This is a genomic window from Pseudomonas fluorescens (assembly GCF_902498195.1).
GTDB lineage: Bacteria > Pseudomonadota > Gammaproteobacteria > Pseudomonadales > Pseudomonadaceae > Aquipseudomonas > Aquipseudomonas fluorescens_BU.
On sequence record NZ_CABVIY010000002.1, the window covers coordinates 341,363 to 398,231 of the forward strand.

Below are 56,869 nucleotides of genomic sequence, written 5' to 3' on the forward strand. Positions count from 1 at the left end.
GCTGCGCCAGCGCGTGGTCGAGCTGGGTGGCAAGGCCTTCATCAAACCCGCCTGCGAGGGCGCCAGCCGCGGTTGTCGGGTGATCCATCATCCATCGGAATGCGATGACGCCTGGCACGCGCTCAAACCCTATCGCGAGGGTGGCATCGTCCTCGAAGAGTTGATCCAGAACGCCCGGGAATACAGCTGGGACTGCGTCGCCGGCAGCACCTGGGTCACCGAAAAAACCACCACCGAAGGCGCTTACCGCGCCGAGATCCAGCAAGTGGTGCCCGCACCCTTGGCGGCGGATATCCAGGGCCGGCTGATGGCTGCCGGTCGCCACATGGCCAACCTGGTGTCCGCGGACAACGGCGCCTGGCACAACGAAGTGTTCCACCGGGCCGACCAATTCACCTCGGCCGTGGAAACCAACATGCGCCCCGGCGGCATGCACATCTGGGACCTGGCGCGGCGGGCCTTCGTCGATTTCAACCCGTGGGAGCGCTGGGTTCGCTGGGCCGTGGAAGGCAAGGTCGAACACCACGAACCGGTGCGTCGCGGCTATTGCGGCATTCGCCTGCTCAGGGCGCCGGCCGGCGGCATTTTACGGACAACGCCCGACATCGAGGCGTTGGCGCGGGCGCTGCACATCGAGCTGGTGGAAGGGCAGTACGCCAAGCGCGTCGGTGATTCGGTCAGCGCCCTGGTGAAAGACAACTTCTCGTTCATCGGCCACATCGTGTTGTTCAACGAACACTACGGGCAGCTCAGCAATGACCTGTTGCGCCTGGCCGAGGCCATCGAATCAAGGATCGGGATCACCAGCCTGGCACCGCCCGCAAGGGCCGTAGGCTGACGTGCAGGGATCGATGTTTTTTGCAGTATTGAGCAAGAGGGTAAAGCAATGATTGAACACATGACCTGTGATGAACGCTTCATCGCCCTGGCACAGGAATTCGGTTATGACATCTACGGCGAGAATACCGCGGGCGGCCATTACGCACCGCTGATCCGTCATCACGATGAGCTGTACATCAGCGGCATGGTGCCGCGCATGAATGGCAAGATTCACTACCCCGGCCGTGTCGGGCTGGACCTCAGCCTGGCGGATGCGCAAGCGGCGGCCAGCATCAGCGCGATGCGCGGCCTGGCGCTGATCGTCGATGCCATCGGTTCACTGGATAAAATCAAGTCGCTGATCCGGGTCACGGTGTATGTGAAATCCACGGCGGACTTCGTTGACCTCAGTGAAGTGGCCAACGGCGCCTCGGATGTCTTCAGTCATGTGTTGGGCGATGCCGGGAAACATACGCGTACCACAGTCGGTGTTTACCAGTTGCCGAAAAATGCCGCGATAGAAGTGGACATGATTGCCGCCTTGCGTCCATCGGTTTTATAAATAAAACAGCCGGCTTTACAGCGCTGAACCGTTAACTTAAGGTTCAGCGCTTACGTATTGAATATAAAAAAGGAACGTGCGAGTGGATAACTTTCAAGGTGCGTTTTTTTTATATAAGGATTTTCGTCAAAGTTTGCATCATCAGTCGCTAAGTCCGAAGGTGTGGAAGGGCGCCGAACTGGCGAACTTGCCTCAAGCATTGGCGGACAGTGACGTCGATATCGTCGCCCTGGCGCACGACAAGAGCATCGCGGGGTGCGAAGTCACGCCCGGGATGGGGATTGCCATGCAATGGCTCAACCCGGGCGAAGTGCTCAACGGGCATGCCCATTCCTGGTGGCATCTGTTTGTCATCCAGTCCGGCAGCGGCCTGTTGACCCTGGGCGAGGCCGACGAGGTGAACGTCGGCAGTGGCGACGTGTTGCTGGTGCCGGCCTGGACCCGACACGGCTTCGTCAACACCAGCGCCAGCGCGCCGCTGGCCATGCTCAACCTGAGCAACATGCCGCAAATGGCACTGTTGTCCAACTTCGCCGACAGCCACGGGCTGATCACCTCCGCGCTGTAATCCCTTCCCGATTTCTACCCGTTGGCTCCAGCAGCAGGCCCCGCCTGCTGCTGGAAATTGCTGTGCAATATCAACTTTCTGTATCGATTGAAACAGACAAATTCTGTATCTATCCAGCCTCGAATCAACTTACTACGATCACTTCCAATGCACGTTAATCAATGCGGCCATTGAAAGGGAGTGTTCTATGGAAAGTACGAAACTCAAACTCTATGTCGGTGCGGATTTCATCAGTGCCTTTGCGATGTCGGCATTTGTTGCACTCAGGGAAAAGCAACTTTCTTTTGAGTTTGTCGCGGTGGACTTGAAGGCGCGGGAGAACTATCAAGAAACTTATCGTGATCTTTCCCTCACTTGCAAAATACCCACCCTGGTTCATGAAGGGTTTGCCCTGTCGGAATCTTCCGCCATTGCTGAATACCTGGATGAACTCTCACCGGGGCATACAAAACTCTTCCCGCAAGACATCAGGCAACGCGCCCGTGCCCGTCAACTCCAGGCCTGGTTGCGCAGCGATCTGCTGGTGGTGCGCAAGGAGCGTCCGTTTGACCGGGTCTACTTCGCCAAGCCCCTCAACCCGCTGTCCGATGAGGCCAAGGCGGCGGTCGAGCGCCTGTTCTTTGTCGCCGATCGCTTGCTGGAAGAGGGCGCCGAGCATCTGTTCGGTGACTGGAGCATCGCCGACACCGACCTGGCCATCATGCTCAACCGATTGCTCGCCCAGGGGGATCCGGTGCCGGCGCGTCTCGCCGACTATGTCCGCCGCCAGTGGGATCGCGACAGCGTCCGGGCATGGATGGACATAGCGCGCGTCGCGCCAGTCATCCAGTAACCGTCGCCAGCCATCATCAGGAGCGCTGCCATGCAGGGAATGTCGGAGCAGGAAAGATACAAGCCCTATAACGCACGGACCATTCGCGACACGCCGTACTGGCTAAAGCTGACGCCAGCGCTGCAGGAAGCCATGACCGTCGTCGCCCGGGTCATGCCGTTTCGCACCAATGAATATGTACTCGGCACCTTGATCGACTGGAATAACATCCCGGAGGATCCGATTTTCCGCATGACCTTCCCCCACAGGGACATGCTGCTGCCGGACGAATACACCTCGCTCAAGCAGCTGATCGAACAGGACGACGCCCCGGCCATCAAGCGCCGGATCGAAGCGATCTGGCTGCGCATGAACCCCCATCCGGCCGGGCAGTTGACGCACAACGGCGTGACCCTCGACGGAAAGGTCCTGCCGGGCATTCAGCACAAGTACCGTGAGACTGTGCTGTTTTTCCCCGGTGCCGGTCAGACCTGTCACGCCTATTGCACCTTCTGTTTCCGTTGGGCGCAGTTCATCGGTGAGGAAGAACTGAAGTTCAACGCCCGGGAATCCCAGGAGCTGGTGAGTTACCTGCGGGTGCACACCGAAGTCACGGATGTACTGATCACCGGGGGCGATCCGCTGATCATGAACACCCGCTCGCTGGCCAGTTACATCGAGCCACTGCTGGAACTGCCGCACCTGAAAAGCATCCGCCTCGGCACCAAATCCGTGGCGTACTGGCCGCAGCGCTTTGTCAGCGACAAGGACGCGCCCGAGTTGCTGGCCCTGTTCCGGCGGATCGTCGCGGCGGGGAAAAACCTCTCGATCATGGGCCACTACAACCACCCGGTGGAGCTTCGCCAGGACATCGCCCGGCAAGCGGTCGAACGCATTCGCTCCACGGGCGCCACCTTGCGCATGCAAGCGCCGGTGATCCGCCACATCAACGAAAACCCCGCCGATTGGGCGGCGCTGTGGACCGAAGGCGTGCGGCTGGGGGCGGTGCCGTATTACATGTTCGTCGAGCGTGACACCGGCCCCAGTCATTACTTCGCCATGCCGCTGGCGCGGGCGTTCGAAATCTTCCAGGCGGCGTACCGCACGGTGTCCGGGCTGGCGCGCACGGTGCGCGGGCCGTCCATGAGCACCTTCTACGGCAAGGTGCTGATCAATGGCATCGAGACCGTCGCCGGGGAAAAAGTCTTCGTGCTGCAGTTCCTCCAGGCCCGGGACCCGCAATGGGTATTGCGCACCTTCTATGCACGCTTCGACCCGCAGGCGACCTGGTTCGACGAACTGCGCCCGGCCTTCGGCGAGCGTGGGTTTTTCTTTCAGACCGAGCCTGAGCGGTTGCTGGCGCCAGCGCCGGAATTGATACCGGTGTTGCTGCAAACGGCGTAGGGCTTTTCTGGCACAAAAGAGTTTGAATTTCGGGGAGACAAGGACATGAGCGGTATCCCGTTTGATCAACGCGAAGGATGGATCTGGCTCGACGGCGAGTTCGTCGAGTGGTCCCAGGCGCGCCTGCATGTGCTGAGCCACGGCTTGCATTACGCGAGCACGGTGTATGAAGGGGAGCGTGTCTACAACGGCAAAATCTTCAAGCTGCGCGAGCACACCGGGCGTTTGTATCGCTCGGCGCAGTTGATGGATTTTGCCATCCCGTTTGAACCGGCCGAACTGGAAGCGGCCAGTCATGAACTGCTGCGACGCAACAACGTGGTCGAGGGTTATCTGCGACCGGTGGCCTGGCGCGGCAGCGAGATGATTTCCACCTCGGCGCGTTTCAACCGCGTGCATGTGGCGATTGCCTGCTGGCAATGGCCGAGCTACTTCGACCCGGCGGCGCGCATGGCCGGCATCCGTTTGAAGACGGCAACGTGGCGCCGCCCGCCACCGGGCAGCAGCCCCTTTGAAGCCAAGGCGTCGGGGCATTACCAGATCGCCACGCTGAGCAAGCACGACGCGGAAAACCACGGCTACCACGATGCCTTGATGCTTGACTGGCGCGGCCACGTCGCCGAAGCCACCAGCGCCAACGTGTTCTTCGCCAGGGGGCGGAACCTGTACACGCCGCTGCCGGATTGTTTCCTCAATGGCATTACCCGTCAGACCGTCATCGAACTGGCCCAGGCCCTGGATTACCAGGTCATCGAAACCACGATTCTGCCGGCGCAACTGGGCGACTTCGACGAATGTTTCCTGACCGGGACCGCCGCCGAAATCACCCCGGTGCAAAGCATCGACGAGCAGCACTACCGACCGGGCAAGGCCTGTCGTGAATTGATTGCCGCCTACACCTCAACCGTCAACGCCTGATAAACCGCCAGGAATCTCACCATGTCAGATCAAGGGATTGTTGCGTCTCAACCTTACGTTTCGCTGGGCCATCGCCATGAGGAGTTGTCGCGCCGTGGCTGGACGGTGCTGACGCCGGGGGAATTTGCCCACGACGTTGTCGGCACCTTGCATGAGTTCGGTCCGGTCATTCCGCAGTTCAACGGGCAGACCGCTTTCGCCATCACCCGCAAGCCAGGCTACGAAGACTTGCCGTACTCCCAGAGCATGAACGGCATCGGCCCGCACACCGAAGCACCGGTGTATGGCCCGCCACCGCGTTATCTGGCGTTGCATTGCCATCGCCAGGCCACCTGCGGTGGCGGCCATACGGGGCTGGTGGACGGCTATGAGTTCTTGAAGTCACTGGAGCGCAGTGACCCCGAGCTGCGTGAATGGCTGGATGACACGCCCGTGGAATTCGTTGCAACCGCCAAACCCGGCGAACCGGGCCAGCGTCGGGTCAAGGAATACATCCTGACGCCTACCGAGGACGGCGACATTTTCCGCTTCAGCTACAACCAGTTTCACTACGGCGATGTGAACCCGTCGAAGGAAGCGTTGCAGCAATCCCTGGTGGCCAACAATGACGCGCCGCTGGCCAGGTTCGCCGTGCTGGGCGAAGCGTATTTCGTCGAGCACAACGTTCCGGTGCTGATTCCCGACGGCTGCCTGCTGATTTGGGACAACTGGCGCATGATTCACGCGCGCAGCCGATACACTGACCCGGCGCGAAACCTGACCCGCTACTGGCTGGCCTGAATCTTCCGTCCCTTATTCCATCGGCGTACCCCTGAGCGGGTACGCGTCCAACAGGTATCGCGTCATGCAAACAGCAATCGAGATCGCCAAGGTCGATCATCAACTGATCGTGCGGCTCAATCAGGCATGGACCCGGCGCGCCACGGTGTGCTCGCCGGACAAGGCATCGGCCCTGGAGGTATTCGACCCGGCGCGTCCGGACTATCCGGAGTGCATGGTGCCGTTTTTTCACCACCCCAAATTCCAGGCCCTGAGCGATGAGCTCAAGAGCAGCGTGGTGACCTGGGGCTGGATCGGCTACAACCTGCGCACCGTCACCGCCGAGGAGCACGTGGTCAATCCGGCGTTGAGCGTCATTGCCAATCAGTACCTTGGCAAGGACGACTGGCACTTTCGCGAGGCCATGCAGCAGACCTTGATCGACGAGCACTACCACACGCTCATGCACCTGCGGGCGATCGAACGGACCAAGCTTGAGCGGGCGCTGGATCAGGATCTGGACTTGCCGCCATCAGTGACCTACCTGCGTCTGCTGGCCCTGCGCGAAACACTGACCGAGCAATGGCAGAAAGACCTGGCGGCGATCACTTTTGCAGTGGTGGCCGAGATCAGCGTCAACGCGTACCTGGATCTGTTGGCCGATGACCAGAGCATCCAGCCGCAAAACAGTCGCGTGGCGCAAATGCACAACCGCGACGAATACGCCCACAGCAAGGTGCTGGCCGAGGTGGCGAAGGTCATGTACGGCAACATGCAGCCTGTCCAGCGGGAATTTTTCGCACGCAATTTGTCGGTGGCGCTGAGTGCCTTTGTCGCGCAGGACTACTCGATGTGGGAAGCGATCCTGACGCAGCTTGGGGTGGCGGACGCCGCACTGATCATTGCCGACACCCGCGAGAGCAACAAGAACGCGACGATCATGCGCGACTACAGCGGCCTGCATAAATTGGCGCAGGACCTGGGCATCAGCGAGCAGATTGACTTCGATTTTCGTCCGACCATGAACGCCAACGCGGCGGCGTGAATCCGGGAGGTGTGCATGTCTGTTCCTGTGTACGAAGTGTTCGCCATCCGTGTCGGCGCCAATGCCCAGCGCACCGCCCGGGAGAACTTCCTCTACGACGCCTGCTGCGGTGATCCGAATGCGCCGATGCCGCTGGACTATTACTTCTGGGTGATCCGCAACGGGCACACGGTGATTGTCGTCGACACCTGTTTTCAGCCGGCCACGGCGGATCGGCGCAACCGGCAGATGTATCGTTTGCCGGAAGATTCCCTGCGGCAACTGGACATCGATCCGGCGCAGGTCGAGCAACTGATCCTGACCCATTTGCACTGGGACCATGCCGGCAACCTGGGGTTGTTTCCCAAGGCGACGGTGCATCTGCAGGAGGCGGAATTGCGTTTTTGCACCGGGCCGAAAATGGCCCATCGCACGGTGAATAAAACCTACGAGGTCGAAGACGTGATGTCGGCCCTGCCGCCGCTGTTCGAAGGGCGCATGCGCTTGCACCGTGGCACCGCCGAAGTGCTGCCCGGCGTCACGCTGCATGGGGTGGGCGGGCACACGCCCGGTAGCCAGGTGGTGCGGGTCAACACCGAGCGCGGCTGGATCGTGCTGGCGTCGGATGCCGCGCACCTGTGGGTCAACATTCGCCAGCGCAGTCCGTTTCCGATCCTCGATGACATGGCGCAAACCCTTGAAGCCTTCAGCGAAATCGAGCGCCTGGCCGACAGCGAAGACCACGTCATCCCCGGCCACGACCCGCTGATCGCCGAGCGCTTTCCGCATTGGAATGATGACCCCCATATCATCTGCCTGCACTTGCCCCCCCTTTAAATCCCTGTAGGAGCTGCCGAAGGCTGCGATCTTTTGATTTTGAATTTGAAGATCAAAAAATCGCAGCCTTCGGCAGCTCCTACAGGGGATGTGTCAGCGTTGGGTCTTGAGGATCTGGCCGAGGGTCTGCAATGCCTCATCAATCCTCGGCGAATACGGCGCTCCACACCCAATGCGCACAAAGTGATCGAACCGTTTGGAATTGGAAAAAATCCCCCCCGGTGAAATCTGGATGCCGACGTTCAAGGCCTCATGAAACAGCACCATGGACGAACACTCGTGGGGCAGTTCCACCCACAGCAACGTCCCGCCCTGGGGAGCGGTCACGCTCGTGCCTTCGGGAAAGTGGCGCAAGATCGCCGCGCTCATCTGCTGGCGCTGTTGCGTCAGGGTTTTGCGCAAACGACGCAGGTAGCGTTCGTAGGACGGTGTGCCCATGAACGCACTGACCGCCCGTTGCGATAACGCTTCGCAGCCACGGGACTGAGTGTGCTTGAGCATTTCCACGCGGTCGTGCCATTTGCCGGCGCTGATCCAGCCCAGGCGCATGCCCGGTGCCAGGGTTTTGTTCAGCGAGGCGCAATAGATCAGGTTGTCGTCGCGGTCCCAATGCTTGAGCGTGGACAACGGTTGCTCGGTGTCCACCAGGTCGCCATAGGTGTCGTCCTCGATCAGCACGGTGTCGTGCGCGGCACACAGTTGCACCAGCCGCGCCTTGTTGGCGTCGGGCATGATGCTGCCCAAGGGGTTGTGCAGGTTGGGAATGACGATCAGGGCCGTGATCCGCTCCGGACCTTGCAGCAACTGTTCGAGGGCCGCCAGGTTGATCCCGCCGTGGCTCGATGCGGGGACTTCCAGCACCCGCAGGTTCAGGCTTTCGAGGATTTGCAGCAACCCGTAGAAGGTCGGCGATTCCACGGCCACCGTATCGCCCGGTTGGGTCACTGCACGCAAGGCCAGGTTGATCGCTTCGGTTGCGCCGTTGGTGATCACGATGCGCTCGGCGCTCAGTTGGGTCTTGGCGTTCAGCGCCCGGCGGGCAAGCAGATGGCGCAACGCGATGTTGCCGCCAGTCGGGCTGGTGGTGCCGAACAGCTGCGGGTCCTGGCGCAGCGCCTTGATCATGTTGTCCTGCAGGGTCTTGAGCGGATACAGCGCCGGCGCACAGTAGGCGCTGGCGAAGTTGACCTTGATCGTCGCCCGTTGACTGGCCTTGAGCACCGATGACACCTGTTCGTGAATGCCGACATAAACGCCGGTATCCAGAGTTGGGGGGAGCGGAGGAAGGGCAGGTTTGGCCGGCGTGTCGGGCTGGCGAATGTAGTTGCCGGAGCGTGGCCGCGCTTCCAGCACGCCGTAGTCTTCGAGCTCGCGGCAGACCTGCACCGCGGTCGACAGGCTGACCGCATGTTTCTCCATCATCAGCCGAATCGAAGGAAAGCGCTCACCGGTTTTCAGGGTGCCGCTGCGGATGGCGTCCAGGTAATGGTTGGCCAACTGACGGTATAAAGGGGTCGTGTTCATGGTGACCTCAGCAGTCGCACCACTGAGGTCAGAGGCTGGACGGTGAGATGGCGCTCCACGACCTAGTTCAGAGCAGGCGGCCCCGTGGTGCTGGTGGGTGAAGGGACGTGTTGTGTTGTCGTGGATACTGGAAGAGTAATCGCGGATTTGCCCGAATCACGGGCAATAAAAAGCCCCGCACTGGGGCGGGGCTTTTTTTGGGGGGGGGGCAGCAACCTCGATCAGGTCACCTGACCCTCAGTAGGCGCTGCCGCAGGCTGCGATCTTTTGATTTTGCTTTTCAAGATCAAAAGATCGCAGCCTGCGGCAGCTCCTACAGGAGGGGCATGGATTACTGCGCGGCGATGCTGTAGCCGTCGAACGCGGTCTGCTGTTGCAGGGCGGTGATGATGTTCTTGCGGTTGGCGGCTTGTTCGGCGCCGCTGTTGTCGATGAAGGTTTCGCTTTCCAGCTCGGCTTCCTCGCCTTCGCCAACGAAGGTGAAACCGAGGAATTCCAGGGCTTCGCGATCAACGTTCAGGCGCGAGCGCGGTGTGCGCAGCGGCAGGGTGACGCTGATGCCGTCCTTGCTGATGGTGAACACTTCGGCTTCTTTCTTGGCCCGTGCCGCCTTGGTCTTGCCGCCGCTCGGGTTGCTGATCGCCTGGTGGGTCTGGTTCAGCACCTTGAGCGCCAGGCCGTAGACGATTTCCTGAAACGCCGGATCGTCCTTGAAGCTGGACAGGATGCGGCTGATCGGGAACTTGCTGCTCAGGTCTTCCAGGGCGGCGATGTCGGCGGCCTCGGCATCCTTGAGTTGCTTGAGCTGGCCCATCAGTTCATAGGCCTTGTCATCGTCGAAGCTGTCATGTGCCTGGCGGATCGCGACGCGCAGCTCGCGGATCTGGTCGCTTTCGCGGCTGGACTGGAAAGCGTCCAGCACCATCTCGCTGATGGTTTTCGCCTGGGAAACGTGTTGTGAAAGATTGATGGAGTTTTCGTATTCCGCTTTGGACGACAGGGTGACTACGGATTCAGCGGTGTTGGAATCGGACATTGAAATTTCACTACTTCTTTGAGCTTGAATAGAGGCGAGAAAGCTTGGGGGCTTTTTCAGGCCGACTAATCTATTGGACCGGGGCGGCGTTGTCACGGCCCAACGGGCGGCTGGTCATGTTTTTGCCTCCTGTAGGAGCGAGCACGCTCGCGATGAACGCCCGGACACCGCGGGGTGTCAGGCTGCCGGCGTTATCGTTGACGTCCATCGCGAGCGTGCTCGCTCCTACAGAAAAACAAAAAAGCCCCGCGTTCTTGACGAAGCGGGGCTTTTTATTGGGACATGCCTACGGATGCAACAGCTTCTGCGCCCGTTTATCCGCCAGATGCTGCACCACCAGCCGCCCGATCAACACCAGCAGGGTCAGCGAGATCAACAGCACCGAAATCGCCGCGACGCTTGGGTCGACGTTATCGCGCAGGCCGCTCCAGATGCGTTTGGGCAGGGTGTCGACGTTGACGCTGGTGATGAACAGTGTCACCGCCACTTCTTCCCACGACAGGGCAAAACCCAAGAGCGCGGTGGAGGCCAGGCCCAGTTTCAGGTTCGGCAGGATCACCATGAAGGTGGTCTGCATCAGGCTGGCGCCGAGGTTGCGCGAGGCCAGTTCGATGCGTCGGTCAATCTGGCTGAGGGCAACCAGCATGGTCACCACGCCATACGGCACCACCATTATCACGTGGGCAATTACGACGCCGGTCAGGGTGTCGTAGCCCATGCCCGGGGCGAAGCGGCCGAGCCTGGTTTCCATGAAGTACAGCACCAGCGCGGAAATCACCGGCGGAATCGCCATCGGCAACAGCACCAGGCCGATCAGCGCCGTGGCCAGTTTCGAGCGCATGTACCAGATGCCGAGGCTGAAGCTGGCGGCCAGCAGCGTGGCGATGACGCTGGTGGCGAAGGCGATGGTCAGGCTCTGGCTGATGGCGTGGAACCAGTCAGGGTTGCTGACCAGCGCCTCGTAGTGGCGCAACGACCAGTTGCCCTCGGGCATCGACAGGAAGCGCTTGCTGGTGAACGACACCGGAATGACTGTCAGCAGCGGGAACAGCATGAAGGCCATGGCGACCACGGCCAGCAGCCGGGTGCTCAGGCTTGTGCGATGAGTATTCATAGTTGTCTCAGCCTACCAGTCGGTTCACGCGGGTCATTTTCAGCAGCACCCAGATCAGCGCGCTGACCAGGGCCAGCAGCACCACGCTCAGTGCAGCCCCCAGGCCCCAGTTGCTGGTCTGGAACATTTGCAGGAACACGTACTCGGCGATCATCACCGTTTGCCCGCCACCCAGCAGCACCGGGGTGATGAAGAAGCCCAGGCAGAACACGAAGACCATGATGAACGCACCGAGCATGCCCGGGACGGTCTGCGGCAGCAGCACTTGCCAAAAGGTGCGCAGGGCGCCGGCACCCAGGCCGCGAGAGGCCATGAGCACGCGCGAGTCCAGTTGGCGCATGGTCGACAGCAGCGGGAACACCGCGTACGGGATCATCACGTGGAGCATGCCGATGACCACGCCGATTTCATTGCGGCTCAATTGCAGCGGTTGATCGATCAGGCCCATGCCCATCAGGCCGTTGTTGAGCACACCATTGCTGCGCAGGGCGATCAGCCAGCCGAAGGCGCGCACCAGCACGGAAATCCAGAACGGAATGAAGATGCAGATCTCCACCACCCGTTGCCAGAACGGCGGGCTGAACACCCAGCAGTACGCCAGCAGATAGCCAATTGCCAAGGCCAGGCAACTGACCGTCATGCACAGGCGCAAGGTGCGCCAGAGCATGTCGTGGATCGCCGGGTCAGTGGCGATGCGCTGGTATTGCTCGATGCCGGGGGTCGGCAGCGAAAAGCTCCAGCCGACCACGCCGAGAAACGGCAGCACGTAGAAAACCAGCAGCAACACCGGCAGCGGGAACAGCAGCAAGCCACGTTCCAGGCCCGGCGAACCGAACCGGGCCTTGGGCTTGCTCAGGGTGGACGTCATTGTGATGGTCATGATCGATGGCTCACTTGGACAGGTGCGTCAAATACTCTTCCAGAGCCTTGGAGTAGTGATCGGCGTACCACTGGGCATTGAGGGCGATCTGTTTTTTCAGGTTCGCTTCGGAGGCGCAGTTGGCGTCCAGTTGCTCAGGCGACATCAGTTTCTCGGTGGCGCTGTTCGACGGGCCGTTGCCCAGCGCTTCGAACAGTTTGAGCTGGCCTTCAGGCTGCAAGGCGTACTGGATGAACTGCATCGCCGCTGGCGTGCCCGCCGGGTTGCCTTGCAGTACCGCCCAGCTGCTGGAGTTGATGAAGCCGTTGTCGAAACTCCAGCGCACGCGATTGTCGGTGTCTTCGCTGAGCAGCTTGGCGCGGGTATGCCAGATCGCGCCGACCGACACTTCGCCGTCGACCATCAGTTGCTGGCTCTCGGCGCCCGAGCTCCAGAACGACAGCACGTGGGGTTTGATCTCGTCGATCTTCTTCATCGCCCGTGGCACATCCAGCGGGTACAGCTGATCGGCCGGAACGCCGTCGGCGAGCAATGCCGCTTCGAGCATCCCGTTCATCCATTTGTACAGCGTGCGTTTGCCGGGGAATTTCTTCACGTCCCAGAAATCAGCCCAGGTCTTCGGCCCGTTGTCGCCGAACTTTGCGCTGTCCCAAGCCATCACGTAGCTGAACTGATAGCTGGCGATGCCGAAATCGGAGGCGAGTGCCGGGGCGACCTGGTCGCGCTTGATCACGTTGTAGTCCAGCGGTTGCAGGATCTTTTCCCGGCCCAGCACCAGGGCGCTGTAGCTCTCGACATCGACCACGTCCCAGCTCGGCTGTCCGCTGGCCAGCTGCGAGCGGATCGCGCCCTCGGTCGGGCCGGCGCCGTCGATGCGCACTTGAATGCCGGTGTTCTTGGTGAAGGTGTCGGTCCATGCCGAACGGAAGGCGTTCAGGGCATCGCCACCCCAGTTGACCACCACCAGCGGCTTGTCGGCCGACCAGCTGATACCGCTGCGCAGCGCCAGGGGCACCGCCGCCAGCAGGCCCATGGCCTGGATGAAGGTGCGACGGTTGATCTGACCGTCACGGGCCTTTTCGATAAGCACTTCGATGCAGTCTTGTTGGTGATCCTGGCGCATGGGGGCAAGTCCTCAAGCGGCGGGCGCCTCCTGGGGCACCGGCCTTATTGTTGTCATTGGAAGAGCGCTGGGTGAGGCAAGTTTTTCAGGGCTTCAGGCTGGCAGCAGGAAGCTCTGCTGTACCGGCCAGCTCAGCCAGACCGGCGCGCCGCTGGGCATCAATGCGCCAGGGTGATTGCCGGGCACGGACAGGTTGATCGGCAAGGTATCGCCACCGACCTTGAGCGCCAGGTGGGTGCTTGAACCCTGATAGACCTTGTCGGTGAGTTGCGCGGGCATCACGTTGTAGCCGTCGCGGTTCGGGCACTCGCTGTGCAAGTCCATGTGTTCGGGGCGCACCGCCAGCACGATCGGCTGGTTGCCCAGCGGCGACGGGGCGAGGGCGTGCAGCACGCTGGTGCCGCAGCGGCCGCTGGCGGTCGGGCCGTTGCGGGTCAGGCCATCGAGCGGGAACAGGTTCATCTTGCCCAGGAATTCGGCGACAAAACGGCTCTCGGGACGGTTGTAGATGTTTTCCGGAGTGTCGACCTGGGTCAGCTTGCCATGGTTGAAAATCGCGATGCGCGACGACAGCGCCAGGGCTTCGTTCTGGTCGTGGGTGACGAACACGAAGCTGGTGCCGACCTGGCGGTGGATGCGTTGCAATTCGGTTTGCAGCTGTTCGCGCAGGTTCTTGTCCAGGGCCGACAGCGGTTCGTCGAGCAGCAGCAGTTCCGGCTCGAACACCAGCGCCCGGGCAATCGCCACGCGCTGTTGCTGGCCGCCGGACATTTCAGCGGGCTTCTTGTGCATGTGTGCGCCAAGGCCGACCACTTCGAGAATGTGCTTGACCCGGCGTTGGCGCTCTTCGGCCGCGACTTTGCGAATGCGCAGCGGGTAGGCGACGTTTTCGGCCACGGTCATGTGCGGGAACAGCGCGTAGCCCTGGAACACCATGCCGAAATTACGCTGCTCGGCGGGGCGCTTGATGATGTCGACGCCTTGCTCCATCAGCTTGCCCGCGGTCGGGCTGAGGAAGCCTGCCAGGATCATCAGCAAGGTGGTCTTGCCCGAACCGGAAGGGCCCAGCAGGGTAAGGAATTCGCCTTGGCGAACGTCAAGGTCGACGTTATCCAGCGCCGCGAAACGACCGTAATACTGGCTGATACCTTGTGCGCTGAGCTGAATCGCTGAACGGCTGGACACTATCGAGTTCCTCTTTTTATTGCCCATATGACGATCGAGGACGGATGCAAATCCGACATGGGCTTTGGGCTCATTATTGTTAAAAATATCGCTACATCAATGGAATTATTTTGCTGGTATTGGTTAGTTTTTTTACCCAATCCCATCCTGTAGGAGCGAGCCCTGCTCGCGATGGTCGCGAACGATTACGCGCGAAACCTGACACCCCGCGGTGCGTCGGATTTTTTCGCGAGCAGGCTCGCTCCTACAGGGTTTGCGGTGTCAGAGGGTGTCCTGCCAGGTCTGGTGGGACGATTGCAGTTGGGTCTTGACCCAGTTGCTGAAGGCCTGGACCACCGCGCGCTCGGCTTTTTGCGGGTCGGTAGCCAGGTAATAGCCACGGTGCAGGTCGATGGTGATGTCGAACGGACGCACCAGCAGCCCCTTGGACAAGGCGTCGCCGCTGATCAGGTTGTCGCCGATGGCGATGCCCTGGCCGGCAATGCAGGCGGACTGCGCGCAATGCGCATCAGAGAACAGAATGCCGCTGAGCGCGTTGACCCCCGAAGCACCGGCGGCGGTCAGCCAGATGCGCCAGTCCGAATAGTCGGTCATGTGCAGCAACGGGTAATGGTCCAGTTCATGCGGGGTTTTCAGGCCGCCCAGCGCATTGATGAGCCGAGGGCTGCACACCGGGAAAAACCGCAGCGCGACGATTTCCTCGACCAGCATTTCCGGCCAGTCACCAATCCCGTAGGCAATGAACAGGTCGACGTTGGGGTTGTGGGTATCGTCCGGCGTGCGCGGGGAAATCAGCTGCAACTGCACCAGCGGGTACTGACGCAAAAACGCACCGATGTGGTGGCACAACCAATAGGTCGCGAACCCCGGCGCGCAACTGATGCACAGGCGACCGGAGATTTCCTGGTCGTCGATCAACTGGCCGGCATCGAGCAGGTTCAACAGAATCCCATGCACCTCACGCGCATAGCGTTCACCTTGATATGTCAGGCCAATGCCCCGGCCAATACGCTCGGTCAGGGCGAAGCCGACACATTCCTCCAGCTTGCTGATCTGGTGGCTGATGGCACTGCGGGTCAGGTTCAGTTCACGGGCGGCGACCGAGACGCTGCCCAGGCGTGCGACCGCGTCCAGAGCGCGAAGGGCTGTCATAGAGGGAAAACGCATAACTGATTCCGCTGTGGGTGGATGGGACGGGTATGGTGATGGAAATTGAACAGTCAGGCCAAAAAAAATCGATTGTTGTATCGGATGATTCAACAATACTAGCTTCACGCATCGGCGACCAGTGCGGTCATTGACACAAATTGCTCACCCGATGGTGGGCGGCGCCAACCGCACGGATCGCTCAAACAACAAAAAAATTTTCCGGTCCGCTCCTGTGCACAGCGCACGGCGGGCCCTCAAACTGCCCAGAATCAAGGTGGCTTACATGGCTGAGTCCGACAACTTTTCCTCGACCCATTCCACACAAGGAACATACGCCGACCTGATCCTCGGCAACGGTCGCATCTATACCCAGGATCCGGCGAACCCCTGGGCCGAGGCCGTGGCGATCCGCGACGGCAAGTTGATCGGTGTCGCCAGCCTCGTTGAACTCGAAGCCTTCAAGGGGCCGAACACGCGGGTGCATGACCTGCAAGGCGCGTTCTGCATGCCGGGCCTGCACGACATGCACACGCACCCCGACCTCGCGCTGGCGCCGCGCTACAGCGACGACCTCGACGTGGGCATCGAAGACCCGACCCCCGAACAACTGCGCGAAAGCATCCTGGCCTATGCCGACAGCCATCCCGGCGACGGCTGGATCTACGGTCAATACTGGGTGCGCTACACCTTCCGCGAGGCCGGCCTGACGCCGGGCCGTGCGTGGCTAGACAGCGTCATGCCGGACCGTCCCGTGGCGCTGCTCGACCGCATGTGGGGGACCATGATGGTCAACTCCAAGGCCCTCGAACTGGCCGGCATCGACCGCCACACCTCTGACCCGCGCAACGGTTATTTCGAGCGCGATGAACTGACCGGCGAGCCGACCGGCCTGATGATCGACGGTGCCTACGCGATGATCCACGCCGCCATGCCGCCGACCCCGGTCAGCGTGCTGCGCCGTGCCTATCGCGATGGCGTGCATTTCCAGAGCTCGCGCGGGGTGACGGCGAGCAAATACGTGCACGTCTGTGAACAGCGCCTGCAAGCGCTGAAGGAACTCGACGACAGCGGTGAACTGACGGTGCGGATCGAAGCCGCGATCAGCTGGCAGGACGATATTTTCCCGGTGCGTCGTCGCTGGGAATTGCTCAGCGGTGAACGTCACTACTACCGCAGCGCGCGCCTGAGCGCCAACGCCGTTAAATTCCACTTCGACGGCACGGTCGAGCCAAAATCGTCTTACCTGCTGACCCCGTGGCCAGAGGAAAAGAGCTGGCGCGGCAAGCTCAACCTGACCCCTGAACACATCACCGACATGGTGGTGGACATGGATCGCCAGGGCATCCGCGTGATTGCCCATTGCACCGGCGACGGCGCGTCCGACGTGTTCCTCGATGCCGTGGCCGAGGCCCGTCGTCGCAATGGTTTCAGCGGCGTGCGCCACCAGTGCGCCCACAGCACCTTGCTGCACCCGGGCAATCTGCCGCGCTTCAAGGAACTCAACGTCATCGCCGAGTTTTCCCCGGCCGCGTGGTATCCGACGCCGTTCGCCAGTGGTGCGCGTTCGGGCTATGGCCAGGAACGCCTGAAGCGCATTTACGACTTCAAGGGTGTGCTGGAAGCCGGCGGCACGGCGGTGATGGGCACGGACTGGCCGGTGGCGTCCATCGACCCGTGGCTGGCCCTGGAAACCATGGTCACGCGCCAGAACCCGTGGAACGACGACCCGGCCTGCTTCGGTGACCCGATCAGCCTCGAACAGGCCCTGAACGTGGTCACCCGCAACGGCGCCGTGGCCATGGGCCTGGAGGCCAGCACCGGCAGCCTGGAAGTCGGCAAGTCGGCGGACCTGATCGTCATCGACCGCGACCTGTTCGCCGAGCCGGCGCGCAACTACATCCATCAGACCCAGGTGCTGCTGACGTTTGTCGAAGGGCAGTTGGTCTACGACCGTCATTCGACGCTGGCGCCGATCGGTCTGAAAGCGGTCTGGCAGGGTGAACCACCGGTGCTGGAGGGCAAGGCGTAATGGACGGACAACGGATCGCAGTCACCGTCGTATCGGGTTTTCTCGGTGCCGGCAAAACCACCTTGCTCAACCGCATGGTGCGCCGTGCCGAAGGCAGCCGGCTGGCGGTCATCGTCAACGATTTCGGCGAATTGAACATCGATGCGGCCATCGTTTCCGAAGTCACCGATGCGGTGTACAGCCTGCAAAACGGCTGCATCTGCTGCACCGTGCAGGAAGACCTGCTGGCGCAGTTCGGCAGCCTGGCGCAGTTGCAGCCGCGGCTGGAACGCATCGTCATCGAGTGCAGCGGGGTGTCCGATCCGCAGCGCATCGTGCAAACCCTGGCCTATCCGCAACTGCGCAGCCAGATGCAACTGGACATGGTCATCACCGTGGTCGACGCCACCCGTCATTTGCAACTGGAGGGTGAGTACGCTCGCCTGGCCCGGGCGCAGGTGGCGGCGGCCGACTTGCTGTTGTTGAACAAAACCGACCTGGTCGACGCGCAACAGTTGCAATCCTTGCGTGCGGTATTGGGCGAGAGGACCCGGGTGCACGTCAGTGTGCAGGCCGAGCTACCGGATGCGCTGTGGCTGGACACTGACCTGGATGTCGAGCATCGGGCGGTGAAGCCCTTGACGCTGGTTTCGCAGGATGACCACAGCCAGATGTTCAGCAGTGAATTGTGGCAGAGCACCACGCCACTGGATGTCGAGCGTTTGCGTGGCTGGTTGCAGGCGCTGCCCGGCGATGTGTTTCGGGTCAAGGGCCTGGTGGTGCTGGCGCAGGGCGCCAAGGCGCACTGGTTGCAACACGTCGGCACGCGCAGTCAGTTTCTGCCGGCCACCGACGAGGCCGGCGCCAGCGCCACGCGCCTGGTGTTGATCGCACGCCGGGACTTCGGCGGCTGGGACGCGTTGCGCCAAGGCCTGGATGCCTGCCAGGTGACGGAGAACGTCCCGACATGAGCCCGACCGAACAACGGCTGCGTGAAGAACTGGCGGCCTGTTATCGACTGGTTGCGCACTTTCGCATGACCGACCTGATCTTCACCCACATCTCGGTGCGCCTGCCGGGGCCGGAGCATCACTTCCTGATCAACCCCTACGGGCTGATGTTCGATGAGATAACGGCGTCCAACCTGGTGAAGATCGATCTGGCGGGCCGAGCCGTCGAGGCGTCGCCGTATCCGGTCAACCCGGCCGGTTTCGTGATTCACAGCGCGATTCACGGCGCCCGTGACGACGCGCAATGCGTATTGCACACCCACACCAAATCCGGTTGCGCCGTCGCAGCCTTGAAGTGTGGCTTGTTGCCGGTCAATCAGATTTCCATGGAGTTCTACGGGCGTGTTGCTTATCACGACTACGAAGGCGTGGCGCTGGACATGAGCGAGCAGCAACGCCTGGTGCAGGACCTGGGCGACAAGCCGGTACTGATGCTGCGCAACCATGGCTTGCTGACCGTCGGCGAGACCGTGGGCCAGGCGTTCCTGCGCATGTATTACCTGGAAAAAGCCTGCGACATCCAGTTGGCCGCGCAAGCCGCCGGGGAGCTGGTGTTGCCGCCGGCCGAGGTGTGTGAACACACCGAGCGCCAGTTCAATGATCCCGGTCGGCCGCTGGATGATGGCGAGCTGAATGATCCGGATGCAATGCAGTTGGCCTGGGCAGCGTTGTTGCGGATGCTGGAGCGGGTGGCGCCGGGGTATCGGGACTGACTCAGACCCTGTGGTGAGGCGGCGGGCCTCTTCGCGAGCAGGCTCGCTCCTACAAGGGGTCAGGTGTCGAGCGCTAATATGTGTGGCAACCCGGATCAACTGTGGGAGCGAGCCTGCTCGCGAAGGCAGTGTGTCAGGCGACATTGATGTTGAATGTGCTGGCCACTTCGCGAGCAGGCTCGCTCCCACAAGGGAGGGAAGTGTGTCAGGCTTGCCCCGGCGTGTTCAGGTTCATTGAGCGCTCTGCCAGGGCAGACGCCGTGGCTTCATCCACCGCCAGCGAAAACCGAAACGTCGCCCCCCGCCCAGGCACATCGACCAGCTGAATCTCGCGACCATGCAGTTGCAGGATGCGATGCACAATCCTTAACCCCAGCCCGCCATCACGCCGCGCACCGCCAATGTTGAACGGGCGCAGGAACAGCCCTTCGCGCAGTTCGGGGGCGATGCCGGGGCCGGTGTCGCTCACCGTCACTTCGATAAAGGCGCCCTGGGCGCGCAGGCTGAGCTCGACTTCTCCGCCTTGCGGGGTATGGCGCAAAGCGTTGTCGAACAGGTTGGTCAGCACCCGCTCGATCAGCCCCAGGTCCGCGCAGGCTGCCGAGACATTGGCGGCGAACGTGGCCTTGAGTTCGACCTGGCGCGCTTCGGCGGTGAGTTCGAATTTCTGGAAGATGTCCTGGGCCAGATCGGTCAGGGAAAAGCGTTCCAGCACCGGTTGCACGAAACCGTGCTCCAGGCGCACCAGCTCCAGCAGCGACTGTGCCAGTCCGCCGACCTTGCGGCTTTGATCCAGGGCGATGCCCAGATAGCGGCGGCGGTCGGCCGGGGACAGCGTGGCGTCCTTGAGCGACAGGGTTTCCAGATACCCGTGCAAGGACGCCAGCGGCGTGCGCAGGTCGTGGGAAATGTTCGCCACCAGCTCGCGGCGTTCCTGGTCCTGACGCGTCAGCGAGCGCCATTGCTCACCGAGGCGTGCCTGCATCTGCCGGAACGCAGCGTCGAGGATGGCGATTTCATCGTGGCTGGCGGCTTTCTCCATCGGCGTGAGGGTCGGCGGCGTGACGGGAATGCCGTCGATGTCGAAGCGGCTGACACTGTCGGTCAGGCGGCGCAATGGCCGGGTGATCAGGGCAAACGCCGTGAGGCCGGCAATCAGGCACAACAGCGCCACCAGGCCGATGGACAACAGGGCGGTATTGAGCGCGGCGCTGGTGGCACCGCGCTCGGCGATGCGGTCATGGTCTTCCCCGAGCAGGACCACGTAGAGATAACCGGCCGGCTTGCCATCGACCTTCAATGGCGCGGCGCTGAACACCTTGCGTGCATCGACGCTGCGCGGGTCGTCACCGAGAATCGGCAGGGCATCGCCGTTGAGCAGGCGCCGGATCGGTGCCAGGTCGACCTGTTCGCGCCGTATCCGGCCCTCGGGCGCGGCGCTGCCGACAATCTTGCCTTCGGTGTCCAGCAGGTACACCTCGACACTGGGATTGACCAGCATCAGCTTGCTGAACAGGTCACGCACCGCATTGGGCATCAGGCCCTGGGTGTCCATCAGCACCGTGTCGCGGGCGATGTGTTGCGCCAGGTCCCGCGACAAGCCTTGCACCACTTCCTGTTCATGCATCTGGTTGGAGCGCACCTGCATCCACGCCGAGGTGCCGCAGCACACCAGCAACAGCACGGCGAACACCAGTGACAGGCGTTGCGTGAGGGTCAACCTCATGGTGTCGGCTCCTGGCTGCTGGCGAATTTGTAGCCGCGCCCCCAGACCGTGAGGATGCGCGCCGGTTGCGTAGGATCGGCCTCGATTTTCGCGCGCAGGCGGTTGATGTGGGTGTTGACCGTGTGTTCGTAGCCTTCGTGGCTGTAACCCCACACGGCATTGAGCAGGTCCATGCGCGAAAACACCTTGCCCGGCTGGCGCGCGAAGAAGTACAGCAAGTCGAACTCCCGTGGCGTGAGGTCCAGGCGCCGGCCATCGAGGGACACCTCGCGGGTGATCGGGTCGATGGCCAGGCCATCGATGTCGAGGCTGCCGGCGTCCATCTTCAGGTTGCGGGCCATGGCATCGACCCGGCGCAGCAGGGCCTTGACCCGGGCCACCAGTTCGAGCATGGAAAACGGCTTGGCCAGGTAGTCGTCGGCGCCCAGTTCCAGGCCCAGAATGCGGTGCATTTCGCTGGAGCGGGCGCTGGTGATGATGATCGGCGTGTAGCGGGCCATGGCGCGGGCGCGCCGACAGATTTCCAGGCCGTCGACGCCGGGCAGCATCAGGTCGAGGATCAGTGCGTCCCAGTTGCCCTGCTGCAACAGGCGCATGCCTTCAGTGCCGTCGGCGCTGTGCACCACCTCGAACTGCTCGTCACGCAGGTGCAGGCAGATCAGGTCGGCGATGTGCAGGTCGTCCTCTACCACGAGGACGCGTTTGGTCTGTTCCATCCCATTCAACCTTTCTGCGCGAGGGGTTCATTGTGCGGTTTTTTCGGCCATCGAGTTATCACGAATTGTTTAACTCCCCGTGAGGATTTGGCGATCACCCCAAGCCTAGGCTGTGTTCCATGACAAGCCTCAGGACTTCGGAGACAACCATGTTCTCAAGACGACAATTTCTTTGGGCCAGCGGCGGGCTGGGGGTGGCGGCCCTGGCGATCGGTGCATTGCCAAAATTTGCCGCGAGTACCGCGCTGATCAGCGAGGCCGACGCGGCGCAGGCGTTCGAAGTGACCCACAGCGACAGCGAATGGCACGCCCTGCTCAGCGACGAACAGTATGAAATCCTCCGTGAAGAAGGCACCGAACGGGCTTACAGCAGCCCGTTGAACAACGAGCACCGCGAGGGCACCTTCGCCTGTGCCGGCTGCAATCTGCCGCTGTTTTCCTCGGCGACCAAGTTCGACAGCCGCACCGGTTGGCCGAGCTTCTGGGCGCCACTGGACAAGGCCGTGGCCACTCGTCAGGACCGCTCCTTCGGCGTGCTGCGCGAAGAAGTCCACTGCCGGCGTTGTGGCGGTCACCTGGGCCATGTCTTCGATGACGGCCCGAAACCGACCGGGCTGCGTTACTGCATGAACGGCCTGGCGATGAAGTTCATCCCCGGGGCCGCCTGATTCCTTCGACTTACGTTTTTGCAGGTAACCCCATGTGACCTCTACCGTCGGTTGATAACCACCTTTCAACATTCAGGAGTCCACCCATGAAAAACCTGTTCACCTGGCGCCGTACCTTGTTGGGGCTGATCGCTGCCGGCGCCATCGGTCAATGCTCGGCGTTCTCTCTCGGCGGTTCGCAAGACGCGGTGAAACTGGCGCCGCCGACCCTCGACGAAATCACCCAGGCCCGCAGCGAAACCGCCGTGTTTGCCGGTGGTTGCTTCTGGGGCGTTCAAGGCGTGTTCCAGCATGTCAAAGGCGTGAAGAACGCTGTCTCCGGTTACGCCGGCGGTGCGGCCAATACGGCTCAGTACGAGCGTGTCAGCAATGGCGATACCGGCCATGCGGAGTCCGTGGAAGTCACCTTCGACCCCAGCCAGGTCAGCTACGGCACCTTGCTGCAAATTTACTTTTCGGTGGCGCATAACCCGACCGAACTCAACCGCCAGGGACCGGACACCGGCACCCAGTATCGCTCGGCCATCTTCACCAAAAGCAGCGAGCAGCAACGGGTCGCACAGGCCTACATTGCCCAGCTCGACGCCGCCCATTCGTTCAGCAAACCCATCGTGACCAGGCTTGAAAGCTACAACGGTTTCTACCCGGCGGAGGAGGAACACCAGGATTTCCTGACCGAGCACCCGACGTATCCCTACATCGTGATCAACGATTTGCCGAAGGTCGCGCAGCTCAAGCAGCTGTACCCGGATCGCTACCAGGACAAACCAGTACTGGTGAAGGCCGGCATGCAGGAATAGGGGCTCAGTGCTTGCCCCACATGCCCAGGGCGAAGTCGACGAAACGACGCAGTTTTGGCAGGCGATAGCGGTCCTGGGCGTAGACCAGGTGCATCGGCCGGCTCGGCAGTTGATACCGTTGCAGCAAGGGCACCAGCTTGCCGTCCTTGAGGTCCTGCTCCACCAGCGCATCGGGCACCATGACGATGCCCATCCCGGTGCGTGCAGCCTGGTGCAGGCCGGCTGAACTGTTGATCACCAGCGATCCGCTGACCGCCACCACGATTTCGCCCTCCGGGCTGTTCAGGCGCCATTGCCGGGCCACCGATTGCCAGTCATCGCCAGCCGGATAGGCGAACGCCAGGCAATCGTGGTGTTGCAGGTCTTCCGGTTTTTCCGGAGTGCCGCGACGGGCGAGGTAGTCCTTCGACGCGCACATGGTCAGGGTGTAGTCGATCAGCGGGCGGGCGATCAGGTTGGAAGGTTCGAGGGCACCCAGGCGGAAGGCCACGTCGAAGCCCTGGTCCAGCAGGTCCGGCCGTCGATTGGTCAACACCACGTCCAGTTTCACCCGTGGATTGTGCAGGCTGAACGCGCTCAAGGCGGGCGCCAGGCGTTCGGTGCCGAAGGTCAATGGCGCGGTAATGCGCAGGGTGCCGCTCGGTTCGTCGAGGGTTTGCTCCGCCAGGCGTTCGGAGTCCGCCACCAGTCCGAGCACTTCCAGGCAGCGCTGGTAATACGCGCTGCCGAATTCCGTCAGGCGCTGGCGCCGCGTCGTACGGTTGAGCAGGCGCACGCCCAGCCGCTGCTCCAGCGCCTTGAGGTGATTGCCGACCATGGTCGTGGACATTTCACACTGCTGCGCGGCAGCGGTCATGCTGCCGGCTTCCACCACCCGAACGTAAACGCTCATCGCCTGGAACAAATCCATTATCAAGCCCAGCTTTTAAATGATCGAAGTTTTGCGCAGTTTATCCAGTTCAGGTGGATAACCATACTGCGAAAACACCGACAATTAATGGAGCCTGATGTCATGACCGCCGCCTGCCTGATGAGCACTTACCAACCCCTGGCCTTGAGTTTCGACAAAGGCCTGGGCACGCGCCTGTGGGACCGGGCCGGGCGTGAATACCTGGATGCGGTCGCCGGGGTGGCCGTGACCAACGTCGGCCATTCCCATCCGAAAATCGTCGCCGCCATCAGCGAGCAGGCCGGGTTGCTGTTGCACACCTCCAACCTCTACAGCATCGACTGGCAGCAGCGGCTGGCGCACAAACTCACCGCGCTGGCCGGCATGGACCGGGCGTTTTTCAACAACTCGGGCGCCGAGGCCAACGAAACGGCGCTGAAAATCGCCCGGTTGCATGGCTGGCGCAAAGGTATCGAGCAACCGCTGGTGGTGGTCATGGAGAACGCTTTTCATGGACGCACCCTCGGCACCTTGTCCGCCAGCGATGGCCCGGCGGTGAGGTTGGGCTTCAACACATTGCCGGGTGATTTCATCAAGGTGCCGTTCGGCGATCTGAATGCGCTGGACCAAGTGCAGCGGGATCACTGGCCTCGCGTCGTGGCGATCCTGATGGAGCCGATCCAGGGCGAGAGCGGTGTGCAACTGGCGCCACCGGGCTATCTCAAGGCCGTGCGCGAACTGTGCAACCGGCGCGGGTGGCTGATGATGCTCGACGAAATCCAGACCGGCATCGGCCGCACCGGCCAGTGGTTCGCCTGCCAGCACGAAGGCATCGTGCCCGACGTCATGACCCTGGCCAAAGGCCTGGGCAACGGCATCCCCATCGGCGCCTGCCTGGCTCGCGGCAAAGCCGCCGAACTCTTCACCCCCGGCAGCCACGGCAGCACCTTTGGCGGCAACCCGCTGGCGTGCCGCGTCGCCTGCACCGTGCTGGACATCATCGAAGAACAGGGCCTGCGCGAGAACGCCCGCCGGCAGGGTGAACGGCTGCTCGACAGATTGCGCATGGAACTGGCGGATCACCCGAACGTCCTGGCGGTTCGCGGCCAGGGCTTGATGATCGGCATCGAACTCAAGCAACCGATCCGCGACCTGACCCTGATCGCGGCGCGGGATCACGGCCTGTTGATCAACGTGACCCGGGGCCAGACCATTCGCTTGCTGCCGCCGCTGACGATTGACGAGCGGGAGGTGGAGATGATTGTGCGAGGGGTGAGCCGGGCGATTTCTCAGTAGTGGTATCTGCACATCAGGATACGTACTTCACCGTCCTCGACTGTATAGACCAAGCGATGTTCGGCCGTGATCCGGCGTGACCAGAAACCGCTCAGGTTGTGTTTGAGCGGTTCAGGTTTTCCCACACCAGTGAACGGTTCTCTCTGGATGGCTTTGATCAGCAGATTGATTCGCTTGAGCCCTGCCTTGTCGTTTTGCTGAAACCAAAGATAGTCGTCCCAACCTTCAGGCGTGAACTCGATGTTCATTCTTCTATGAGCTTTCTGGCTTTGGCCTTGCCGGCCCGTAGGCTGGCGATCGATTTGATCAAGCGTTCGGCATTGGCTGGGGAGCGAAGCAGGTAGGCGGTTTCTTCGAGGGCGTTGTATTCCGCCAACGACATCATCACCACGGGCTCGCCTTTCTGGCGAGTGACAAGCAGTGGTGCCCGGTCCTCATTGACCCGGTCCATGGTTTGCGCCAAGTGCGCACGTGCGTTGGTGTAGTTGATGGTTTCCATTTTGATGTCCTCGCTTGATGCTGAGAACGTACAGAAATGAGTACAGGATGGCAAGGCGATACCTACGAGTGGTTGTGACGCAGACGATGTCTGCGCGTTTGCAACGAGTGTTGCCGAAGTTGCTTCGGGACATTTCCGAGATCGCTGTAATCCCGATCTGACGCGAGCGTCCTCTATGCATGTGCGCTGACGAACGCCATGATTTCAGTCGGGTCTTTCAGCTGGCGCTTTGAACCGCCAAACGCGTCGAACAACCGCTGATGCGCAGCAAACCCGCTGGCCCCCTCACGCGCACGATAGTTGCTGGCCCACTCCAGCAAGGCGATCAGCAACTCATCGTTTTCGTTCCGATGCGCCTCGCGCTGGCGAATATTGGCGACGCACTGCTCATCCTCGACACGCAACCAGATCAACGCCGTCGCCCGGGGCAAGAGTTCGCTGATGATCCAGTCGTAAACCCCTTCGATCACCCAGCGCTCTTCATTGGCCGCTATACGTGCCATGCCCAGCGCTTCGGCGCGGGGGCGGGCGATGCTGTGTTCGTCGGACAGCCAGTGGATTGAATCGAGGTCGGTCCAGGGTACTTGCAGATGCATGGCCAATCGCTCGGCCAGCCAACTCTTGCCGGAGCCGGAATTACCGATGATCAGGGTTCGAGTGAGATCCATGGCAACACCAATCAACTGTAGGAGCGAGCCTGCTCGCGATGGACGTCAACGATAACGCGGGGCATCAGACAGCCCGTGTCGCCCATGCGTCCATCGCGAGCAGGCTCGCTCCTACAGGGTTTAATCATCGTCTTTCGGCGCCACCATTCGCGTCTTCGGCGCACCGTTGGAATTGTGCTGGAAGATGTCCCGCGGCTGCCCTTTTTCATTAAAGAACACCTGCCCGATCCCCGCCGAATTCCACAGCCGCTCGCCGGCTTCAGCATGCTCGGGAATGTGCGGCACGATGCGCATGCGGCGGCGTTTGGTCAGCCAGTTCAGTGGCGAGCGCGGCGAGTACAGCCAGCGATTGAGGCGGTCGAACCACTCCAGCAGCCTGGCCGGGAATTCGTTCTTGATGCCGCTGCTTGTGATCTGCCAGATGCGTGGCCCGGCCTTGCGGTGTCGGATCAGCACTTCGTAGACGAAGGAATAATGCACATCGCCCGACAGCACCACGTAACTGCCCGGTGTACGTGAGTGTCGGAAAATGTTCAAGATCACCTGCGCGGCACCGCGATGGGCCATCCAGTTTTCCGCGTCGACCAGCAGCGGATAACCGCACCAACTGAAGACGCGTTGCACGGTTTCGATCAGTTTCACGCCGAACACCGGTGCCGGGGAGACGATGATCGCCGACGGATGATCGAGCAGCTCCTGTTGCAGTTCGCTGAGGGCTTCCCAATCCAGCAGTCCCGACGGTTGCTTGAGGTTCATCTCGCTGCGCCAGCGCCGGGTGCGGGTGTCGAGCACGACCATGGCCGGCGTCGTCGGCAGCACGTAATGCCAGTGCTGAAACCTGAGCAACTCATCGATCAAGGCATCCTGGACCGGACTGTCGAGGTAATCGTCATGCCCGGTGACACTCAATGCCCGGGTCTTTTCCAGCACGTCGCTGAACGCATCCGGGTTGTTACCCCAGCCCTGGCACAGCATGTAGGCGATCAGTGCATTGCCGATGATGCGTTTGGAGAACGGATGGCCGTAGGCCGTTTCCTCCCATTGCGCGGACAGATTCCAGTCGTCGGTAATATCGTGGTCGTCGAAAATCATCAGCGTCGGCAAATGCGCCAACGCCCGGGCGACCTGGCCAAGTCCAGCCTTGAAGCCGTCGATGCGCGTTTGCTCCAGCGCATAACGCTTGCTTCTTTCGGGTGTCAGCACCGGCGGTTGCGGAGCGATCAAGGTCCAGGGCGCCGGCGACCAGACCAAAAGGTACATGGCCATGACTTCCGCGAAGGTCACCAGGTGATTGTCGGCGCTGCTGCTGGTGAAAATCGGCTTGCGCGCCCCGCCGAAGAATCGCTCGCGCAGGGTCTCGTTGCTCTCCAGCGCCGGCAGCAAGTCCGCACGGTGGTAGTAACTGGCGGGGTGTTCGTAGAGTCTGGCGCTGTCGCTGACCACGGCGCCTTCCAGGTGCTCGCCGGACAACCCCAGCCGCTCGATCAGGGCATGAATCGCCCGCAAGGTAGGCCCGGCGACATCGTCGGCGTAGACCTGGTCGCCGCTCATCATCAGCAACGCCGGGCGATCCTCGGCCTGGTGTTCTTTGGCCAACAAGGCATCGACGCAGAGCAGACCGTCTGCCGCCGGATGATGCGGTTTTCGGCAGGAGCCGTGCAGCAATTGATCGATACGGGCGCGCAGGACGAAGTTCGGTGTGCGCGCCTCGCCGTACAGCAGATGCGGCGCCCAGTCGGCGATGCCGGTCCCGTCATCGAGCAGCAGGTCGTAGTCGATCACCTCATCGCAGGGCAGGGCGGTGTCCAGCGGCACATCGATCAGGTGCACGAACGCATGGGTTCCCACCGCAATGACCGTGCATTGCCCGGCATCGAGGCGAATATCGCCAACGTCCGGCAATCGTAACGTCAGCTCCAGCGCCCGGGAACCCACCAGCCACAACACCAGCCGCGTGGGTTCCAGCCGGCGCAGCAGCGGGCCGGCCAGGACAGGGGGCAGGTGGCGATGATCAACGGACAGTGGCAAGGACATGGATACTCGGATTCAAAAGCTGAACGTTCAGAAGTGCGCGATGATAGCGCATGGGAATCTATCAAGGATGCCGGCCTGAAGAGGTAGGGAGCCGCATGAACCATCAAGGGCGAGCTCCCGGCAATGGGGGGGACGTGGACAGGTTTCAAACTGATGGCTACCTTCAGAAGACGATGAGCCTACTCCATAGGTATACTTGCGGACAAAAATACCAGGGGGCCATTGTTGATTCCCCGATGCAGATAAGGAAGAACATGTGTCGATTCAGATTCAAACTGGCTCAAATGTAAGATCAAATCGTCTGGCTGATTTTGTCGCAAGTGCTTTTTTACTGATTGTTACTTTCGTTCTCTTCTCGCCTTTGATAGCGAAATTATCATCTATTGGAGGGGATTATGTGGCGCACTTAAAGTGGGCCGCTGAAATGGAAGAACAAAAAGTATTGTTGCTTCCTCACCCGCTTTATCATTTTCTGGTCATGCTGATCAAGAATTTATTTTCATTTGATTATGCGAAGTCGTCAGTAGTAATCGTGGTAGCGGCTATATACGGCTTGTCTATTTTGAACTACAGGATTCTGGCACGGTATATAAATCCGATATTGGCTGTTTTGTTATCGGTTTGCATGCTTTTGATTACGCCGCTTCAGGCTGTTTATCCGTTGGATAAGCATTTGTATTTTGGCTACGTGGGCATCACAACCTATCATAGCCCCACAATGCTACTGTTGAAGCCGTTGTCTCTCCTTGCGTTCTGCTATGCATTGAAAGCCGCCACGACTACGGAAGAGCGTGACTTGCCAAATGCGTTCATATTTGCGCTCTCTCTGTTTTTTTGCGGTATATCGAAGCCCAATTTTCTGATCATTATACTGCCCGCTTTCGTATTGTTTTTGCTACTGATTGGGAGAGTCAGGCCCGTATTGACGAATGGGTATGTGTACGGTGCATTTTTTCTTCCCATATTCCTGGTATTGGGCCTGCAGTTTTTCCATGCGTACTATTACCAAAGTCTTTCGTTGGGCACGGGGAATGAGGAAAGTCATATTGCTTTTTTGCCCTTTGAAAGCATGCAGCATTATTCAGGGTTTCTGGTTGAGAAGTTTTTTCTTTCGGTCGTGTTTCCTCTGTTAGTGTTTTTGTGCTATCCGAAAGAATATTTTAAAAATCGAGCTGTGCTGTTGTCCGGCATCTGTTGTTTTGGGGGAATCATACTCACTTATTTGTTCGCGGAAACTGGGTATAGGCTATACGCTGGGAATTTTTGGTGGAGTGGACAGATAGGCATGTATTTGGTGTTTTTGTTCACCTTGGTTTTTCTGCTGGAAAATATGAGTCAGTGTTGTCTCGGGTTTTTTGGAAAGCTTAAATATACTGTCTGTATGATTTTGTTTTTTGCGCATGTCGGATGTGGTGTCTTCTTTTATAGGCAGGAATTGCTTTTTCCTTATATGCAATATTGGTAATGGTTTATATGAATCCTCTATCCGAATCACATGCGCAGAAAATCATGCAACCCAAAGACGCAGAACCTCTTATTTCGATCGTTATACCGGTTTACAAAGCAGAGGGCTCGCTGGATGAGCTTTATTCCCGCCTGAGGACATCGCTGGAGATCATATCGCCAGAGTTCGAGATCTTGTTGGTCGAAGACTGCGGAGGTGATGGCTCCTGGCAAATAATCGAACGGCTCGCGGCCGCAGATTCCCGGGTGCGTGGCATTCAATTGAGCCGGAATTTCGGACAGCATTATGGAATTACCGCGGGCCTGGACGCTAGCCGAGGGCAATGGGTGGTCGTGATGGACTGTGACCTGCAGGACCGGCCTGAGGAAATTCCACGGTTATATGCCAAAGCTCAAGAGGGATACGATGTGGTCCTGGCATTGCGAGGCAAGCGACGCGACTCGCCACTTAAACGGGCCACCTCCTGGCTGTTCTATAAAATATTCAGCTATTTGGCAGACTTTGAATACAGTGGCGACAGCGGGAATTTCCGTATCATTTCCCGCAAGGTGGTCGATAACCTTTGCCAAATGCGTGAGCAACTGCGGTTTTTTGGTGCTTTGGTTCACTGGTTGGGTTTTTCTACCGCAGGTGTCGAGGTAGAACACTCCGAGAGAATGGAAGGGAAAAGCAGCTATACATTTTCAAAGCTCTGGAATTTAGCCATGGAAACTATTATGGCCTATTCAGATAAGCCGCTCAGGTTGGCGGTAAGGCTTGGATTCACCATGGCGTTTCTGTCATTTTTTTATGGCGCCTATCTTATAGGCACTACGTTGCTGCACGGTGCCGAGGTGCCTGGCTGGACCAGTTTGATGGTATCGATGTTCTTCATTGGTGGGGTCATTATCTCCATTCAGGGTGTGGTCGGTATTTATATCGGAAAAACATTTGACGAAACCAAAAAACGGCCATTATATATCGTTGGGCGAAGAACATTCTAATTGCTCGGGTTTGAGGTCTGGAGGTTATTAAGTAAATTGAAAACATTTTTTACTCCGTCAATTGTTCAGCTGATTCGCTACGGCGTTGTCGGTGTGTTAAATAATTTTGTGCTTTATCTCGGTTATTTAGTGTTGGTATCTGCAGGGGTTGGGGCAAAGCTATCAATGACCCTTATGTATTTAACGGGCGTTGCTGTCGGGTTTCTCGCTAATCGCAACTGGACTTTCAAACACGGGAAGGGGCGCGGAGCGCTTATTAGATACGTTCAGATGCATGTAACGGGCTATTTTTTGAATTTTTTGCTGTTATTTACTTTTGTCGACGTGCTGCGCTATCCACATCAGGTGGTTCAAGCACTCTCTATAATCGTTGTCGCGATATTCGGCTTTTTCATGTGTAAGTACTACGTGTTTCGTTTTAGTTGATTATTTATCCAAAACATTGGCCGTTGGTGCCACCTTTAGGGGTTAATTCTTTGCGTCACGTCAGCCTCCCGCCACTTGCGTCTGATCATACGGCACCTTTACCGCGATACTTGTACTTGCTGGTTATTTTCGGAGTCAGTCTCATTCCTGTGATGATGACGATCGTCGCCACACTGATAGCCAGTGGTGGTGATTGGCAGAACGTCATGCCTGCCTGGAGTGATGAAATCATGCACTGGCATCAGGTTGCCACTGCTATCCGGGCTAAATTTGATGGGGGTTACTACACTCTGTGGGAGCAACCTGCCCCTCTGGAGGCATTTCATTTTTATGCCTGGGGTCCCTGGTTCTATTTTATCTATGCCATTCCGGGAAGTCTGTTTGGATGGGGGCCTTACAGTCTCCCAATAATCAATCTGACAGCATTGACAATCGCGCTGGTGTTTTTTTGCTGGACGGCGCGTTTGAGCCTTCGTCAACTGGGAATGCTGGCACTTATTCTGCTGACATTCTGGCCCGGGCTGTTGCATTACCCGCTAAGCATGCTGGAAACCCTGCATTTTGCGGTGGCGGTGGCGCTGGCGACATTTTGGATTCCGCTTTGGCAGCGGGGGCCGCAAGCGTCTTTTTCACTCAAGGTGTGCATGCTGGTTTTCATCGCTTTTATTGCCTTCTTGCGACCTTCCTGGTTGGTGATTCTCCTGCCCTGTCTGCTGCTTATGCTCGGGTCCACCCGCAAGATGTTTCTGATATCGGTCGTGGTGACGCTTGGCGCGGGGATCGGGTCGATGTATCTGTTTGATAAAGTGCGTGCACCTTATCTATTGGGTGGGCAGGGGATTTTGGCGATTGGGGACCCCCTGAGTGCCTATTTGCATAGAGTCTTCGACAATCTTGAGGCTTTTTTCAGTGTTTTGAAAAGTCCGGCTGAAATTGTGTTCACCCTGCAATTCATATTTGTCCTCGGGCTCGGAACAATCGCTTTGATGGGTATCAAGCGCTTCCAATGGCTAACACCGCAGGAAGGCGTTTTTCACTTTCTCAGCCTGGGCGGAATATTGGCGGCATGTATTATTTTTTATCACGCGGGGTCCTGGCGCGACTACCGCCTGCTGAGTGCACAGCTTCTGCTCAGTATGCTGGTTCTACTGTATTTCAAGCGCTACATACCTTTGATCTTGATGGTTGTGGTCGCGCTTCTTTTCTCACCTGGCGTTTTATCCACGTTTCAGGAGCGCATTGATTCCAAGATGCTCAGCCGTCAGGCCGATCGAGTGGCATTCAAGGAAAGTCTGCAGGATCATCTTGAATACGATCCGATGCAAAAGAACCCATGGTGCAACACGCTGAACATTAGTGTGGAGAGCTTCCGTGCTGAATTGATCGAGATACCCGCAGGAATCGGAATCAGCTTTTTCATTTCGAACAGTGATCCGATGCCAATGCGCTCTCGTTATTGGCTACTTGCCAATGATGGGGTCGCCAATTCCCTTCTAGTGGCTAACCCACATGCTTCATTGATTGCAATCTCCAAGACCCCTGTGGGGACGCTTTATCTTAATGAAAAAGCAGATTGCAGCACTGCGCCGAGGTGATTTCACTCATTCAGGGTGGCAGCCAGGGGGGAATGCTCAACGCAATTTCGTGCATTGAAACCGCTTGATCCGGGCCCGGTAGCGAATGGCGATCATGTCCAGCTCCGCCACCGACAGCTTGTTGGCGCGATAGACCTGGAACGGCTCATGCCATGACCACTGGCAGCGGTGCGCCGTGGCGCGCAACGGATGCATCAATTGCTCAAGGTCAAAGCCATTCGACCCGGTCTCGCAGTAGGACTCGGGGCTGTTGCCGGCGGTAGCCACCAGCATCACCGGCAGTCCCTCAAGGTGCCGGCCCTCGGATTCATAAGCGATGTAATACATGCGCGTCAGCACGCTGTCTTGCCAGGTCTTGAGCAGCGCCGGCGTCGAATACCACTGCACGGGGAACTGCAACACCAACCGTTGCGCCGACAACAGGCGTTGCACTTCCAGCTTGGTGTCCACCTGATCGCTCGGGTAAGCGCCATACAGATCGACAATCTCGATCCCCGGCAGATCCTTTACCGACTCCAGCAGCGTGCGGTTGGTGTAGGAGCGGCCAAGGTCGGGGTGGAAACACAGAATCAGGGTGGTGTCGGTCATGGCGTGCCCGGCGTGAGTGAAAGGGAGCCCAAGCGTGCCAGCGTGGTGTAAATTGCTCCAATGGATGGTTTGTCTAGTTAGGTATTGATTCAATGAATCTGCGTTCGGTGGACCTCAACCTGTTGACCGTGCTCGACGCGTTGCTCGACGAAGCCCACGTCTCGCGTGCCGCCGAACGTGTCGGCCTGTCGCAACCGGCGGCGTCCAATGCGCTGGAGCGCTGTCGCCACCTGTTCGAGGATCGCCTGCTCGAACGGGCGCCGGGCGGGATGCTGCTGACGCCCAAGGCACAAGCGCTGCGCGGGCCGCTGAAAGAGATTCTGGGTTCGGTGAGTGCGTTGGTCGGCGCCGCCAGTGCCGACCTGCGCACCTTGCGACAGACCGTGCGCGTGGTGATGGCGGACTTCCCCGCGATCATCGTTGCGCACCCCCTGCACCAGCGACTGGCGCAACGGGCGCCGGGCATCGACCTGGTGATTCAACCCTGGCAGGGCGGCGAGGCGGCCCAGGAAAGCCTCAGTCGTGGGCAGAGTGACCTGGCCATGTCCGTGTTCCCCAGCCTCGGCCCCGACTTCACCCGACGCCTGCTGCTGCACGAGCATTTCGTGGTGGCGATGCGTCCCGGTCATCCGGCAATCCCGGGCTTTGATCTGCAACGCTGGCTGAGTTATCCACATGTGCTGGTGTCGGGGCAGGGCGCCACCTGGGGGCCGCTCGATGAACTGTTGAAAGAGCAGGGCCTGTCTCGGCGGGTCGGCATCGTCGTGCCGAGCTTCGTCATGGTGCCGGACCTGTTGGCCGGTTCGGACCTGATTTCCCTGTTACCCAGCCGCTGCTTGTCGATGTCGATGGCCAGGACCTTGCACACCGTGGCACCGCCGATTGACGTGCAAGGGTTCCCGTTGCACCTGGCCTGGCATAAGCGCCGGGATGAAGACGTGGCCGTGCAATGTGTCGCGCGGGTGTTGGAGGCGGTGATTAGCGAGCTACAGTAAATGGGCGATGCCGTTCGTCATTGATCAGAAGGGAGCCCACATGAATAGAATCATCCTGCCGGCACTGGCCATTTTCATCGCCGCGCAATCCCCGGCGTACGCCATCAGCGACAAGTACCGCAAACAGCTTGAGCAATCGGGTTGTACACAAGTCAGCGAGACCCAGGGCTGCGATATCCACAAGAGCAAGGCCGAAAACGCCAAGGCCGGGTTCACCAATCCTGCTGCCGATGGCGCGAGTACCCAGACGCCTTATGCCGGGCAATGGGTCGCCAAGAGCGATGCCGGCGCAACCGTTGCCACCATTCGGATCGATGCCAGGGAACAGGTCTGGGTCAATGGCAAACGGGTGAACGCCAAGCGCACCGATGGCACGCTGCAGTTTCGCCAGGGCAAGCTGACGTTCACCATTCAAGGGGATCGACGGTTGCAGAATGAGGATTACTGGACCGACAGCGATGCCGGGACCCGGGGGCCGATTCAGATCGAATGACCCCGGATCAAACGGCACGCAACCCCTGTAGGAGCGAGCCTGCTCGCGATGGTCTCAAGAGCGCCGCGTTGATCCAGAAGACACGCGTTATCGTTAACGACCATCGCGAGCAGGCTCGCTCCTACAGTTAAGCCTCCCAGCCTGCGCCACTCACCGCCGCCTGCGCCAGCGGATGCAAATCCGCCGGGTGCTCCGCCTGCCAGGCCAGCAACTCCTTGCGCATGCCCGGCGTCCAGAACATCTGCAGATGATTACGCACCCCGAGCACGGCCTGTTGCTCGTCCGGCTCGCTGGCGAAGTACTGGGCGATCTGGTTGGCCATCTTGATCAGGTTGGCAGTGCTCATCGACGTACCTCCGCTTTCGCGCCTTGACGGCGTTCCTTGAGCAAACGGTGCTGTTCGTCAGTGAATTCCTGAAAGCGTTTTTGCCACGCCGAAGGGTGGTAGACGCGGCTGACTTCCACGGCGGTGACCTTGTACTCCGGACAGTTGGTGGCCCAGTCGGAGTTGTCGGTGGTGATCACGTTGGCCCCCGACTCCGGGAAGTGGAAGGTGGTGTACACCACGCCTGGGGCAACCCGTTCGGTCACCCGCGCACGCAGCACAGTCTGCCCGGCGCGGCTGCCGATGCCGACCCAATCGCCTTCATTGATGCCACGGCTCTCGGCGTCGGTCGGGTGGATTTCCAGGCGGTCTTCATCGTGCCAGGCGACGTTCTCGGTACGCCGGGTCTGGGCGCCGACGTTGTACTGGCTGAGGATGCGCCCGGTAGTGAGCAGCAGCGGATAGCGGCTGTTGACCTTCTCCTCGGTGGGCACGTAGCCGGTGAGCATGAAGCGCCCCTTGCCACGCACGAATTGCTCGATGTGCATGGTCGGCGTGCCGTCCGGCGCGGCGGCGTTGCACGGCCATTGCAGGCTGCCGTGGCGTTCCAGTTCGGCGTAGCTGACGTTGGTGAAGGTCGGCGTCAGGCGGGCGATTTCATCCATGATGTCCGATGGGTGCTTGTAGTTCATCGGATAGCCCAGGGCATTGGCCAGCGCCACGGTGCCTTCCCAGTCGGCCTTGCCGCCCAGCGGGTCCATGACCTTGCGCACCCGCGAGATACGGCGTTCGGCGTTGGTGAAGGTGCCGTCTTTCTCCAGGAACGAAGCGCCCGGCAGGAATACGTGGGCGAACTTGGCGGTTTCGTTGAGGAAGATGTCCTGCACCACCACGCATTCCATGGCCGACAGGGCCGCGGTGACGTGCTGGGTGTTCGGATCGCTTTGGGCGATGTCTTCGCCCTGGCAATACAGACCTTTGAAACTGCCGGCCAGCGCCGACTCGAACATGTTGGGAATGCGCAGGCCCGGATCGGGTTGCAGGGTGACGTTCCACGCCTGTTCAAACTCGGTCCTCACCGCCACGTTGGAGATGTGCCGGTAGCCGGGCAACTCGTGGGGGAAGGAACCCATGTCGCAGGAACCCTGCACGTTGTTCTGCCCCCGCAGCGGGTTCACACCGACGCCTTCGCGACCGATGTTGCCGGTGGCCATGGCGAGGTTGGCGATGCCCATCACCGCCGTGCTGCCCTGACTGTGTTCGGTAACGCCCAGACCGTAGTAGATCGCGGCGTTGCCGCCGGTGGCATACAGGCGAGCGGCGGCACGAATATCGGCAGCGTCGACCCCGCAGACAGGAGCAAGGGCTTCCGGCGAATTCTCCGCACGGCTGACGAACTCGCTCCAGCGAGCGAAATCGTTGCCCTCGCAACGGGCGTCGATAAAGGGCTGGTTTTGCAGGTTTTCGGTGATGATCGTGTGGGCCAGCGCGTTGAGCATGGCGACGTTGGTGCCAGGGCGCAGGGCCAGGTGATAGTCGGCGCGGGCGTGCACCGAATCCACCAGATCGATACGCCGTGGGTCGATCACGATCAGCCGCGCGCCTTCACGCAGGCGACGCTTGAGTTGCGAGGCGAACACCGGGTGGGCGTCGCTGGGGTTGGCGCCCATCACCAGGACGACGTCGGCCTTCATCACCGAGTCGAAACTCTGGGTGCCGGCGGACTCGCCCAGGGTCTGTTTCAAGCCATAACCGGTCGGCGAGTGGCAAACCCGCGCGCAGGTGTCGACGTTGTTGTTGCCGAAGGCCGCACGCACCAGTTTCTGCACCAGATAGGTTTCTTCGTTGGTGCAGCGGCTGGAGGTGATGCCACCGATGGAATCGCGGCCGTATTTTTGCTGCAACCGACGGAATTCGCTGGCGGCGTAGGTCACCGCTTCATCCCAGCTGACTTCCTGCCACGGGTCGCTGATGTTTTGGCGGATCATCGGTTTGGTGATGCGATCCGGGTGCGTGGCGTAGCCCCAGGCAAAGCGCCCCTTGACGCAGGAGTGGCCGTGGTTGGCCTGGCCGTTCTTGTCCGGAACCATGCGCACCAGCTGGTCGCCTTTCATCTCGGCGCGGAACGAGCAGCCCACGCCGCAATAGGCGCAGGTGGTGATCACGCTGCGTTCCGGCTGGCCCAGTTCGACCACGCTTTTTTCCATCAGCGTCGCGGTGGGGCAGGCTTGCACACAGGCGCCGCAGGACACGCATTCCGAGTCGAGGAAGTTGTCCCCACCGGCCGCCGCCACGCGGGATTCAAAACCGCGCCCGGTGATGGTCAGGGCAAAGGTGCCCTGGGTTTCCTCACAGGCGCGCACGCAACGGTTACAGACGATGCACTTGCTCGGGTCGTAGTCGAAATAAGGGTTGGACGTATCCTTCACGTCGGCCAGATGGTTCTCGCCTTCGTAGCCGTAGCGCACCTCCCGCAGGCCGACCTGGCCGGCCACGGTTTGCAGCTCGCAGTTGCCGTTGGCCGAGCAGGTCAGGCAGTCCAGCGGGTGGTCGGAGATGTACAGCTCCATGACGTTGCGCCGCAGCGTCGCGAGCTTCGGCGTCTGGGTGTGCACGGTCATGCCTTCGCTGACCGGCGTGGTGCAGGAGGCGGGATAGCCGCGCATGCCGTCGATCTCCACCAGGCACAGGCGGCAGGAGCCGAAGGCTTCCAGGCTGTCAGTGGCGCAGAGCTTGGGAATGGTGGTGCCCATCAGCGCGGCGGCGCGCATCACCGAAGTGCCTTCGGGCACGGTGATGCTGCGGCCGTCGATGTTCAGGGTGACTTGCACATCGCTTTCGCGGGCCGGCGTGCCGAGGTCGATATCGGTTTTCGGGTCGAAGAGCGTGATCATTGTTCGGCCTCCGAGGCTTGCAGACCGAAGTCGGCGGGGAAGTACTTGAGGGCGCTGGTCACCGGGAAGGGAGCCATGCCGCCCAAGGCGCACAGCGAACCGTATTGCATCGTGTCGCACAGGTCCTTGAGGATGATCGCCTGCTCATCGCGACCGCCCTGGTCCTTGGATGCCAATAGGCGATCGATCACCTCGACGCCCCGGGTTGAGCCGATGCGGCACGGCGTGCATTTGCCGCAGGATTCCTCGGCGCAGAACTGCAGGGCGAAACGCGCCATCTGGGCCATGTCGAGGCTGTCATCCGCTACCACCACACCGCCGTGGCCAAGCATCGCGCCCATGGCGGCGAAGGCCTCGTAATCGAGTGGCGTGTCGAATTGCGACGGTGGCACCCAGGTGCCAAGCGGGCCGCCGACCTGTGCGGCTTTCAGCGGCCGGCCACTGGCAGTACCGCCGCCGTAGTCTTCCAGCAGCTCGCGCAAGGTCAGGCCGAAGGCCCGTTCCACCAGACCGCCTCGGCGAATATTGCCCGCGAGCTGGAAGGGCATGGTGCCCAGCGAGCGACCCATGCCGTAGTCGCGATAGAACTGCGCGCCCTTGGCCAGAATCAGCGGCACCGAGGCCAGGGTCAGCACGTTATGCACCAGCGTCGGTTGGCCGAACAGGCCCTGCAAGGCGGGGATCGGCGGCTTGGCGCGGACGATGCCGCGCTTGCCTTCGAGCGAGTCCAGCAGGGCGGTTTCTTCACCGCAGATGTAGGCGCCGGCACCGACGCGCACTTCCATATCGAAGGCCAGGCCGCTGCCGCCGACATTGGCGCCGAGGTAACCGTTTTCTCGGGCAATGTTCAGCGCGGCGCGCAGGGTGGCCACGGCGTCGGGGTATTCGGAGCGGACATAGATGTAGCCCAAGGTGGCGCCGACGCTGATCCCGGCAATCGCCATGCCTTCGATCAGCAGGAAGGGGTCGCCTTCCATCAGCATGCGGTCGGCGAAGGTGCCGGAGTCGCCTTCGTCGGCGTTGCAGACGATGTATTTCTGCGCAGCCTGGGTGGCGCGCACCGTGCGCCACTTGATCCCGGCGGGGAAGGCCGCGCCGCCCCGGCCACGCAGGCCGGAATCGAATACGGCGGTGGCGGTTTGTTCGCCGCCGATGGCGACGGCTCTTGTCAGGCCTTCGAAACCGCCGTGTGCGCGGTAATCGTCCAGCGACAGCGGTCGGGTAATGCCGGCGCGGGCAAATAGCAGGCGTTGTTGAGTCTTCAGATAGGGCAATTCTTCCACCAGGCCCAAGGCCAATGGATGGGAGGAGGGATTGCCCAGTGCTTCGAGCACGGACGGCACATCTGTAGCGGTCAGCGGACCGAAGCCGATCCGGCCTTGCGGAGTTTCCACTTCCAGCAACGGCTCCAGCCAGTACAGCCCGCGAGAACTGGTGCGCTGCAACTCCAGCGGCAGATTACGTTCCCTGGCCTGAGTGATCAGGGCAGTGGACACCTCGTCGGCACCCACGGCACGGGCCAGCGAATCACAGGGCAGATAAAGAGTCGGCATCACGCGTCCTCCCGGCAAGCGTCGAGCAAGGCATCCAGCCGCTCGGCACTGAGCCGCGCATGCACCCGGCCATCCAGCTCAAGGGCTGGCGAACAGGCGCAGGCACCCAGGCAATAAACGGGGCGCAAACTGATGCTGCCGTCGGCGCTGCTGCCGTGATCATCCAGTTGCAGACGCTCGCGCAACTGCGCGGCCAACTGCTCGGCCCCACGGCTCTTGCAGGATTCGGCTCGGCATAGGCGCAGGATATGTTTGGCAGGAGGTGCAGTTCGGAAGTCATGGTAAAAACTGATCACCCCGCGAACCTCGGCCTGACTCTGGTTCAGCGCATGGGCAATCTCGGGGATGGCCGCATCGGGGATGTAGCCGATGCGTTCCTGAATATCATGAAGAATGGGCAACAGCGCACCCGGGGAGCCCTTGTGGCGCTCCAGCAGCGTGTTGACCACAGGCAGGTGCAACTCAACATCAGGCATTCAGCAATCCTCACGGTCACGGACACACCAGGCGGTCGTCGGTTGTCCGAAAGTGTCGGCTGCGGCATTCACACCACGTCACGGTATCGTGGCAATTTCAGGCCGGTGGCCAGGGCACCCTGAATGGGCATCTTGTTGTGCCCGGGTGCGGTCTTCGCCGTACCTCTGCAAGGGCATAAAAGGCAGATTGCCACGCGGCCTTTGATTTATTCGCACCAAAGCGACGTGTTTGGTTCTGTCTGCGACTTCTTGTTAAGTCTAGCCAGTTGGGGGCGAAAAGCCCGTGGGAGGGGGGAGGGGGTGCTTGTTTTGATTGGATTGGATTGGGTGTGGATCCGTTGCTGCGGTAACGGCTACTAATGGTTCCGCTCTTACAGCGGGTTACTTGGAAAAGCGCCAAGTAACCAAGCGCTCTTGCCCCTTTCGTTCGGTGCCTCGCTAATGCTCGGCATGCCCTTGCTCCGGTCCTGCTCCGTGGGCCCGCCGCCATCGGCCATCCATGGCCGGGGGCGGCTAACCCGGCATCCATGCCGGGTTGCCCACTGCGCAGAACCTGCGCTCGGCCTCACGAGGGGGCAAGAAGATCAAAAGCAAGAGCGAGGCGGCCTGATAGCCGACCTAATTCGCGGATGTACGCGTACCCCCTGTAGGAGCGAGCCTGCTCGCGAAAAACGCCCAGACGCCGCGTTCATTCAGACAGCCCGCGTTATCGTTGACGACCATCGCGAGCAGGCTCGCTCCTACAGTGGATTGCGTACACCAGCTAAAGCCAGGTCGGCTTTAAGGCCGCCTCGCTTTGGCTTTTGATTTTGATCTGGGCGCCCCGTTAAACCACGCTGGCCGAACGCAGGCATTGCGCAGTGGGGAAACCGGCAGGACGCCGGTTTAGCCGCGCTGGGCCAGGGACGGCCCATCGCGGCGACCCACGGAGCAATGCCTTCGTTCGGGCATGCCGAGCCTAAGCGAGGCACCGAGTGGTGGGGCAAAGAGCGCTTGGTTACTTGGCGCTTCTCCAAGTAACCCGCTGTAAGAGCGGAACCATTAGTAGCCGTTACCGCAGCAACGGATATGTACCCCAGCCCCTAACCGAGCCCAGCCGACACCACACCCCCCGTCCACAATCCCCCGCAGGAGCAAACTGCCTCTACGGGAAAAAGGACCTAGCACGGCAGGAAGTGCCCCCCATTGACGTCCAGTTGCGCGCCGGTGATGACCTTGGCGTAGTCGCTGGCCAGGTACAGGGCGGCCATGGCGCAGTCGCCGTCTTCGGGGATCTTGCGCAGGGGGATCTGCTGCGCGATCTGGTCCACCAGCGACTCCATCGGGACGCCCAAGCGCCTGGCTTCGCTTTCGAAATAACCGATCACCGGCGCGCCCCACATCCAGCCCATGAAGGTCGAGTTGACGCGGATGCCGAACGGGCCGAGATCCTGGGCCAGGTACTGCACCGCGGTTTTCAGCGCGCCCTTGGACACGGCGTAGCCGGCTTCCAGTTGGTTGGGAACGCGGGTGGCCATGGTGTTGATCATGACGATGCTGCCGGATTTCTGCTTTTTCATCTGTGGCAGCACGGCCTGGGTCATTTGCAGGGTGCCGAACAGGTTGACGTCCATGGCCTTGCGCCAGTCGTCCATCGATGACGCCGAGGAAGTGCCCCAGGCGCCGTGGGCGTAGGCGGAGTTGATCAGCACATCGATCTGGCCGAAGTGCTCCAGGGTGAGGTCGGCGAGTGTCTGGCACTGATCGACCTGAGCGATGTCGGTGGGGACTTTCAGGATCGGGGTGCTGTAGCCCGCGTCGCGGACCGCCTGTTCGGCCTGATCCAGCTTGGCCGGGGTGCGCGCGGCCAGGACCACGGCCTTGGCCTGGTATTCGGCGGCACGCACGGCGAGCTTGATGCCCAGGCCAGGGCCGACGCCGGAAATGATGACCACTTTATCTTTCAGCAACATGAGCAATTACCTTCTTATTGTTGTGGGGCGAATGGGCTGTTCAGGCACGGCTGGCGTGCAGTGCCTCGGCGCGTCGCTTCAAATCCCGGGCCATCTGGTCGAAGCCGATTTTTACCCAGGCGCCGTGTTCACGCATGATGGTGTCCTGGTTCAGCCCCAGGAAAATGTCGGTGGTGAAATAGCGGCAGCGGTTGGCATCGATGGCCTTGATGTACTGATCGCGGCGGGCGGCATCCATGTTTTCCGGGACGGGGCGCTGCTCCCAGGACAACAGTTGCTCCGGGTCGCAGGCCACGAGGTATTCGAAGACCGGAACGGTCTCGCCGGTATCGGGCGTCAGTACCTGCATGTGCACCGGGTCGCCGATCTGCAAGCCGCACTGGATGTCCGGGCAGAAGCTGTTCCACTCGCGGTATTTTCCCAGGTCGGTCAGCACTTCCCAGACCACCCTGGCGGGGGCGTCAATCTCCACGGTGATGGAGGTCACGATGTTTTCGGCCTTGGCCATGACTCACTCCTGTTGTGCACTCAATTGATGGGGCGGGAGGTGATCTGCAGCTGCTCGCTCAAGGGCTGGACCGTTTCGAGCAGGGTTTCGTAGCCCGTCTCGGCGATCATCCAGCGCTCGCCATGCTTGATGTAGCGATCCTGGTAGATCGCGCTGCCGTGCATGTGGGTGTTTTCCTCGAGGTTGATGAACACGTAGCTCAGGTACCAGAGGGCCGTGGCCCGGTCGCCATCGACGTCGATTTCCGGGGTGTGACCGTTGTGGGTGGCCAGGCGGGTCCGGGTGAACGAGGTGCGGTAGAAGTCCAGCGCATCGCCCAGGCCATTGACGTGGAACTGGTAGGCCGGGCTCTTGAACGACAGGGCGACGTCTTCGGTGAGCATGCCTTGCAGCATCTCGATGTTGCCGGTGTCGATGGCACGGAAATAGCGCGCCTTGAGCTGCTTGATCAGCTCGATTGCTTCTAGATCCAACATGGGAAACCTCCTTTTGGCCTCTCAGGCACTGAGCTGGTACTCGCTGGTGAGGATGCAGTCGATCTTCTGGAAATCGATGAACCGGCTGGTCGATTCGTACATGGCCTGCTGGCGCCGGGCGCAGGTGTCCGGGTCGCCCAGGGCGGCGAAAAACCCCTGGGGATTGCCGATGGCCTCGGGCGGGAAGTTTTCTTCGACGATCGCGTGCAGCACTGGCGCACCGAAGGTGAGCGCGCGGACCACGGTGTTCTGCCGGTAGCCGAAGATCGACTGCAAGGGATAGGCGTTCGGCCCGTGCCCGTTGCGCCAGGTCTCGTACCACTGCTCGTAGCTCATCCGGTGTGGCTTGTGCAGCAGCGCCACCTGATTCATCCCCGGAGTACGCTGGCCAACCGGCACCCGGTATTGCGCGGCGCGGGCCTGGCGTTCTTCGGGGTAGGGTTCGGATTCCAGCACCAGATAGGCCTCCAGGCGGCTGGTGAAGGGCGTCACGATTGCCTGGATGGCGGGCCATTGCGAGGCACTGTCCAGCCATAACGAGAGCAGTCCGTCCAAGGGCACGGCGCTGTTGGTGATGCGCTGTGCCGACGCGGCGGCCACTCCATCATCGACCAGCATGACGCGGATGTTTTTTGCGCCGGCGGCCGCCAGTGCTTCGCGCAGGCCGAGCAAATCCGCACGCCATTGCTCGGCGCCGGGTTGTGCCGGCTTCCACAGGGTCAGCATGATTTTTTCCATGAATCCTCCGGCTTCGCTCAGTGGTGGGTGCGCAAATGACGGGCGCGGTATTCGCTGTAGTCCTGGGTCATCTGTGCCTCGTTCAAGCCGAAGCGTTCCAGGCTGTAATCGTGGCTGGCCCGCTTTTCCCGGCTGTTCTGCGCCAGCCAGGCTTGCGCGTCGGCGCGGGCCTGGTCGGTGAACGGCAGCCGGGCAAAGGCGTAGACCTGTTCCAGCACGGCCATCGGCTGGTTGACGGTGTCGGCGAAATGGATGTCGAGGAAGCGCTCGGCAGGCTGTTGATCGCGGACCTGCAGGGTGTGGCGGATGCCACGGGCCATGCGCGTGTTCCACTGCGCGCCAGCGGCTTTCGGGTCCGGGTGGTCGCTGTACATCTGCCACAGGGTATGGGCCATGCTGGCCATCGAAGGGATGGTCTGGGCCGGTTCGCGGTGGGTCAGAATCACCTGGGCCTTGGGGAACACTTCCAGCAACAGGTGCAGGGTGTGCAGGTGCTGGGGAGCCTTGAGCAGCCAGCGCTGGCCTGCGGGTTCCCCCCGCTGGTCTTTCTGCCATTGCAGGAACTGCAGCATTTTTTTCAACTGGGTGTAGACCGGTCGCTGGTCTTGCTGATCGAGCCAGCGGGTGTAGCTGGGCACGTTGACGTAGGCGTCCATGGCGCACATGAACGAGTGCTCCATGAGCATGAACTCTTCGTCGCACAGCATGGCATCCAGCGGGTGGATCGCGAGGATCTGCGGGATGACCTCGGCCATCAGCTCGACTTCGGCCTTGGCCTGGGCGATGCGTTGGGCCGGCTCCGCCAGGGTTTCGCCTTGCAGGGGTGCCGGATAGCGGGTCTCCCACCAGGCGGCGGAATAGAAGCGCGGATCCACCGCCAGCGTGCGCTGAAGCATGGTGGTGCCGGTGCGCGGCAAACCGACGATGACCAACGGATCGTCGATCGCTATCGCGGTGATTTCCGGGTAGCGGCGCAGGTAGTCCTCCATCACCAGGCGGTTGACCAGTTGCCCCACCAACCGTTCCTCCAGCAAGTGCAGGCCGGACGGCGACAGCCGGGCTTCGGCGGCCAGGGCATCGAGCAGCGCCTGCAACGACTCGCGATAGTTGTCGTCGCCAAAATGGCTCAGGCCGTGGGTGCGCGCGATGGCGCTGGCCAACAGTGTGTCGACCGTCAGATCTTCAATTTTCGTCTGCGCGTTCATACGGCCTCCGCAACGTCAGCCAGGTCGACCACCCGGGTGGTGGGGTGGCATTGCGACTGGGCTCCGACCCAGCGCAGGCACAGGGTGCCCTGGCGGACGCCGGCGGTTTGCAGCCAGTTGCTGACCCCGGGATCGCGCTCGCTGAGGACCAGGGTCACGCCGCCGTTGTCGTCGTAGCGGGCCTGGTGCTTGTTGATGCAGATGGTGTGGTAGCGGTAGTCCAGCGACTCCATCCAGTAGTTGTTGATCTGCAGGTTCCAGAAGTCGCATTCCGGGACCTTGTCGATGTGGATGACCAGCGCCTGGTCGTCCGCCAGCGCCCAGTGCGAGTGGTAGTAGAAAATGTTCGGGTCGCCGCCCACCGACTGGCACAGCGCCTGGTTGGCCGGTGGCAACTGGTTGCTGTGGGGCAGGTAACTCTCGCTCCAGTCGGCGAACAGCCGGGCGGTGTTCTCCACGAAGCTGGAGACCCGCGCCAGGCCTTGCTGGAACGTCGCCGGGTCAAGGGCCGCTGGCCTGGCATCGGTGCCGATACGCTCGATGCTCAGCTTGGCCGGTACTTCGGCAGCCCGATCGAGGAAGGTCTGGCGCACGATCAGCGCGTTGGTGGCGTCTTCCATTTTCAGCCAGTTGCCGGGTTGCGGCTCGCGGCTGAGGAGGATTTCGAAGTGGCCCTGGGCATCGACCTGTAGCTGGCTGGCGTCGATGAAACCGGTCTGGACCAGGGTGCCGTCGGTTTCATAACCGCCTTTCTGGGTGCCGAAGCTCAAGTAGGCGACGCTGCCGCGCTGGCCCTTGATGCGGTATTGCAGGGTGCCGTCCAGGCGAGAGTATTCGTAGAGGTTGTCCGGGTTGTCGGCCCCGATCTTCGCGCTCTCGTGGGAGGTCTTGAAGAAGCTCGGAAAGGCCGGGTCGGCAAACTCGATGTGCATCTCCAGGCCGATGCGCAGCAGGCGCGTGAGGTAGCGGAAACCCTCGGCGCGGGTGGCGGCGTCGGCGGGGGCTTCGGGGCGCAGGATCTGCTCGCCGCAGCGCTTGAGGTGATCGCAGAACGTGGCCCAGGTCTGGCCACTCGACAGCTGTTGTTCGTCAATAGAGTTGATTGTCATTGTTAGACTCTCTTGATGGGGCGAACCCGGCCCCTGAGCGCCTCCGCAGAGGCGCCCGGGCCCGGGCACTGGGGGCTAGAATTCCTTGGCGATCACGCCGCGCTCGATCAACACCTCGATGATCCGGTCCACGGCGCCTTCGGGCGTCAGCTTGCTGGTCTGGATATGGATGTCCGGCTGGCCCGGCACCTCATAGGGCGAGTCGATCCCGGTGAAGTTTTTCAACTCGCCGCGACGAACTTTCTTGTACAGGCCCTTGGGGTCGCGCTCTTCGGCCACGGCCAGCGGCGTGTCGACGAAGATCTCGATGAACTCGCCTTCCTGCAGCAGCCCGCGCGCCATTTCGCGCTCGGAGCGGAACGGCGAAATGAAGGCCGTCAGCACAATCAGCCCGGCGTCCACGAACAACTTGGACACCTCGGCCACCCGGCGAATGTTTTCCACCCGGTCGGCATCGGTGAAGCCCAGGTCGCGGTTCAAGCCGTGACGCACATTGTCGCCATCGAGCAGGTAGGTATGGCGACCGCGGGCATACAGGCGGGTCTCCAGCAGGTTGGCAATGGCCGACTTGCCGGCGCCGGACAAACCGGTGAACCACAACAGCACGGGCTGCTGCCCCATCTGTTCCGCGCGCGCCTGCTTGTTCACATCCACGTGCTGCATATGAATGTTCTGCGAGCGGCGCAGGGAGAACTCGATCAGGCCCGCGCCGACGGTGGCGTTGGTCAGGCGGTCGATGAGGATGAAACTGCCGGTTTCGCGGTTGTTCTTGTAGGCGTCGAACGCGATCGGCTGGCTGGTGAACAGGTTGCACACGCCGATCTCGTTCAACGAAAGCTCCCGGGCCGCCAGGTGCTCCATGGTGTTGACGTTGATCTTGTACTTGGGCACCGCCAGCGTCACCGGCAGGGTCTTGCCGCCGATCTTCATCAGGTAGGGGCGACCGGCGAGCATCGGCTGCTCGTGCATCCAGATCAGGTTGACCTGGAACTGGTCGGCCACACTGGCCGGGTCCTCGGACGTGGTCAGCACATCGCCGCGACTGCAATCGACTTCATCGGTCAAAGTCAGGGTGATGGACTGTCCGGCCACGGCCTGTTGCAGGTCGCCATCGAGGGTCACGATGCGGGAAATGCGGCTCTCCTGTCCGGCCGGCAGCACACGAACGCGGTCGCCGGGGTGAATCACGCCGCTGGCGATGGTGCCGGTGAAACCACGGAAATCCAGGTTGGGCCGGTTGACCCACTGCACCGGCATGCGGAACGGCAGCTTCTGCTGGTGGGCTTCGTCGATCTCGACCGTTTCCAGGTAGCCCATCAGCGTGGTGCCGCGATACCACGGCATGTGTTCGCTTTGTTCGGTGATGTTTTCACCACGCAGCGCGGACATCGGGATGGCGGTGAAATCCTGCAGGTTGATCTGCTTGGCGAAGGTGCGATAGTCGTCGACGATGGCGTTGAAGACTTTCTCCGAATAGTCCATCAGGTCCATCTTGTTGACGGCCAGCACCACCTTGCGAATGCCAAGCAACGAAGCCAGGTAACTGTGGCGCCGCGATTGCGTCAGCACGCCGCGCCGGGCGTCGATCATCACCACGGCCACGTCCGCCGTGGACGCGCCGGTCACCATGTTGCGGGTGTACTGCTCATGGCCGGGGGTGTCGGCGACGATGAACTTGCGCAGCTCGGTGGAGAAGAACCGGTAGGCCACGTCGATGGTGATGCCCTGTTCGCGCTCGGCGGCCAAGCCATCGACCAGCAGCGCGAAATCCAGCTCGCCGCCCTGGGTGCCGTCTTTTTTCGAGTCGGCTTCCAGCGCTTCCATCTGGTCTTCGAAGAGCATCTTCGAATCGTAGAGCAGGCGCCCGATCAGGGTGCTCTTGCCATCGTCCACACTGCCGCAGGTGATGAAACGCAGCAGGCTCTTGTGCTCGTGGGCCTTGAGGTATTGGCCGATATCCTCGGCAATCAGGTCAGATACGTGTGCCATTAGAAGTACCCCTCTTGTTTTTTCTTCTCCATCGATGCGGACGAGTCGTGGTCGATCATTCGCCCCTGACGCTCGGACGTGCGGGTCAGCAGCATTTCCTGAATGATCTTGGGCAGCGTGTCGGCATCGGACTCGACGGCACCGGTGAGGGGGTAGCAACCCAGCGTGCGAAAGCGCACGTTGCGCACCATCGGCACTTCACCCGGGTTGAGGGGCATGCGCTCGTCATCGACCATGATCAGCATCCCGTCGCGCTCGACCACCGGGCGCGGCGCGGCGAAGTACAGCGGCACGATCGGAATGTTTTCCAGGTAGATGTATTGCCAGATGTCCAGCTCGGTCCAGTTGGAGAGAGGGAACACGCGGATCGACTCACCCTTGTGTTTGCGCGTGTTGTACAGGTGCCAGAGTTCCGGGCGCTGGTTCTTCGGGTCCCAGCGGTGCTGGTCGGAGCGGAAGGAAAAAATCCGCTCCTTGGCCCGGGATTTCTCCTCGTCGCGGCGTGCACCGCCGAACGCCGCGTCGAACCCGTAGTGGTCCAGCGCCTGCTTCAGGCCTTCGGTCTTCATGATGTCGGTGTGGATTTGCGAGCCGTGCTTGAACGGGCTGATGCCCATTTCAATGCCTTCGGGGTTGGTGTGGGTCAGCAGCTCCACGTTCAGTTTGGCCACCATCTGATCGCGGAAGCGGTACATCTCCTGGAACTTCCAGGTGGTGTCGACATGCAGCAGGGGGAACGGCGGCTTGGCCGGGTAGAAGGCTTTCATCGCCAGGTGCAGCATCACTGCGCTGTCCTTGCCGATGGAGTAGAGCATGACCGGGTTGTCGGATTCGGCGACAACCTCGCGCATGGCCTGGATGCTTTCAGCCTCCAGTCGTTGCAAGTGGGTAAGCGTCATAGATTTGTCCTTCGCTTTTTGTTGTTGTCGTTTATCAACGTACAACTGGCGCGGTTCGGACTTATGCGCGACTTGATGTTTTAACATCTGGCGCAGCATCAGCAGCATGGGGTGGCGGGGCAGGGCGCCGGCGACCTGCGCCGGGATGTCGAGCGCCCCGTCGGGGGCGATGCGCGCGGCCTGCTGGCAGATGTCGGTCGCCAGCTCGCGGGCGCCGCTGAGCATGGCGCTGGCTTCGGGCAGGTGAAACAGATGCAGGCGGTCGGCGTGCTCGTGCGCCCAGCTGATGAAGGTGGCGGCGCGTTGCCAGTGCATGCCCGACAGCAGGGCAAACACCTTGCGTTCGGCGCTGCGATGCAGGCGGTCGAAGAACGCTTGCAGATGGGGTGCGCGCAAGCTGTCTTCGTATGGCAGCCAGAGCACCTTGCCGCGATTGCTGACCGCGCGCAGCACGCCATGACTGAGTTTGCCCAGGTCGTTGCGCGCACCGAAGTCGTCGATCCAGAGGATCTCGCCATTCTGCGCGCGGGCCTGTTCAAGGATGTGCCGGTAGGTGCTGCGGTACCAGCGTTGCACGGCCAGCGAAGCGCCGGCGACACGCTTGGCCGGGCGCTCCGCATTGAGCTGCCAGCGTTGCAGGTAGTGGGCGGCGGTGCGCTCCGGCAAGTCGATACCGTGCAGGCGCTTGACCAGCGCCTGCATGGCCTCCAGCTGCCACAGCACGAAGGGCAACTCGTGCCGCTCGGGCGGTGTGCTGACCAGCAGCTGGTAGATGAGTTGTTCCTGTTGTGCGGTGAGACTGCGGCCTTCGCCTTGCTTGCGTCCCCGGTCGCGCACCGGCACGGCCTTCCATCCGCCGGTTTGCCAGGCCTTGTAGGCGGCAATGATCGTCGGCGATGACAGCCCCGTGTCCTGGCTGATGGCCTTGAGCGTGCTGCCGGCGATGCGCAACTGCACGGCCCGCAGGCGCAGCCTGTTTATTTGCGCAACGGGTAACGAATTGCCGTGGGACACAGGAACTCCTGTTAAACATCCAGTTGCTGATTAGCGATGGGGTGGATGTCTGTACTGTTCTCCGATCCGCAAAACGGCGCATAGGCCGAATGGACCATACGAAGAACAAAAACAGGAGAAATCCCATGAACGAGCCACTGGCTGTTCTGCTCGAAGACGTCATCGGTATTGCGCGCGCGGCGGGCGAACGGGTGATGGAGGTGTACCACTCGGATTTCGAGGTGCGCGGCAAGGTCGATGCCTCGCCGGTGACCGAGGCTGACGAACGCGCCGAGGCCCTGATTCTGCAAGCCCTGGCGGCGCGCACCCCGCAGATCCCGGTGATCTCGGAGGAGGCCGCCGCTGCCGGCCAGGTGCCCGAAGTCAGCCAGCGCTTCTGGCTGGTCGACCCGCTCGACGGCACCAAGGAATTCATCAATCGCAACGGCGAATTCACCGTCAACATCGCCCTGATCGACCACGGCGAACCGGTGCTGGGCGTCGTCCTCGCCCCCGCGCTGGAACGCCTGTTCGCCGGCGCCCGAGGTTGCGGCGCCTTTATCGAACAGGCCGCACAGCGCCAGCCCATCCACTGCCGCGCGGTGCCGGAAGACGGCCTGGACGTGGTTGCCAGCCGCTCCCATGGCGATGCCGAAGCCCTGGACGCATTCCTCGACGGACGCAAGGTACGTTCCCTGAAAAGCGCCGGCTCATCCCTGAAAATCTGCCTGGTGGCCGCCGGCGAAGCCGACCTCTACCCGCGCCTGGGCCGCACCATGGAATGGGACATCGCCGCCGGCCACGCCGTCCTGGCCGCCGCCGGCGGACAGGTCTGCACCCTCACGGGCGACGTGCTGGGTTACGGCAAGCCGGGTCTGGATAACCCGCATTTTTATGCGCGGGGGCTGGAGGGGTAAGCGGGGAGATACCACTCGATCAAGCATCGCAATCCCCGATCTCCTGGTGCCGGCTCTGTCCGGCATCCGGTTCGGGCCTGCTTGTGTCTGGAGCAGGGACATTGTCTACTTCATCCCGCTCCACGGTTCAGGAATCCAACCTCGACAACAGGGAACAGCAGATGATTGATTTCAACAACAAAGGCTTCTTCAAACTCAAGCAAAACGAAGAATACGCAGAACGCGTCAGCGCATTGCTGTTGGAAGGGGAACAGGTCATCGACGCCTACAAGTCCATGCGCGACGGCGTGGTCTTCACCAACAAACGCATCATCGCCGTCAACGTACAGGGCATCACCGGCAGCAAAAAAGACTTCACCTCGCTACCCTACAAAAACATCGTCGCCTACTCGGTAGAAACCTCCGGCACCTTCGACCTGGATTCGGAACTGGAGATCTACTTCTCGTCACTGGGAAAGGTGAAATTCGAATTCACCGGCAGGACCTCGATGGTGGAAATTTCGAAGCTGATTTCCCAGCATCTGCTCTGAGCCGAACGATCAAATACTCCGAAAAATATGGGCTAGCGCAAAAAAACATGAGAGCGAGCCTGCTCGCGAAGGCGCCAGCCCAGCCAACACCCGACCAGGGGGAAATGAGGGCAGGTTATTGCCGAGCGCTAACTTTTTTGATCGCCGCCCTTTCACTTATTGAATATCTTTCAGATACCCTTTGAGTGCGAAAAGCGGGCCATCAAGCTGCTCCATCGTCCGCACCGCGCTGAGATCCGCTGCCAATTTATGCAGCTCGCGGCCAAGGACCGTATCGACACCGCCGATGGCGTCCAGCGCCAGACTCAGGCATTCCTCCACTTTCGCCTGGATCGCCTCGATATCGCCCTTGCGGACCAGCAAACCGAATACCTCACGCTCATAGTCGCTCATGACCAGATCGTCACGCAGAATCGGACTTTGATCTTCAGTCTCGTAAGCAAGCTTGAGAGAGAAGAGGGCGACGGTTTCCAGTTGCGATTCCATGGGGGAGTCCTCGTGAAAGGGTCAGGCGGGGTGAATGGTAAAAGAGAGAAGCAAGGTCAACTGATCGCAGCCTTCGGCAGCTCCTACACGGGACAGTGGGGTGTCAGGTGCTTTTTTATAGGCGAAAAAAAAGGCCTTGCTAAGCAAGACCTTTCTTAATTTTGGTGCCCCGAGGGAGACTCGAACTCCCACTCCTTTCGAAAACGGATTTTGAATCCGCCGCGTCTACCAATTCCGCCATCAGGGCTCAATGGCGGCGAAGTATAGAGAGGTGATAACCGTCGGTCAATCAGGTACATGGAGAATTTTTGATATTTCCGCTAGACTTCCCGGCCCTGCTAGACGAACCCCATCATGCGCGTTGCTGACTTTACTTTCGAGCTTCCTGATTCGCTGATCGCCCGCCATCCTTTGGCCGAGCGTCGCGGTAGTCGCCTGTTGACCCTGGATGGGGTCAGCGGCGCCCTGGCACACCGTCAATTCACTGATTTGCTGGAGCATTTGCGCCCCGGCGACTTGATGGTGTTCAACAATACCCGGGTGATTCCGGCGCGGCTGTTTGGCCAGAAGGCTTCCGGCGGCAAGCTGGAAATCTTGGTGGAGCGGGTGCTGGACAGCCATCGCGTGCTGGCCCATGTGCGTTCCAGCAAGTCGCCCAAGCCGGGGTCGAAGATCCTGATCGATGGCGGTGGCGAGGCCGAGATGCTGGCGCGTCACGATGCGCTGTTTGAGCTGGGCTTTGCCGAAGAGGTGTTGCCGCTGCTCGACCGCGTCGGGCACATGCCATTGCCTCCTTATATAGACCGCCCGGATGAAGGCGCGGACCGCGAGCGTTACCAGACCGTCTACGCCGAGCGTTTGGGCGCGGTGGCGGCGCCGACGGCGGGGCTGCATTTCGATCAGGTGCTGCTGGAAGCGATTGCCGCCAAGGGCGTCGAAACCGCGTTCGTGACCTTGCACGTCGGTGCGGGCACCTTCCAGCCGGTGCGGGTCGAAAAGATTGAAGACCATCACATGCACAGCGAATGGCTGGAAGTCGGCCAGGACGTGGTGGATGCCGTTGCCGCCTGTCGCGCGCGCGGCGGTCGGGTGGTGGCGGTAGGGACCACCAGCGTGCGTTCCCTGGAAAGCGCCGCCCGCGATGGCGTGCTCAAGCCGTTCAGCGGCGATACCGACATTTTCATCTACCCGGGCCGGCCGTTTCACGTGGTCGATGCCCTGGTCACCAACTTCCATTTGCCCGAATCCACGCTGTTGATGCTGGTTTCGGCGTTTGCCGGTTATCCGGAAACCATGGCCGCCTATAAAGCCGCGGTCGATAACGGATACCGCTTTTTCAGCTACGGTGATGCGATGTTCATCACCCGTAACCCCGCGCCTGCCGGTCCTAAAGAGCCAGGCCCAGAGGAAACAGTATGAGTCGCGAATGTCGCATGTCGTTTGAGTTGCTTGCCACCGATGGCAAGGCTCGTCGTGGTCGCCTGACCTTCCCCCGTGGCACCGTCGAGACCCCGGCCTTCATGCCGGTCGGCACCTACGGCACGGTCAAGGGCATGTTGCCGCGGGATATCGAGGCCACTGGCGCTGAAATCATTCTGGGCAACACCTTCCACCTCTGGCTGCGTCCGGGCATGGAAGTGATCAGGAAGCACGGCGACCTGCACGATTTCATGCAGTGGAAAGGCCCGATCCTGACCGACTCCGGTGGTTTCCAGGTGTTCAGCCTGGGCGCCATGCGCAAGATCAAGGAGGAGGGCGTGACCTTCGCTTCGCCGGTCGATGGCGCGAAAGTGTTCATGGGCCCGGAAGAGTCGATGCAGGTCCAGCGCGACCTGGGCTCCGACATCGTGATGATTTTCGACGAATGCACACCGTACCCGGCCGACGAAGACGTCGCCCGAGTGTCCATGGAGTTGTCGCTGCGTTGGGCCCAGCGCTCGAAAAACGCCCATGCCGACAACACGGCGGCGCTGTTTGGCATCGTTCAGGGCGGCATGCACCAGGACCTGCGCATGCGTTCCCTGGAAGGCCTCGACAAGATCGGCTTCGACGGCCTGGCCATCGGCGGCCTGTCGGTGGGCGAGCCCAAGCATGAAATGATCAAGGTGCTGGATTACCTGCCGGGCCAGATGCCGGCTGACAAACCTCGTTACCTTATGGGCGTTGGCAAACCGGAAGATCTGGTGGAGGGTGTGCGCCGCGGTGTGGACATGTTCGATTGCGTGATGCCAACCCGTAATGCCCGCAATGGGCATCTGTTCATTGATACTGGCGTGATCAAGATCCGTAACGCGTTCCATCGCCATGATGATTCGCCGCTGGATCCGACCTGCGATTGCTATACCTGCCAGAACTTCTCCCGCGCTTATCTGCATCACCTGGACAAGTGCGGCGAAATGCTGGGAAGCATGCTCAATACCATCCATAACTTGCGTCATTATCAAGTGCTTATGGCTGGTTTGCGCGAGGCTATTCAACAGGGTACATTGGCCGCCTTTGTCGATGCCTTCTACGCCAAACGCGGGCTACCCGTTCCGCCTTTGGACTGAGTTTTCTGACCCCAAGATTCAACATTTGCAACTGGAGTGCTAAATGAGCTTTTTTATCTCTAATGCCATGGCCGACGCTGCTGCACCGGCAGCTGCAGGCCCAATGGGCGGCGGCTTCGAGTGGATTTTCCTGGTCGGCTTCCTGGTCATCTTCTACCTGATGATCTGGCGTCCACAGGCCAAGCGCGCCAAAGAGCAGAAGAACCTGCTGAGCAGCCTGCAGAAAGGCGACGAAGTTGTGACCACCGGCGGCATCGCCGGCAAGATCACCAAAGTGGCTGACGATTTCGTCGTTCTGGAAGTTTCCGACACCGTCGAAATGAAGTTCCAGAAAGGCGCCATCGCCGCCACGCTGCCTAAAGGCACGCTGAAAGCGATCTAAGTTTCAACTTCTACTCAATCGACGGGGCGCGCAAGGCGCCCCGCGTCATAAGCGGGCGGCGTGATGCTGAACAAATACCCTCTGTGGAAATACATTCTGATCCTGGCGGTGCTGGCGATCGGTCTGATTTATTCCGCTCCCAATCTTTATCCTGACGACCCGGCCATTCAGGTCAGCGGTGCAAGCACTGCGCTGCAAGTCAATCAGGCTGATCTGGACCGTGTGAGCGCTGCTCTCAAGGACGCCGGGATCAACGTCAAGGCTGCCACCCTGGCCGCTGGTGGCAAGGGCGGTCTGATTCGCCTGGTCAAGGCTGAAGACCAGTTGCCTGCCAAGGACGTCGTGCGCAAGGCGCTGGGTGATGACTACGTCGTCGCGCTGAACCTGGCACAAACCACCCCGCAATGGCTGCGCAGCCTGGCCGCGCACCCGATGAAGCTGGGTCTGGACTTGTCCGGTGGTGTGCACTTCCTGCTGGAAGTGGACATGGACAAAGCCCTCGATGCTCGCCTGAAAGTCTACGAAGGCGACGTCAAGAGCCTGTTGCGTAAAGAGAAACTGCGCTATCGCAGCCTGCCGCAACTGGGCGGTGCCATTCAGCTGGGCTTCACCGATGAAGCGACCCGCGAACAGGCCCGTTCGATCATCCGCAAGAACTTCAACGATTTCGACATTGTTCCGGCCGACCTCAATGGCCAACCGGTACTGCGTCTGGCGATGACCCCGGCGAAGCTGGCGGAAATCCGCGAATACTCCATCAAGCAGAACCTGACCACGGTACGTAACCGCGTCAACGAGCTGGGTGTTGCCGAACCGATCGTCCAGCGTCAGGGCGCCAACCGCATTGTGGTTGAGCTGCCGGGCGTGCAGGACACCGCAGAAGCCAAGCGTATCCTCGGCAAGACGGCCAACCTCGAGTTCCGCCTGGCCGCCGAGCCTGGCGCTTCGAAAGCCACTTCCGAAACCTTCGAGTTCCGTGAGGGCAACCGTCCTCCGGCGCAGATCGAGCGTGGCCTGATCATCACCGGCGACCAGGTGACTGACGCCAAGGCCGGCTTCGGCGAGCACGGTTCGCCAGAAGTGAACATCCGCCTGGACGGTCACGGCGGCGAGCTGATGAGCCGTGCGACCCGTTCGAACGTCGGTCGCAGCATGGCGGTGATCTTCATCGAGCAGCGTCCGGTCACCACTTACACCAAGCAAGTGGTCGATGGCGTCGAGAAAGACGTCGCGGTGCAGTCGTTCAAGGAAGAGAAAAAGATCATCAGCCTGGCGACCATCCAGTCGCCGCTGGGTGCTCAGTTCCGTATTACCGGTCTGAACGGCCAGGGCGAATCGTCCGAACTGGCGCTGCTGCTGCGTGCCGGTGGTCTGGCGGCACCGATGTACTTCGCTGAAGAGCGCACCATTGGCCCGAGCCTGGGTGCCGACAACATCGTCAAGGGTGTCGATGCCTCGCTGTGGGGCATGCTGTTCGTGTCGCTGTTCATCATCGCCATCTACCGCTTCTTCGGCATCATCGCCACGGTGGCGCTGGGTGTGAACATGGTGCTGCTGCTGGCCCTGATGTCGCTGCTGGGTGCCACGCTGACCCTGCCGGGTA

The 56,869-nt window shown here is 60.9% G+C and carries 55 protein-coding genes and 1 tRNA gene (2 of these 56 cut by a window edge); 27 read left to right on the forward strand and 29 right to left on the reverse strand.

Features of this window, described 5'->3' with window-relative positions; translation table 11 throughout:
- The 9 genes from F8N66_RS06970 to F8N66_RS07010 all read left to right on the forward strand — a co-directional run.
- Positions 1-838, forward strand: partial view of a biotin carboxylase gene (locus F8N66_RS06970; RefSeq protein ID WP_150769490.1) — the 3' portion only. 443 nt of this gene lie to the left of the window's left edge; the window shows 838 of its 1,281 coding nt (coding positions 444-1,281); its start codon lies off the left edge, out of view; the stop codon is at positions 836-838.
- Between the two features lie 48 nt (positions 839-886).
- A complete protein-coding gene (locus F8N66_RS06975) occupies positions 887-1,381 on the forward strand; it encodes a RidA family protein (RefSeq protein ID WP_150769491.1) in 495 nt (164 codons plus the stop codon).
- Between the two features lie 82 nt (positions 1,382-1,463).
- Complete coding sequence (locus F8N66_RS06980; RefSeq protein WP_150769492.1) at positions 1,464-1,949, forward strand: cupin domain-containing protein; 486 nt, start codon at positions 1,464-1,466, stop codon at positions 1,947-1,949.
- 187 nt (positions 1,950-2,136) lie between these two features.
- Entirely contained in the window at positions 2,137-2,781 is a 645-nt protein-coding gene (gene yfcF, locus F8N66_RS06985) for a glutathione transferase (RefSeq protein WP_150769493.1), read from the forward strand.
- 30 nt (positions 2,782-2,811) lie between these two features.
- Entirely contained in the window at positions 2,812-4,164 is a 1,353-nt protein-coding gene (locus F8N66_RS06990) for a KamA family radical SAM protein (protein WP_150769494.1), read from the forward strand.
- 45 nt (positions 4,165-4,209) lie between these two features.
- Positions 4,210-5,082, forward strand: a complete 873-nt coding sequence (locus tag F8N66_RS06995; RefSeq protein WP_150769495.1) for a branched-chain amino acid aminotransferase — start codon at positions 4,210-4,212, stop codon at positions 5,080-5,082.
- Between the two features lie 21 nt (positions 5,083-5,103).
- Entirely contained in the window at positions 5,104-5,862 is a 759-nt protein-coding gene (locus F8N66_RS07000) for a TauD/TfdA family dioxygenase (protein ID WP_150769496.1), read from the forward strand.
- A 64-nt stretch (positions 5,863-5,926) separates the two neighbouring features.
- On the forward strand, positions 5,927-6,886 hold the full coding sequence (locus tag F8N66_RS07005; protein ID WP_150769497.1) for a diiron oxygenase: 960 nt from the start codon (positions 5,927-5,929) through the stop codon (positions 6,884-6,886).
- A gap of 15 nt (positions 6,887-6,901) precedes the next feature.
- Entirely contained in the window at positions 6,902-7,702 is an 801-nt protein-coding gene (locus F8N66_RS07010) for an N-acyl homoserine lactonase family protein (RefSeq protein WP_150769498.1), read from the forward strand.
- Between the two features lie 93 nt (positions 7,703-7,795).
- Here F8N66_RS07010 and F8N66_RS07015 read toward each other — a convergent pair whose 3' ends face one another.
- The 7 genes from F8N66_RS07015 to F8N66_RS07050 all read right to left on the reverse strand — a co-directional run bounded on the left by F8N66_RS07015 (position 7,796) and on the right by F8N66_RS07050 (position 15,731).
- Positions 7,796-9,226 (reverse strand): PLP-dependent aminotransferase family protein, encoded by a 1,431-nt coding sequence (locus F8N66_RS07015; RefSeq protein WP_150769499.1) that lies wholly within the window; start codon positions 9,224-9,226, stop codon positions 7,796-7,798.
- A 331-nt stretch (positions 9,227-9,557) separates the two neighbouring features.
- On the reverse strand, positions 9,558-10,262 hold the full coding sequence (locus F8N66_RS07025; RefSeq protein ID WP_150769500.1) for a hypothetical protein: 705 nt from the start codon (positions 10,260-10,262) through the stop codon (positions 9,558-9,560).
- A 286-nt stretch (positions 10,263-10,548) separates the two neighbouring features.
- Positions 10,549-11,376, reverse strand: a complete 828-nt coding sequence (locus tag F8N66_RS07030) for an ABC transporter permease (protein ID WP_150769501.1) — start codon at positions 11,374-11,376, stop codon at positions 10,549-10,551.
- A gap of 7 nt (positions 11,377-11,383) precedes the next feature.
- Entirely contained in the window at positions 11,384-12,256 is an 873-nt protein-coding gene (locus F8N66_RS07035) for an ABC transporter permease (protein WP_150769502.1), read from the reverse strand.
- Between the two features lie 10 nt (positions 12,257-12,266).
- Positions 12,267-13,379, reverse strand: coding sequence for an ABC transporter substrate-binding protein (locus F8N66_RS07040; protein WP_150769503.1), 1,113 nt, complete (start codon positions 13,377-13,379; stop codon positions 12,267-12,269).
- A 93-nt stretch (positions 13,380-13,472) separates the two neighbouring features.
- On the reverse strand, positions 13,473-14,564 hold the full coding sequence (locus F8N66_RS07045; protein WP_150769504.1) for an ABC transporter ATP-binding protein: 1,092 nt from the start codon (positions 14,562-14,564) through the stop codon (positions 13,473-13,475).
- 261 nt (positions 14,565-14,825) lie between these two features.
- Positions 14,826-15,731, reverse strand: coding sequence for a LysR substrate-binding domain-containing protein (locus F8N66_RS07050; RefSeq protein WP_150769505.1), 906 nt, complete (start codon positions 15,729-15,731; stop codon positions 14,826-14,828).
- Positions 15,732-15,996: 265 nt separating this feature from the next.
- Here F8N66_RS07050 and F8N66_RS07055 point away from each other — a divergent pair, with 265 nt between their 5' ends.
- From F8N66_RS07055 to F8N66_RS07065, 3 genes are read left to right on the forward strand one after another with little or no spacing between them, the layout of a single operon-like run.
- Positions 15,997-17,742 carry an amidohydrolase gene (locus tag F8N66_RS07055; protein ID WP_150769506.1) on the forward strand — a complete coding sequence of 582 codons (1,746 nt, stop codon included), beginning with the start codon at positions 15,997-15,999 and terminating at the stop codon, positions 17,740-17,742.
- Positions 17,742-18,692 (forward strand): CobW family GTP-binding protein, encoded by a 951-nt coding sequence (locus F8N66_RS07060; RefSeq protein WP_150769507.1) that lies wholly within the window; start codon positions 17,742-17,744, stop codon positions 18,690-18,692. Before F8N66_RS07055 ends, F8N66_RS07060 begins: the two co-directional genes overlap by 1 nt.
- On the forward strand, positions 18,689-19,444 hold the full coding sequence (locus F8N66_RS07065) for a class II aldolase/adducin family protein (protein WP_150769508.1): 756 nt from the start codon (positions 18,689-18,691) through the stop codon (positions 19,442-19,444). The genes F8N66_RS07060 and F8N66_RS07065 overlap by 4 nt, the downstream gene beginning before the upstream one ends.
- 205 nt (positions 19,445-19,649) lie before the next feature.
- Here the strand turns inward: F8N66_RS07065 and F8N66_RS07070 are convergent, their stop codons facing one another.
- Positions 19,650-21,170 carry a sensor histidine kinase gene (locus tag F8N66_RS07070; RefSeq protein ID WP_150769509.1) on the reverse strand — a complete coding sequence of 507 codons (1,521 nt, stop codon included), beginning with the start codon at positions 21,168-21,170 and terminating at the stop codon, positions 19,650-19,652.
- Positions 21,167-21,886, reverse strand: coding sequence for a response regulator transcription factor (locus F8N66_RS07075; RefSeq protein ID WP_150769510.1), 720 nt, complete (start codon positions 21,884-21,886; stop codon positions 21,167-21,169). The genes F8N66_RS07070 and F8N66_RS07075 overlap by 4 nt, the downstream gene beginning before the upstream one ends.
- A gap of 149 nt (positions 21,887-22,035) precedes the next feature.
- Here F8N66_RS07075 and msrB point away from each other — a divergent pair, with 149 nt between their 5' ends.
- Both msrB and msrA read left to right on the forward strand, forming a co-directional pair.
- Positions 22,036-22,554 (forward strand): peptide-methionine (R)-S-oxide reductase MsrB, encoded by a 519-nt coding sequence (gene msrB, locus F8N66_RS07080; protein WP_150769511.1) that lies wholly within the window; start codon positions 22,036-22,038, stop codon positions 22,552-22,554.
- 86 nt (positions 22,555-22,640) lie between these two features.
- Positions 22,641-23,354 carry a peptide-methionine (S)-S-oxide reductase MsrA gene (gene msrA, locus F8N66_RS07085; RefSeq protein WP_150769512.1) on the forward strand — a complete coding sequence of 238 codons (714 nt, stop codon included), beginning with the start codon at positions 22,641-22,643 and terminating at the stop codon, positions 23,352-23,354.
- A gap of 4 nt (positions 23,355-23,358) precedes the next feature.
- Here msrA and F8N66_RS07090 read toward each other — a convergent pair whose 3' ends face one another.
- On the reverse strand, positions 23,359-24,264 hold the full coding sequence (locus tag F8N66_RS07090) for a LysR family transcriptional regulator (RefSeq protein ID WP_150769513.1): 906 nt from the start codon (positions 24,262-24,264) through the stop codon (positions 23,359-23,361).
- 102 nt (positions 24,265-24,366) lie between these two features.
- On the opposite strand from F8N66_RS07090, the gene F8N66_RS07095 reads away from it, so the two are divergent.
- Positions 24,367-25,539 (forward strand): aspartate aminotransferase family protein, encoded by a 1,173-nt coding sequence (locus F8N66_RS07095; protein WP_150769514.1) that lies wholly within the window; start codon positions 24,367-24,369, stop codon positions 25,537-25,539.
- On the opposite strand, the gene F8N66_RS07100 is transcribed toward F8N66_RS07095, so the two are convergent.
- The 4 genes from F8N66_RS07100 to F8N66_RS07115 all read right to left on the reverse strand — a co-directional run bounded on the left by F8N66_RS07100 (position 25,533) and on the right by F8N66_RS07115 (position 28,740).
- Entirely contained in the window at positions 25,533-25,787 is a 255-nt protein-coding gene (locus tag F8N66_RS07100) for a Txe/YoeB family addiction module toxin (protein ID WP_150769515.1), read from the reverse strand. The two genes, F8N66_RS07095 and F8N66_RS07100, sit on opposite strands and share 7 nt — an antisense overlap.
- Entirely contained in the window at positions 25,784-26,038 is a 255-nt protein-coding gene (locus tag F8N66_RS07105; RefSeq protein WP_150769516.1) for a type II toxin-antitoxin system prevent-host-death family antitoxin, read from the reverse strand. Before F8N66_RS07105 ends, F8N66_RS07100 begins: the two co-directional genes overlap by 4 nt.
- A 173-nt stretch (positions 26,039-26,211) precedes the next feature.
- Entirely contained in the window at positions 26,212-26,706 is a 495-nt protein-coding gene (locus F8N66_RS07110; RefSeq protein WP_150769517.1) for an adenylate kinase, read from the reverse strand.
- A gap of 120 nt (positions 26,707-26,826) precedes the next feature.
- Positions 26,827-28,740, reverse strand: a complete 1,914-nt coding sequence (locus F8N66_RS07115; protein WP_150769518.1) for an alkaline phosphatase D family protein — start codon at positions 28,738-28,740, stop codon at positions 26,827-26,829.
- Between the two features lie 256 nt (positions 28,741-28,996).
- Here F8N66_RS07115 and F8N66_RS07120 point away from each other — a divergent pair, with 256 nt between their 5' ends.
- The 4 genes from F8N66_RS07120 to F8N66_RS07135 all read left to right on the forward strand — a co-directional run bounded on the left by F8N66_RS07120 (position 28,997) and on the right by F8N66_RS07135 (position 33,209).
- A complete protein-coding gene (locus F8N66_RS07120) occupies positions 28,997-30,205 on the forward strand; it encodes a hypothetical protein (RefSeq protein WP_150769519.1) in 1,209 nt (402 codons plus the stop codon).
- Positions 30,206-30,249: 44 nt separating this feature from the next.
- Complete coding sequence (locus F8N66_RS07125) at positions 30,250-31,188, forward strand: glycosyltransferase family 2 protein (protein WP_150769520.1); 939 nt, start codon at positions 30,250-30,252, stop codon at positions 31,186-31,188.
- 36 nt (positions 31,189-31,224) lie between these two features.
- Positions 31,225-31,614: a GtrA family protein gene (locus F8N66_RS07130; protein ID WP_150769521.1), complete on the forward strand. Its 390-nt coding sequence runs from the start codon at positions 31,225-31,227 to the stop codon at positions 31,612-31,614.
- 116 nt (positions 31,615-31,730) lie between these two features.
- Entirely contained in the window at positions 31,731-33,209 is a 1,479-nt protein-coding gene (locus tag F8N66_RS07135; protein ID WP_150769522.1) for a hypothetical protein, read from the forward strand.
- Between the two features lie 36 nt (positions 33,210-33,245).
- On the opposite strand, the gene F8N66_RS07140 is transcribed toward F8N66_RS07135, so the two are convergent.
- A complete protein-coding gene (locus F8N66_RS07140) occupies positions 33,246-33,797 on the reverse strand; it encodes an NAD(P)H-dependent oxidoreductase (RefSeq protein WP_150769523.1) in 552 nt (183 codons plus the stop codon).
- Between the two features lie 92 nt (positions 33,798-33,889).
- On the opposite strand from F8N66_RS07140, the gene F8N66_RS07145 reads away from it, so the two are divergent.
- Complete coding sequence (locus tag F8N66_RS07145; protein ID WP_150769524.1) at positions 33,890-34,792, forward strand: LysR family transcriptional regulator; 903 nt, start codon at positions 33,890-33,892, stop codon at positions 34,790-34,792.
- 40 nt (positions 34,793-34,832) lie between these two features.
- Entirely contained in the window at positions 34,833-35,285 is a 453-nt protein-coding gene (locus F8N66_RS07150) for a hypothetical protein (RefSeq protein WP_150769525.1), read from the forward strand.
- Between the two features lie 127 nt (positions 35,286-35,412).
- On the opposite strand, the gene F8N66_RS07155 is transcribed toward F8N66_RS07150, so the two are convergent.
- The 12 genes from F8N66_RS07155 to cysD form a co-directional block, all read right to left on the reverse strand.
- Positions 35,413-35,631: a formate dehydrogenase subunit delta gene (locus tag F8N66_RS07155; protein ID WP_150769526.1), complete on the reverse strand. Its 219-nt coding sequence runs from the start codon at positions 35,629-35,631 to the stop codon at positions 35,413-35,415.
- Complete coding sequence (gene fdhF, locus F8N66_RS07160) at positions 35,628-38,504, reverse strand: formate dehydrogenase subunit alpha (protein WP_150769527.1); 2,877 nt, start codon at positions 38,502-38,504, stop codon at positions 35,628-35,630. The genes F8N66_RS07155 and fdhF overlap by 4 nt, the downstream gene beginning before the upstream one ends.
- Positions 38,501-40,057, reverse strand: a complete 1,557-nt coding sequence (locus tag F8N66_RS07165; RefSeq protein WP_150769528.1) for a formate dehydrogenase beta subunit — start codon at positions 40,055-40,057, stop codon at positions 38,501-38,503. The genes fdhF and F8N66_RS07165 overlap by 4 nt, the downstream gene beginning before the upstream one ends.
- Positions 40,057-40,533, reverse strand: coding sequence for a formate dehydrogenase subunit gamma (locus F8N66_RS07170; protein ID WP_150769529.1), 477 nt, complete (start codon positions 40,531-40,533; stop codon positions 40,057-40,059). Before F8N66_RS07170 ends, F8N66_RS07165 begins: the two co-directional genes overlap by 1 nt.
- Before the next feature lie 1,160 nt (positions 40,534-41,693).
- Positions 41,694-42,485, reverse strand: a complete 792-nt coding sequence (locus F8N66_RS07185; protein ID WP_150769530.1) for an SDR family oxidoreductase — start codon at positions 42,483-42,485, stop codon at positions 41,694-41,696.
- Positions 42,486-42,525: 40 nt separating this feature from the next.
- Positions 42,526-42,993, reverse strand: a complete 468-nt coding sequence (locus F8N66_RS07190; protein ID WP_150769531.1) for an SRPBCC domain-containing protein — start codon at positions 42,991-42,993, stop codon at positions 42,526-42,528.
- Positions 42,994-43,013: 20 nt separating this feature from the next.
- The gene (locus F8N66_RS07195; RefSeq protein ID WP_150769532.1) at positions 43,014-43,469 is read right to left on the reverse strand and encodes a nuclear transport factor 2 family protein; all 456 of its coding nucleotides are present in this window, start codon (positions 43,467-43,469) and stop codon (positions 43,014-43,016) included.
- Positions 43,470-43,490: 21 nt separating this feature from the next.
- On the reverse strand, positions 43,491-44,207 hold the full coding sequence (locus F8N66_RS07200; RefSeq protein ID WP_150769533.1) for an EthD domain-containing protein: 717 nt from the start codon (positions 44,205-44,207) through the stop codon (positions 43,491-43,493).
- A gap of 17 nt (positions 44,208-44,224) precedes the next feature.
- Complete coding sequence (locus F8N66_RS07205; protein WP_150769534.1) at positions 44,225-45,412, reverse strand: sulfotransferase family protein; 1,188 nt, start codon at positions 45,410-45,412, stop codon at positions 44,225-44,227.
- Entirely contained in the window at positions 45,409-46,521 is a 1,113-nt protein-coding gene (locus tag F8N66_RS07210) for a DUF1214 domain-containing protein (protein ID WP_150769535.1), read from the reverse strand. Before F8N66_RS07210 ends, F8N66_RS07205 begins: the two co-directional genes overlap by 4 nt.
- Positions 46,522-46,596: 75 nt before the next feature.
- Entirely contained in the window at positions 46,597-48,510 is a 1,914-nt protein-coding gene (gene cysN / locus F8N66_RS07215) for a sulfate adenylyltransferase subunit CysN (protein WP_150769536.1), read from the reverse strand.
- The gene (gene cysD / locus F8N66_RS31985; RefSeq protein ID WP_318195339.1) at positions 48,510-50,111 is read right to left on the reverse strand and encodes a sulfate adenylyltransferase subunit CysD; all 1,602 of its coding nucleotides are present in this window, start codon (positions 50,109-50,111) and stop codon (positions 48,510-48,512) included. The genes cysN and cysD overlap by 1 nt, the downstream gene beginning before the upstream one ends.
- A 437-nt stretch (positions 50,112-50,548) precedes the next feature.
- On the opposite strand from cysD, the gene cysQ reads away from it, so the two are divergent.
- Positions 50,549-51,319 carry a 3'(2'),5'-bisphosphate nucleotidase CysQ gene (gene cysQ / locus F8N66_RS07225; RefSeq protein WP_150769538.1) on the forward strand — a complete coding sequence of 257 codons (771 nt, stop codon included), beginning with the start codon at positions 50,549-50,551 and terminating at the stop codon, positions 51,317-51,319.
- A 161-nt stretch (positions 51,320-51,480) separates the two neighbouring features.
- On the forward strand, positions 51,481-51,849 hold the full coding sequence (locus tag F8N66_RS07230; RefSeq protein ID WP_093226569.1) for a PH domain-containing protein: 369 nt from the start codon (positions 51,481-51,483) through the stop codon (positions 51,847-51,849).
- 156 nt (positions 51,850-52,005) lie between these two features.
- Here the strand turns inward: F8N66_RS07230 and F8N66_RS07235 are convergent, their stop codons facing one another.
- Positions 52,006-52,335: a hypothetical protein gene (locus tag F8N66_RS07235; protein WP_150769539.1), complete on the reverse strand. Its 330-nt coding sequence runs from the start codon at positions 52,333-52,335 to the stop codon at positions 52,006-52,008.
- A gap of 162 nt (positions 52,336-52,497) precedes the next feature.
- Positions 52,498-52,582, reverse strand: a tRNA-Leu gene (locus tag F8N66_RS07240).
- A gap of 107 nt (positions 52,583-52,689) precedes the next feature.
- On the opposite strand from F8N66_RS07240, the gene queA reads away from it, so the two are divergent.
- The 4 genes from queA to secD form a co-directional block, all read left to right on the forward strand.
- Positions 52,690-53,754 carry a tRNA preQ1(34) S-adenosylmethionine ribosyltransferase-isomerase QueA gene (queA, locus tag F8N66_RS07245; protein ID WP_150769540.1) on the forward strand — a complete coding sequence of 355 codons (1,065 nt, stop codon included), beginning with the start codon at positions 52,690-52,692 and terminating at the stop codon, positions 53,752-53,754.
- A gap of 14 nt (positions 53,755-53,768) precedes the next feature.
- A complete protein-coding gene (tgt, locus tag F8N66_RS07250; RefSeq protein ID WP_191622954.1) occupies positions 53,769-54,884 on the forward strand; it encodes a tRNA guanosine(34) transglycosylase Tgt in 1,116 nt (371 codons plus the stop codon).
- A 43-nt stretch (positions 54,885-54,927) separates the two neighbouring features.
- A complete protein-coding gene (gene yajC / locus F8N66_RS07255; RefSeq protein ID WP_007916913.1) occupies positions 54,928-55,266 on the forward strand; it encodes a preprotein translocase subunit YajC in 339 nt (112 codons plus the stop codon).
- 63 nt (positions 55,267-55,329) lie between these two features.
- Positions 55,330-56,869: the 5' portion of a protein translocase subunit SecD gene (gene secD, locus F8N66_RS07260; RefSeq protein ID WP_150769542.1), read on the forward strand. 329 nt of this gene lie beyond the right edge of the window; the window shows 1,540 of its 1,869 coding nt (coding positions 1-1,540); the start codon lies at positions 55,330-55,332; its stop codon lies off the right edge, out of view.

Coding starts and splice junctions, on each gene's coding strand:
- F8N66_RS06975 (WP_150769491.1), top strand. CDS start 887: ATGATTGAACACATGACCTGTGATGAACGCTTCATCGCCCTGGCACAG.
- yfcF (WP_150769493.1), top strand. CDS start 2,137: ATGGAAAGTACGAAACTCAAACTCTATGTCGGTGCGGATTTCATCAGT.
- F8N66_RS06990 (WP_150769494.1), top strand. CDS start 2,812: ATGCAGGGAATGTCGGAGCAGGAAAGATACAAGCCCTATAACGCACGG.
- F8N66_RS06995 (WP_150769495.1), top strand. CDS start 4,210: ATGAGCGGTATCCCGTTTGATCAACGCGAAGGATGGATCTGGCTCGAC.
- F8N66_RS07000 (WP_150769496.1), top strand. CDS start 5,104: ATGTCAGATCAAGGGATTGTTGCGTCTCAACCTTACGTTTCGCTGGGC.
- F8N66_RS07005 (WP_150769497.1), top strand. CDS start 5,927: ATGCAAACAGCAATCGAGATCGCCAAGGTCGATCATCAACTGATCGTG.
- F8N66_RS07010 (WP_150769498.1), top strand. CDS start 6,902: ATGTCTGTTCCTGTGTACGAAGTGTTCGCCATCCGTGTCGGCGCCAAT.
- F8N66_RS07015 (WP_150769499.1), bottom strand. CDS start 9,226: ATGAACACGACCCCTTTATACCGTCAGTTGGCCAACCATTACCTGGAC.
- F8N66_RS07025 (WP_150769500.1), bottom strand. CDS start 10,262: ATGTCCGATTCCAACACCGCTGAATCCGTAGTCACCCTGTCGTCCAAA.
- F8N66_RS07030 (WP_150769501.1), bottom strand. CDS start 11,376: ATGAATACTCATCGCACAAGCCTGAGCACCCGGCTGCTGGCCGTGGTC.
- F8N66_RS07035 (WP_150769502.1), bottom strand. CDS start 12,256: ATGACCATCACAATGACGTCCACCCTGAGCAAGCCCAAGGCCCGGTTC.
- F8N66_RS07040 (WP_150769503.1), bottom strand. CDS start 13,379: ATGCGCCAGGATCACCAACAAGACTGCATCGAAGTGCTTATCGAAAAG.
- F8N66_RS07050 (WP_150769505.1), bottom strand. CDS start 15,731: ATGCGTTTTCCCTCTATGACAGCCCTTCGCGCTCTGGACGCGGTCGCA.
- F8N66_RS07055 (WP_150769506.1), top strand. CDS start 15,997: ATGGCTGAGTCCGACAACTTTTCCTCGACCCATTCCACACAAGGAACA.
- F8N66_RS07060 (WP_150769507.1), top strand. CDS start 17,742: ATGGACGGACAACGGATCGCAGTCACCGTCGTATCGGGTTTTCTCGGT.
- F8N66_RS07065 (WP_150769508.1), top strand. CDS start 18,689: ATGAGCCCGACCGAACAACGGCTGCGTGAAGAACTGGCGGCCTGTTAT.
- F8N66_RS07070 (WP_150769509.1), bottom strand. CDS start 21,170: ATGAGGTTGACCCTCACGCAACGCCTGTCACTGGTGTTCGCCGTGCTG.
- F8N66_RS07075 (WP_150769510.1), bottom strand. CDS start 21,886: ATGGAACAGACCAAACGCGTCCTCGTGGTAGAGGACGACCTGCACATC.
- msrB (WP_150769511.1), top strand. CDS start 22,036: ATGTTCTCAAGACGACAATTTCTTTGGGCCAGCGGCGGGCTGGGGGTG.
- msrA (WP_150769512.1), top strand. CDS start 22,641: ATGAAAAACCTGTTCACCTGGCGCCGTACCTTGTTGGGGCTGATCGCT.
- F8N66_RS07090 (WP_150769513.1), bottom strand. CDS start 24,264: ATGGATTTGTTCCAGGCGATGAGCGTTTACGTTCGGGTGGTGGAAGCC.
- F8N66_RS07095 (WP_150769514.1), top strand. CDS start 24,367: ATGACCGCCGCCTGCCTGATGAGCACTTACCAACCCCTGGCCTTGAGT.
- F8N66_RS07100 (WP_150769515.1), bottom strand. CDS start 25,787: ATGAACATCGAGTTCACGCCTGAAGGTTGGGACGACTATCTTTGGTTT.
- F8N66_RS07105 (WP_150769516.1), bottom strand. CDS start 26,038: ATGGAAACCATCAACTACACCAACGCACGTGCGCACTTGGCGCAAACC.
- F8N66_RS07110 (WP_150769517.1), bottom strand. CDS start 26,706: ATGGATCTCACTCGAACCCTGATCATCGGTAATTCCGGCTCCGGCAAG.
- F8N66_RS07115 (WP_150769518.1), bottom strand. CDS start 28,740: ATGTCCTTGCCACTGTCCGTTGATCATCGCCACCTGCCCCCTGTCCTG.
- F8N66_RS07125 (WP_150769520.1), top strand. CDS start 30,250: ATGCAACCCAAAGACGCAGAACCTCTTATTTCGATCGTTATACCGGTT.
- F8N66_RS07140 (WP_150769523.1), bottom strand. CDS start 33,797: ATGACCGACACCACCCTGATTCTGTGTTTCCACCCCGACCTTGGCCGC.
- F8N66_RS07145 (WP_150769524.1), top strand. CDS start 33,890: ATGAATCTGCGTTCGGTGGACCTCAACCTGTTGACCGTGCTCGACGCG.
- F8N66_RS07150 (WP_150769525.1), top strand. CDS start 34,833: ATGAATAGAATCATCCTGCCGGCACTGGCCATTTTCATCGCCGCGCAA.
- F8N66_RS07155 (WP_150769526.1), bottom strand. CDS start 35,631: ATGAGCACTGCCAACCTGATCAAGATGGCCAACCAGATCGCCCAGTAC.
- fdhF (WP_150769527.1), bottom strand. CDS start 38,504: ATGATCACGCTCTTCGACCCGAAAACCGATATCGACCTCGGCACGCCG.
- F8N66_RS07165 (WP_150769528.1), bottom strand. CDS start 40,057: ATGCCGACTCTTTATCTGCCCTGTGATTCGCTGGCCCGTGCCGTGGGT.
- F8N66_RS07170 (WP_150769529.1), bottom strand. CDS start 40,533: ATGCCTGATGTTGAGTTGCACCTGCCTGTGGTCAACACGCTGCTGGAG.
- F8N66_RS07185 (WP_150769530.1), bottom strand. CDS start 42,485: ATGTTGCTGAAAGATAAAGTGGTCATCATTTCCGGCGTCGGCCCTGGC.
- F8N66_RS07190 (WP_150769531.1), bottom strand. CDS start 42,993: ATGGCCAAGGCCGAAAACATCGTGACCTCCATCACCGTGGAGATTGAC.
- F8N66_RS07195 (WP_150769532.1), bottom strand. CDS start 43,469: ATGTTGGATCTAGAAGCAATCGAGCTGATCAAGCAGCTCAAGGCGCGC.
- F8N66_RS07200 (WP_150769533.1), bottom strand. CDS start 44,207: ATGGAAAAAATCATGCTGACCCTGTGGAAGCCGGCACAACCCGGCGCC.
- F8N66_RS07205 (WP_150769534.1), bottom strand. CDS start 45,412: ATGAACGCGCAGACGAAAATTGAAGATCTGACGGTCGACACACTGTTG.
- F8N66_RS07210 (WP_150769535.1), bottom strand. CDS start 46,521: ATGACAATCAACTCTATTGACGAACAACAGCTGTCGAGTGGCCAGACC.
- cysN (WP_150769536.1), bottom strand. CDS start 48,510: ATGGCACACGTATCTGACCTGATTGCCGAGGATATCGGCCAATACCTC.
- cysD (WP_318195339.1), bottom strand. CDS start 50,111: ATGCAGGCGCTGGTCAAGCGCCTGCACGGTATCGACTTGCCGGAGCGC.
- cysQ (WP_150769538.1), top strand. CDS start 50,549: ATGAACGAGCCACTGGCTGTTCTGCTCGAAGACGTCATCGGTATTGCG.
- F8N66_RS07230 (WP_093226569.1), top strand. CDS start 51,481: ATGATTGATTTCAACAACAAAGGCTTCTTCAAACTCAAGCAAAACGAA.
- F8N66_RS07235 (WP_150769539.1), bottom strand. CDS start 52,335: ATGGAATCGCAACTGGAAACCGTCGCCCTCTTCTCTCTCAAGCTTGCT.
- queA (WP_150769540.1), top strand. CDS start 52,690: ATGCGCGTTGCTGACTTTACTTTCGAGCTTCCTGATTCGCTGATCGCC.
- tgt (WP_191622954.1), top strand. CDS start 53,769: ATGTCGTTTGAGTTGCTTGCCACCGATGGCAAGGCTCGTCGTGGTCGC.
- yajC (WP_007916913.1), top strand. CDS start 54,928: ATGAGCTTTTTTATCTCTAATGCCATGGCCGACGCTGCTGCACCGGCA.